47 protein-coding genes and 1 tRNA gene (1 of these 48 running past the window's edge) are annotated in these 57671 nt (G+C 65.1%); 23 read left to right on the forward strand and 25 right to left on the reverse strand.

The features are described from left to right. Window positions 1–293: 293 nt before the first annotated feature. Both WBG56_RS11070 and WBG56_RS11075 read right to left on the reverse strand, forming a co-directional pair. On the reverse strand, window positions 294–1028 hold the full coding sequence (locus WBG56_RS11070; RefSeq protein ID WP_424268232.1) for a FadR/GntR family transcriptional regulator: 735 nt from the start codon (window positions 1026–1028) through the stop codon (window positions 294–296). A gap of 72 nt (window positions 1029–1100) precedes the next feature. Continuing rightward, entirely contained in the window at window positions 1101–2375 is a 1275-nt protein-coding gene (locus tag WBG56_RS11075; protein ID WP_424268234.1) for a glucarate dehydratase family protein, read from the reverse strand. Window positions 2376–2632: 257 nt separating this feature from the next. On the opposite strand from WBG56_RS11075, the gene WBG56_RS11080 reads away from it, so the two are divergent. The 6 genes from WBG56_RS11080 to WBG56_RS11105 all read left to right on the forward strand — a co-directional run bounded on the left by WBG56_RS11080 (window position 2633) and on the right by WBG56_RS11105 (window position 7979). Continuing rightward, window positions 2633–2815, forward strand: coding sequence for a hypothetical protein (locus tag WBG56_RS11080; protein ID WP_424268236.1), 183 nt, complete (start codon window positions 2633–2635; stop codon window positions 2813–2815). A 185-nt stretch (window positions 2816–3000) separates the two neighbouring features. Next, window positions 3001–4173, forward strand: coding sequence for an ABC transporter substrate-binding protein (locus tag WBG56_RS11085; RefSeq protein ID WP_424268238.1), 1173 nt, complete (start codon window positions 3001–3003; stop codon window positions 4171–4173). Window positions 4174–4246: 73 nt separating this feature from the next. Beyond that, window positions 4247–5326, forward strand: coding sequence for an ABC transporter ATP-binding protein (locus WBG56_RS11090; RefSeq protein WP_424268240.1), 1080 nt, complete (start codon window positions 4247–4249; stop codon window positions 5324–5326). Further along, complete coding sequence (locus tag WBG56_RS11095; protein WP_424268242.1) at window positions 5323–6198, forward strand: ABC transporter permease; 876 nt, start codon at window positions 5323–5325, stop codon at window positions 6196–6198. The genes WBG56_RS11090 and WBG56_RS11095 overlap by 4 nt, the downstream gene beginning before the upstream one ends. A 5-nt stretch (window positions 6199–6203) precedes the next feature. Further along, window positions 6204–7070: an ABC transporter permease gene (locus WBG56_RS11100; protein ID WP_424268244.1), complete on the forward strand. Its 867-nt coding sequence runs from the start codon at window positions 6204–6206 to the stop codon at window positions 7068–7070. Window positions 7071–7085: 15 nt separating this feature from the next. Continuing rightward, window positions 7086–7979 (forward strand): aldose epimerase, encoded by an 894-nt coding sequence (locus WBG56_RS11105; protein ID WP_424268246.1) that lies wholly within the window; start codon window positions 7086–7088, stop codon window positions 7977–7979. Window positions 7980–8163: 184 nt separating this feature from the next. On the opposite strand, the gene WBG56_RS11110 is transcribed toward WBG56_RS11105, so the two are convergent. Next, on the reverse strand, window positions 8164–9354 hold the full coding sequence (locus tag WBG56_RS11110; protein ID WP_424268248.1) for an L-talarate/galactarate dehydratase: 1191 nt from the start codon (window positions 9352–9354) through the stop codon (window positions 8164–8166). A 235-nt stretch (window positions 9355–9589) separates the two neighbouring features. Between WBG56_RS11110 and WBG56_RS11115 the strand changes: the two genes are divergently transcribed. The 3 genes from WBG56_RS11115 (at window position 9590) to WBG56_RS11125 (ending at window position 13494) form a co-directional block, all read left to right on the forward strand. Next, window positions 9590–11161 (forward strand): aldehyde dehydrogenase (NADP(+)), encoded by a 1572-nt coding sequence (locus WBG56_RS11115; protein WP_424268250.1) that lies wholly within the window; start codon window positions 9590–9592, stop codon window positions 11159–11161. Next, window positions 11158–12513, forward strand: a complete 1356-nt coding sequence (locus WBG56_RS11120; protein ID WP_424268784.1) for an enolase C-terminal domain-like protein — start codon at window positions 11158–11160, stop codon at window positions 12511–12513. The genes WBG56_RS11115 and WBG56_RS11120 overlap by 4 nt, the downstream gene beginning before the upstream one ends. An 81-nt stretch (window positions 12514–12594) precedes the next feature. Next, window positions 12595–13494: a DMT family transporter gene (locus tag WBG56_RS11125; protein ID WP_424268252.1), complete on the forward strand. Its 900-nt coding sequence runs from the start codon at window positions 12595–12597 to the stop codon at window positions 13492–13494. 14 nt (window positions 13495–13508) lie between these two features. Here WBG56_RS11125 and WBG56_RS11130 read toward each other — a convergent pair whose 3' ends face one another. The 6 genes from WBG56_RS11130 to WBG56_RS11155 form a co-directional block, all read right to left on the reverse strand. Next, window positions 13509–14312 carry an ABC transporter permease gene (locus WBG56_RS11130; RefSeq protein ID WP_424268254.1) on the reverse strand — a complete coding sequence of 268 codons (804 nt, stop codon included), beginning with the start codon at window positions 14310–14312 and terminating at the stop codon, window positions 13509–13511. A gap of 59 nt (window positions 14313–14371) precedes the next feature. After that, complete coding sequence (locus tag WBG56_RS11135) at window positions 14372–15139, reverse strand: ABC transporter ATP-binding protein (protein ID WP_424268256.1); 768 nt, start codon at window positions 15137–15139, stop codon at window positions 14372–14374. An 18-nt stretch (window positions 15140–15157) separates the two neighbouring features. Further along, the gene (locus tag WBG56_RS11140) at window positions 15158–16174 is read right to left on the reverse strand and encodes an ABC transporter substrate-binding protein (protein ID WP_424268258.1); all 1017 of its coding nucleotides are present in this window, start codon (window positions 16172–16174) and stop codon (window positions 15158–15160) included. 214 nt (window positions 16175–16388) lie between these two features. Continuing rightward, window positions 16389–18908 (reverse strand): YbcC family protein, encoded by a 2520-nt coding sequence (locus WBG56_RS11145; RefSeq protein WP_424268260.1) that lies wholly within the window; start codon window positions 18906–18908, stop codon window positions 16389–16391. Beyond that, window positions 18905–20287, reverse strand: coding sequence for an NADH-quinone oxidoreductase subunit L (locus WBG56_RS11150; protein WP_424268262.1), 1383 nt, complete (start codon window positions 20285–20287; stop codon window positions 18905–18907). Before WBG56_RS11150 ends, WBG56_RS11145 begins: the two co-directional genes overlap by 4 nt. Next, window positions 20284–20487, reverse strand: coding sequence for a hypothetical protein (locus WBG56_RS11155; RefSeq protein WP_424268264.1), 204 nt, complete (start codon window positions 20485–20487; stop codon window positions 20284–20286). Before WBG56_RS11155 ends, WBG56_RS11150 begins: the two co-directional genes overlap by 4 nt. A gap of 93 nt (window positions 20488–20580) precedes the next feature. On the opposite strand from WBG56_RS11155, the gene WBG56_RS11160 reads away from it, so the two are divergent. Together WBG56_RS11160 and WBG56_RS11165 are read left to right on the forward strand one after the other, a co-directional pair. Beyond that, window positions 20581–21549 (forward strand): LysR family transcriptional regulator, encoded by a 969-nt coding sequence (locus tag WBG56_RS11160; RefSeq protein WP_424268266.1) that lies wholly within the window; start codon window positions 20581–20583, stop codon window positions 21547–21549. Further along, window positions 21531–22166, forward strand: coding sequence for a carbonic anhydrase (locus WBG56_RS11165; RefSeq protein ID WP_424268268.1), 636 nt, complete (start codon window positions 21531–21533; stop codon window positions 22164–22166). Before WBG56_RS11160 ends, WBG56_RS11165 begins: the two co-directional genes overlap by 19 nt. 52 nt (window positions 22167–22218) lie before the next feature. Here the strand turns inward: WBG56_RS11165 and WBG56_RS11170 are convergent, their stop codons facing one another. After that, the gene (locus WBG56_RS11170; RefSeq protein WP_424268270.1) at window positions 22219–22803 is read right to left on the reverse strand and encodes an NUDIX domain-containing protein; all 585 of its coding nucleotides are present in this window, start codon (window positions 22801–22803) and stop codon (window positions 22219–22221) included. 11 nt (window positions 22804–22814) lie between these two features. After that, window positions 22815–25079, reverse strand: coding sequence for a putative bifunctional diguanylate cyclase/phosphodiesterase (locus WBG56_RS11175; protein WP_424268272.1), 2265 nt, complete (start codon window positions 25077–25079; stop codon window positions 22815–22817). A 199-nt stretch (window positions 25080–25278) separates the two neighbouring features. Here WBG56_RS11175 and WBG56_RS11180 point away from each other — a divergent pair, with 199 nt between their 5' ends. Further along, a complete protein-coding gene (locus WBG56_RS11180) occupies window positions 25279–25767 on the forward strand; it encodes a GAF domain-containing protein (protein WP_424268274.1) in 489 nt (162 codons plus the stop codon). Between the two features lie 84 nt (window positions 25768–25851). Here WBG56_RS11180 and WBG56_RS11185 read toward each other — a convergent pair whose 3' ends face one another. Continuing rightward, window positions 25852–28011, reverse strand: coding sequence for a TonB-dependent receptor (locus WBG56_RS11185; RefSeq protein ID WP_424268786.1), 2160 nt, complete (start codon window positions 28009–28011; stop codon window positions 25852–25854). A gap of 175 nt (window positions 28012–28186) precedes the next feature. Between WBG56_RS11185 and WBG56_RS11190 the strand changes: the two genes are divergently transcribed. Continuing rightward, window positions 28187–29281 carry a YncE family protein gene (locus WBG56_RS11190; protein WP_424268276.1) on the forward strand — a complete coding sequence of 365 codons (1095 nt, stop codon included), beginning with the start codon at window positions 28187–28189 and terminating at the stop codon, window positions 29279–29281. Between the two features lie 67 nt (window positions 29282–29348). On the opposite strand, the gene WBG56_RS11195 is transcribed toward WBG56_RS11190, so the two are convergent. The 7 genes from WBG56_RS11195 to WBG56_RS11225 all read right to left on the reverse strand — a co-directional run bounded on the left by WBG56_RS11195 (window position 29349) and on the right by WBG56_RS11225 (window position 36630). Then, complete coding sequence (locus tag WBG56_RS11195; protein ID WP_424268278.1) at window positions 29349–30434, reverse strand: tartrate dehydrogenase; 1086 nt, start codon at window positions 30432–30434, stop codon at window positions 29349–29351. Between the two features lie 35 nt (window positions 30435–30469). Then, the gene (locus WBG56_RS11200) at window positions 30470–31474 is read right to left on the reverse strand and encodes an asparaginase (RefSeq protein ID WP_424268280.1); all 1005 of its coding nucleotides are present in this window, start codon (window positions 31472–31474) and stop codon (window positions 30470–30472) included. Beyond that, on the reverse strand, window positions 31474–32244 hold the full coding sequence (cnbZ, locus tag WBG56_RS11205) for a 2-amino-5-chloromuconate deaminase CnbZ (RefSeq protein WP_424268282.1): 771 nt from the start codon (window positions 32242–32244) through the stop codon (window positions 31474–31476). The genes WBG56_RS11200 and cnbZ overlap by 1 nt, the downstream gene beginning before the upstream one ends. 58 nt (window positions 32245–32302) lie before the next feature. After that, the gene (locus WBG56_RS11210) at window positions 32303–33577 is read right to left on the reverse strand and encodes a TRAP transporter large permease (RefSeq protein WP_424268284.1); all 1275 of its coding nucleotides are present in this window, start codon (window positions 33575–33577) and stop codon (window positions 32303–32305) included. A 56-nt stretch (window positions 33578–33633) separates the two neighbouring features. Beyond that, window positions 33634–34146 carry a TRAP transporter small permease gene (locus WBG56_RS11215; RefSeq protein ID WP_424268286.1) on the reverse strand — a complete coding sequence of 171 codons (513 nt, stop codon included), beginning with the start codon at window positions 34144–34146 and terminating at the stop codon, window positions 33634–33636. Between the two features lie 24 nt (window positions 34147–34170). Next, window positions 34171–35166 (reverse strand): TRAP transporter substrate-binding protein, encoded by a 996-nt coding sequence (locus tag WBG56_RS11220; RefSeq protein WP_424268288.1) that lies wholly within the window; start codon window positions 35164–35166, stop codon window positions 34171–34173. Window positions 35167–35232: 66 nt separating this feature from the next. Then, a complete protein-coding gene (locus tag WBG56_RS11225; RefSeq protein ID WP_424268290.1) occupies window positions 35233–36630 on the reverse strand; it encodes an amidase in 1398 nt (465 codons plus the stop codon). A 161-nt stretch (window positions 36631–36791) separates the two neighbouring features. Here WBG56_RS11225 and WBG56_RS11230 point away from each other — a divergent pair, with 161 nt between their 5' ends. Then, entirely contained in the window at window positions 36792–37706 is a 915-nt protein-coding gene (locus WBG56_RS11230; protein WP_424268292.1) for a LysR substrate-binding domain-containing protein, read from the forward strand. Between the two features lie 42 nt (window positions 37707–37748). Here the strand turns inward: WBG56_RS11230 and WBG56_RS11235 are convergent, their stop codons facing one another. Beyond that, window positions 37749–38894, reverse strand: coding sequence for a 2-aminoethylphosphonate--pyruvate transaminase (locus tag WBG56_RS11235; RefSeq protein WP_424268294.1), 1146 nt, complete (start codon window positions 38892–38894; stop codon window positions 37749–37751). Window positions 38895–39170: 276 nt separating this feature from the next. On the opposite strand from WBG56_RS11235, the gene kdpF reads away from it, so the two are divergent. From kdpF to WBG56_RS11265, 6 genes are all read left to right on the forward strand, one after another. Then, window positions 39171–39266 (forward strand): K(+)-transporting ATPase subunit F, encoded by a 96-nt coding sequence (kdpF, locus tag WBG56_RS11240; protein WP_424268296.1) that lies wholly within the window; start codon window positions 39171–39173, stop codon window positions 39264–39266. Window positions 39267–39399: 133 nt separating this feature from the next. Beyond that, complete coding sequence (gene kdpA, locus WBG56_RS11245; protein WP_424268298.1) at window positions 39400–41103, forward strand: potassium-transporting ATPase subunit KdpA; 1704 nt, start codon at window positions 39400–39402, stop codon at window positions 41101–41103. A gap of 12 nt (window positions 41104–41115) precedes the next feature. Further along, window positions 41116–41790 (forward strand): potassium-transporting ATPase subunit KdpC, encoded by a 675-nt coding sequence (gene kdpC, locus WBG56_RS11250; protein WP_424268300.1) that lies wholly within the window; start codon window positions 41116–41118, stop codon window positions 41788–41790. Between the two features lie 14 nt (window positions 41791–41804). After that, the gene (gene kdpB / locus WBG56_RS11255; RefSeq protein WP_424268302.1) at window positions 41805–43886 is read left to right on the forward strand and encodes a potassium-transporting ATPase subunit KdpB; all 2082 of its coding nucleotides are present in this window, start codon (window positions 41805–41807) and stop codon (window positions 43884–43886) included. 56 nt (window positions 43887–43942) lie between these two features. Continuing rightward, complete coding sequence (locus tag WBG56_RS11260; protein WP_424268304.1) at window positions 43943–46600, forward strand: DUF4118 domain-containing protein; 2658 nt, start codon at window positions 43943–43945, stop codon at window positions 46598–46600. Then, on the forward strand, window positions 46597–47295 hold the full coding sequence (locus WBG56_RS11265) for a response regulator (protein WP_424268306.1): 699 nt from the start codon (window positions 46597–46599) through the stop codon (window positions 47293–47295). Before WBG56_RS11260 ends, WBG56_RS11265 begins: the two co-directional genes overlap by 4 nt. A gap of 3 nt (window positions 47296–47298) precedes the next feature. On the opposite strand, the gene WBG56_RS11270 is transcribed toward WBG56_RS11265, so the two are convergent. Then, on the reverse strand, window positions 47299–48744 hold the full coding sequence (locus tag WBG56_RS11270; protein WP_424268308.1) for an NAD-dependent succinate-semialdehyde dehydrogenase: 1446 nt from the start codon (window positions 48742–48744) through the stop codon (window positions 47299–47301). A gap of 174 nt (window positions 48745–48918) precedes the next feature. Here WBG56_RS11270 and WBG56_RS11275 point away from each other — a divergent pair, with 174 nt between their 5' ends. Next, on the forward strand, window positions 48919–50064 hold the full coding sequence (locus tag WBG56_RS11275) for a PQQ-dependent sugar dehydrogenase (protein WP_424268310.1): 1146 nt from the start codon (window positions 48919–48921) through the stop codon (window positions 50062–50064). A gap of 93 nt (window positions 50065–50157) precedes the next feature. Here WBG56_RS11275 and WBG56_RS11280 read toward each other — a convergent pair. Then, window positions 50158–50234, reverse strand: a tRNA-Pro gene (locus tag WBG56_RS11280). A gap of 63 nt (window positions 50235–50297) precedes the next feature. After that, window positions 50298–51263 (reverse strand): octaprenyl diphosphate synthase, encoded by a 966-nt coding sequence (gene ispB, locus WBG56_RS11285; protein ID WP_424268312.1) that lies wholly within the window; start codon window positions 51261–51263, stop codon window positions 50298–50300. A gap of 96 nt (window positions 51264–51359) precedes the next feature. Here ispB and WBG56_RS11290 point away from each other — a divergent pair, with 96 nt between their 5' ends. Both WBG56_RS11290 and WBG56_RS11295 read left to right on the forward strand, forming a co-directional pair. Continuing rightward, the gene (locus tag WBG56_RS11290) at window positions 51360–52211 is read left to right on the forward strand and encodes an ATP-binding protein (protein ID WP_424268788.1); all 852 of its coding nucleotides are present in this window, start codon (window positions 51360–51362) and stop codon (window positions 52209–52211) included. 43 nt (window positions 52212–52254) lie between these two features. Beyond that, entirely contained in the window at window positions 52255–53256 is a 1002-nt protein-coding gene (locus WBG56_RS11295; protein ID WP_424268314.1) for a Nudix family hydrolase, read from the forward strand. A 10-nt stretch (window positions 53257–53266) separates the two neighbouring features. Here the strand turns inward: WBG56_RS11295 and WBG56_RS11300 are convergent, their stop codons facing one another. Together WBG56_RS11300 and WBG56_RS11305 are read right to left on the reverse strand one after the other, a co-directional pair. Then, window positions 53267–54691, reverse strand: coding sequence for an efflux transporter outer membrane subunit (locus tag WBG56_RS11300; RefSeq protein ID WP_424268790.1), 1425 nt, complete (start codon window positions 54689–54691; stop codon window positions 53267–53269). Between the two features lie 115 nt (window positions 54692–54806). Beyond that, window positions 54807–57671, reverse strand: the 3' portion of a protein-coding gene (locus tag WBG56_RS11305; RefSeq protein ID WP_424268316.1) for an efflux RND transporter permease subunit. The gene runs 240 nt beyond the window's last position; 2865 of the gene's 3105 nt are visible here — the last part of the coding sequence; the start codon falls outside the window, past its right edge; the stop codon is at window positions 54807–54809.

Here is a 57671-nt window from a genome sequence, read left to right on the forward strand (position 1 = left end):
GAAACGACAGCAGCCCGTCGTTCATTATTTCCTTCAGTTCCTGGTGCGCAATCATGAAAACGTCCTCTGGTAGTGAAAGAACGCATCAATCCGTTCTTTCCTTATTTAGATATACGTCATCATACAAGAGACAAATTTCAGGGGCAATGAAATCCCGAGATAAAGACTTAGTATTTGTACTGATCTAGCTCTTCAAAGATTCCGCGCGCCGATGCCAGGCCCGGAACATAGGCTGATCACAGGTGTGACAACATAAGGCGCCACCCTGCCCGGTGGCGCCTGAGCGTAGAGGGTCAACCCTTCTGGGCGACGGTTTCCTGTGCCTTGCGCAGCCGCTCGCGGCTGTTGGCCAGGTGCGTGCGCATGGCCGCCCGCGCGGCATCCGGATCTTTGCGGGCAATGGCGTTGTAGATGTCTTCGTGTTCCAGATGGACGCGTTCCAGGTAGCGGACGCGGTCATCATCCGCCAGCGCGGCGGAATCCACACGGGTGCGTGGAATGATGGCCTTGCCCAACTGCTTCAGGATGTCGTGGAAATAACGATTGCCGGTGGCCGTGGCCACCAGCAGGTGAAAGGCGACGTCGGACACCACGGCGTTGCCGGTCTTCTTGCGGATGTGTTCCGCGAATTCATCCAGGGTCGCGCGCAACTGCTGCATATGGGCGTCGGTGCGGCGCAGAGCCGCCAGGCCCGCAGCCTCGGTTTCCAGGCTGATGCGCAATTCCAGGATCGCCATGACATCCAGCATGGTCAGGATGCTTTCCGTGCGGATGCGCAGTTGCTGCTCGTTTTGCGGCTCCAGCAGAAACGTGCCGATGCCATGCCGGGTTTCCACCAGGCCGCCCGCCTGCAGCCTGGAAATGGCTTCGCGGATGACTGTCCGGCTGACACCGAAGGATTCCATCAATTCCGATTCGGTCGGCAGCTTTTCACCCACATGAAACTCACCATTGCGGATGCGTTCGGACAGAGCCGTCACCACAGTCTGGGTCAAGCTGCGAGAACGCCGAACAGTAGCAGGTGCCATGATGGGATCACATTGATGTTAGAGAACTGTCATCATACTTCAAGCCTGTCAACCGCCCTGGAAACAGGCCGCCTAAAAGCGCGGGGCCTTGCCTGTCCAGTCCGGCTGATATTTGCGCATCTGGGCGGCATCATTGCGTGAACGGATCCCGCAGTCAAGGTATTGCTGATGCAGCCGCGCCAGCGCGTCCTGATCGATCTCCAGCCCCAGGCCGGGGGCGTCTCCCAGCGCTATGGCGCCGTCCTGAAAACGCAGATGTCCGCCGACCACGACTTCTTCAGCGGGATCCAGCCAGGGGTAATGCGTATCGCAGGCATAACTGAGCAAAGGCACGCTGGCCGCCACGTGCGTCATGGCCATCAGGCTGATCCCCAGATGGGAATTGGAATGCATGGACAGGCCCAGGCCGAAGGTCTCGCACATGCGCGCCAAGAGCTGGGTGTCGCGCAGGCCGCCCCAGTAATGGTGATCGGACAGAATGATCTGGCAGCCATGCGCCGTCGTGTTGGCGCGAAACTGGGCCAGGTCCGTGACCACCATATTGGTAGCCAGCGGCATGCCCGTGGCCTGGTGCAAGGCGGCCATGTCGGCCAGCGTGGGGCACGGATCCTCGTAGTATTCCAGCAGGCCATCCAGCTGCTTGCCCATCTCGATGGCGGTATCCAATGCCCAATTGCCATTGGGGTCGATGCGCAGCGGCATGCCCGGGAAGCGGGCCGCCAGCGCCCGGATGCAGGCCACTTCTTCCTGAGGCGGCAACACCCCGGCCTTCAGCTTGATGCTTTTGAAGCCATAGCGGGCGATCATGGTGTCCGCCTGGGCGACCAGTTGCGCCGGCGTCAGGGTCTCGCCCCAGGCGTCGTCCGGGTAGTCCGCATCCACGTGCCGCGCATATTTGAAAAACAGATAGGCGCTGAACGGCACCGTATCGCGCACCCGGCCGCCCAGCAGGTCCACCAGCGGCATGCCCAGAAAACGGGCCTGGAGATCCAGGAACGCGACCTCGAAGGCGGAATACAGCTTCTGGACGTTCTTGGCCGGGTCCGTGCCAGGCGCCAGGGTAAAGGCCGCGCCGGTGCTGACGCGCGTCTGCTGAACCACTCGTTGCACACGCTGGCGCAAACCGTTCAGGTCGAAGGGATCCATCCCCGCCAGCATGGGCGCCAGCGCCTGCAGCAGTTCCAGCACCGAAGCGTCGCCATAGGATTCCCCCAACCCGATATGCCCGGTATCGCTTTCCAGTTCGATAATGGAACGCAAGGCATAAGGTTCATGAATGCCGGCTGCGTTCAGCAGCGGCGGATCCTTGAAGGCGATGGGTGTGATCTTGGCTGACAGCAAATGCATGATCGGTCCGGGTGACATGATGAAGGAGTGGAAGGTGAAACGTCATCTAGTTAGATGTACGACATGTGAACTGTATATCACTAAATCGGCACTGCTTATCAGGGAATTCCCTAAAACCCTCCTCATGAAAAATTTATTTATTATGAATCAATGGATTATTCGTTCCACAAATAGAAAAACCAGGCAATTGGACTCTCTTCGACTGCATCGACACCTCCCACGCCCGAAACATGTCATACGATGACATGGCGAAAAGCATGGAAATCCACCGTCCGTTCCTTGACCGGCCTGCCGCTCTTCGCCTGAAGCCGCCTGGCGTCGCCCAGACGATCCCGCCGAAGCTCCATCCGGACACCACACTGCCGACGATGTCATACAACGAGAAGGGCGTGAACTTCCCGATCTCCAGCCCTATTAGGGAATACACCGATATCTTCTAAAAATTAAAAAAATTCTTTGCAAATCAAATGATTAAATTTGATTTCAAAAATTCACAGCTTCCCGGAGAGCGCCTTCCGTTGAAAATTCACTATCCGGATTTCAATCTAGGTTATATGATGACTTATAAGGAAGGACCGATGGAACCGACCTTTACCCTGCACAGGTGAACACTCAAGGAGACACCATGAAAGGCAATAAACAAACCGTGCGACCTTTGCGATTCCACGCACTGGCGGGCGCCCTGGCCCTGGCGTGCGTCGCCGTTTCGGCGCATGCCGCCCCCGTCGCGCTGAATATCGTCGACGTGGCGGGCAACCTGGCCGTCACCCAGAAAGCGCTGGAAGCCTTCCGCGATCAGAATCCGGACCTGGTTTCCAGCATGACCTTCACCAATGCGCCGGCGCCGCAGATCCCGGGCAAGATCAAGGCCATGCAAAAGGCCAACCGCGCGGACATCGACCTGGTGCTGACCGGCACCGACGCCCTGGCCGCCGGCATCGAACAGGACCTGTGGGTCAAGCTGCTGCCCGACCACCAGGACAAGTTCAAGGATATCCTGACCAAATACACCCGCAACGCCGCCCGCATGCAGGAACTGGCCAAGGGCTACGGCCTAGAAGTCAGCTTCATGCAATCCGGCCCGCTGCTGGAATACAACCCGGCCAAGGTCAAGACCCCGCCCAAGACCCCGGCCGAACTGCTGGCCTGGTGCAAGGCCAATCCGGGCCAGTTCCTGTATGCCCGCCCCGCCAATTCCGGCCCGGGCCGCACCTTCCTGATGGGCCTGCCCTATCTGCTGGGCGACAAAGATCCCTATGACCCGATCAAGGGCTGGGACAACACCTGGAAATTCCTGAAGGAACTCAACGAGTGCGTGCCCTACTATCCGGGCGGCACATCGGCCATCATGAAGGAACTGGGCCAAGGCAGCCGCACCATGACCGTGACGGTGACGGGCTGGGACATCAACCCGCGCGCCCTGGGCATCGTGCCGGCCGACTTCAAGATCCAGGCCTTCGACAACTTCACCTGGGTCAACGACGCTCACTACATGGTCATCCCCAAGGGCGTGTCCAAGGAAAAGCAGGACGTCCTGTTCAAGCTGATGGATTTCATGATGCAGCCCAAACAGCAGGCCATGACCTACGACACCGGCTACTTCTACCCCGGCCCGGCGATCCGCGACGTGCCGCTGTCGGCCGCGCCGAAGGAAAGCCAGGAAGTCATCGAAAAATATGGTCGTCCTGAATACGAGGAACTGACGGCCCGCCGCCCCAGCGCCGTGCCGCTGGATGCCAAGGCCATGGTGGAAGCCTTCCACAAATGGGATACCGATATCGGCGCCCTGAAGAAGTGATCTCTGCCTGACGATGACCCGCCCGCCTGCCCTCCCGGGCGCGGGCGGCCTGTATCTCCCTGGATTTTGCAATATGAATGAATCTTTCCAACAGCTGCGTCTGGATGGCGTCGGGCGGCAGTATCCCACCGCATCCGGTTCAACCGTTGCCGCCCTGAAGGATCTCAGCCTGGATATCCAGCGCGGCGAATTCATCGCCCTGCTGGGGCCGTCGGGCTGCGGCAAATCGACCGCGCTGAACTGTCTGGCGGGTCTGGCCGATCTCAGTTCCGGCAGCATCTGGCTGGACGACACGCGCATCGACGTGCTTCCGCCCGAACGGCGCGGCTTCGGGATGGTGTTTCAGAACTATGCGCTGTTTCCGCACATGTCGATCCGTGACAATGTCGGCTTTGGCCTGCGCATGCGCGGCGTGTCGAAACAGGAAACAGCCCAGCGGGTCAAAGCCGCGCTATCCCTGGTGCAGCTCGAAGGCCACGAATCCAAACTGCCCGGCCAGCTGTCCGGCGGCCAGCAGCAGCGCGTGGCCATCGCCCGCGCCATCGTCATCGAACCCCCGGTCATCCTGATGGACGAACCCCTGTCCAACCTGGATGCCAAACTGCGCGTCGAGATGCGGGCGGAAATCCGCCGCATCCACCGCCAGCTGGAACGCGCCACGATCTACGTCACCCACGATCAGGACGAGGCCCTGTCCATGGCCGACCGCATCGTGGTCATGCGATCAGGCAGCGTCCAGCAGGTCGGGACGCCCCGCGAAGTCTACGGCCAACCCCGCAATCTGCACGTCGCCCGGTTCATGGGCTATCGCAACGTGCTGGCCTTCCAGGTGATCCGTCACGAAGGCGAACAGATCACCGTGCAACAGGGCCAGGTCCAGTTGCAGGGCGCCGCGCTGTCGGTTCCCGCAGGCACCCAGACGGTCGCCGTCGCCATGCGGCCCGACGATTTCGAACTGGCCGCCGAAAACTCGACCAACACCCTGGAAGCCACGATCCAGCAGATCGAATTCGGCGGGCGCAGCTCCCTGCTGGTCGTCAGCAGCCCCATCGGCGAACTCTTCGTGCGGATCAGCGGTGATTTCCAACCGGGCGACCGGGTGCGCCTGCACATCCCCGCCGACCGGGTGCTGACTTACGCGGAGGCCCTATGAGCGCCGCCGAACTGGCCGTGGCCCCCAGGGGAGACCGCCGGGGCTGGCTGGTCGCGCCCGCCGTGGTGGTGCTGCTGGCGCTGTTCGTCTACCCCTTCATCTACGGGGTGGTGATTTCCTTCCAGCCCATGGACGGCGGCAGCATCTGGGCCAATTACATCCATTTCTTCACGACATCGACAGAGGTCGGCACCTTGTGGGCCACCTTCAAGCTGGCTGCGCCCGCCACGCTGATCAACGTCGGCATGGCTGTGCCGGTGGCCTTTTCCCTGCGCCGCAATAGCCGCAAGCAACGCATCATCACCACCATCCTGGTCATCCCCATCACGCTGGGCACAGTGCTGATCGCCGACGGGATGCTGACGTTCTACAGCCCGGTCGGCTGGTTTTCGCAATTCGTCCACAGCCTGCACCTGTATTCCGAAGAGGTCCGCCTGACGCACAATTACTGGGGGGTGCTGATTTCCCTGGTGATTTCCGACTTCCCCTTCGTCTTCCTGCTGACCCTGTCTTACATTTCCGGCATCGACCCGACACTGGCCAAGGCGGCCGGCACGCTGGGCGCCAACACGTGGCAACAGTTTCGCCTGATCTATCTGCCCCTGCTGGTGCCGGGGCTGAGCATGGCGGCGGCGCTGTCCTTCGTGCAGACCTTCGCCGTGTTCCCATCCGCCATTCTGCTGGGGGCGCCCGCGGGCCCGACCCGAGTGATTTCCATCGCGGCCTACGAGGCGGCTTTTGAACAATACGACTACGGCATGGCCTCCGCCATCGCCATCGTCATGGGATTCGCGCAACTGCTGATCGTCTGCGCAATCTTTGCATTCCGGCGGGCCTTCTATACCGGCCCGGCCACCAGCGGCAAGGGGTGACACACATGCAATCCACAACACTTACGACGGCCGGAAACCGTCGGCGCTGGGGCAAGCTCTGGCATGCCGCAGTCTGGACGGTCATGGGATTTTTCCTGCTGAACGTCGTCTTCATGATCCTCACCGTGATGGTCAATTCCGTGGCCACCCGGTGGTTCGGCACCCTGCTGCCCCAAGGCCTCACTTTCAGCTGGTACGGCCGCGCCTGGGACGAATTCCAGTTGTCCCACATCCTGGTGGTCACCCTGGAAGTCGTCGCCTCGGTCGTCATCCTGGCCATCGTGCTGGGCGTGCCGGCCGCCTACGCGCTGGCTCGCGCCCGCTTCCCCGGCAAAAGGCTGGTGATGCTGCTGATCCTGATCCCCATGCTGGTGCCGCCCGTCACCTATGGGATTCCCATGGCCACGGCCATGTACCAGATCGGCGTGGGCGGCACCCTGGCGGGGGTCATTCTGTCCAACCTGGTGCCGGCCCTGCCCTTCGTGATCCTGGTCATGACGCCCTTCATCGAGCAGATCGACCCGGGTCTGGAATCCGCCGCCCGCATCTTCGGCGCCAATACCTTCCAGTATTTCCGCCACGTGCTGGCCCCGCTGCTGGTGCCGGGCATGCTGGCCGCCGGGCTGCTGGTGCTGGTGCGCACCATCAGCCTGTTCGAACTGACGTTCTTCACAGCCGGGCCGGATTCCCAGACGCTGGTGGTCGCCCTGTACTACGCGGTATTCTCGACCGGCGTGCGGGCGCCGCAGGCCATCGATGCCATGGCCATGATCTACATGGCCATCACCATGGTCTGGGTGTTGATCGCCCTGCGCTTCGTCAGCCCCACCCAATTGGTCAGCCGGGTCAAGGAAGCCCCGCGTGAGGCCTGATCAGGACGCGCCAGCATGATGCCCGCGCGCATGGATGCCACCCCGCAGCGATGCCTGACCCTGACGCAGGGAGCGCATCGCCTGCGGGTGGGGCCGGCGGCCGGCGGCCGGATTCTCGGCTGGACCAGTGAGCTGGCCAATGGCCCTCGGGATTGGCTGGCGCCGATCCAGGTCCAGGAATGGCCGGCGCACGAATGGCCCAAAGGCGGCATATTCCCCCTGGCGCCGTTTTCCAATCGCATCCGCAACGCCCGCATGAACTGGGCGGGCCAAATGATCCGGATCGACCCGTTGCCCGGCCAGGCCCACGCCCTGCACGGCCAGGCGCAACGCATGGCCTGGGATGTGCTGGATGCGACCGAGAACCGGGCCATATTGAGCCTGCATCACCCGGCCGGTGAAGACGGCTGGCCGTGGGCCTGGTCGTTGCAGCAGATTTTTCAGCTATCGGCCGAGGGCCAACTGGACATCGAGCTGGCGCTGACCAACGAAGACACGCAACCCATGCCGGCCGGCTTGGGCCTGCACCCCTATTTCACCGCTGACAGCGTCCGCGCCGGCGCCAGCAAAGACTGGGCGCATGACCAGGAACTGGCCTTGTTCCCCCGGCCGAACCGGCAGGCCCGCTGGCAGCGCACCGACAGCACCTGGACGAACTTCCTATCCGGCTGGACAGGCCGCGCCGACATCGCCTGGCCCACCGGCCCGGGCCTGATCCTGCAGGCCCGTGGCCCGCTGGATCACCTGGTGCTGCATTGCAATGCGGGCCGCTACCTGTGCGTGGAGCCCGCCACCCACGTCTGCGACGCCGTGAACCTGGCCGCCGCCGGCATCCAGGGCACCGGCCTGCGGACGCTGGCGCCGGGGCAGACGCTGACCGTCGGCATGACGCTCAGCATCCAGGCCTGATCCAGGGTCCGCGACATACCACGCGATCCTGCCCGCCCTTGCGCGGGGACGGCAACGGCCTCCGGGCCACTCAGGTGCCGCAGGGCGTCTTGCCAATCCGCGCACAGAAGCGGCCACCTCCCGGCAACGCAAAAACAAAACGGGCGGCCCATGAGCCGCCCCTCTTGCTTCCGCCATCAGTATGTCAAGGCTGCTGGCCGCATTCGGCGGTTTCCGTGGTCCAGGCCCGCGCCTGCTCGCTCAGCGTGAAGCCCAGGCCCGGGCGATCGGGCACTTCCATGCGCCCGTCCTTCATGACCAGGCGCTCATTGAACAAGGGTTCCAGCCACTCGAAGTGTTCCAGCCAGGGCTCGCGGGGATACGCCGCCGCCAGGTGCAGGTGGATTTCCATGGCGAAGTGCGGCGCCATGCTCAGGCCATGATAGTCGGCCAACTGCATGATCTTCAGGAACTGCGTGATGCCGCCCACGCGAGGCGCGTCGGGCTGGAAAAAGTCGGACGCATGAGCCTCGATCAATTCCGCGTGTTCCCGGAAGCTGGTCAGCATTTCGCCGGTAGCGATCGGAGTGTCGAAGGTGGCGGCCAGCGCCGCATGGCCCTGGACGTCGTAGGCGTCCAGCGGTTCCTCGATCCAGGTCAGGCCGTATTGTTCCATCACCCGGCACATGCGGGCCGCCGCCATGCGGTCCCACTGCTGATTGGCGTCCACCATCAAGGGGAAACTGTCGCCGAGTTTCTTGCGCACGGCGTCGACCCGCTGCAGGTCCACAGCATGGTCGGGGTGACCGACCTTGATCTTGATGCCGCCGATCCCGCGCGCCCGCGAGGCATCCACGTTATCCAGCACCTGGTCCAGCGGGGTGGACAGGAAACCGCCCGAGGTGTTGTACAGGCGGACCGAATCCCGATGCGCCCCCAGCAGCTTGGCCAGCGACAGGCCCGCCCGCTTGGCCTTCATGTCCCACAAGGCAACGTCGAACGGTGCGATCGCCTGCACCGTCAGGCCGCTGCGGCCGACGGACGCGCCCGCCCAGCACAACCGGTCCCAGAGCCGCTGGATATCGCTGGGGTCCTCGCCCAACAACGTGGGGGCGATTTCCTTGGCATGGGCATACATGCCCGGCCCGCCCGCCCGCTTGGAATAGGCGAAACCCAGGCCCTCGTGGCCGTCACGGGTGCGGATCTCGCAAAAGATCATGGCGACCTCGGTCAGGGGCTTCTGACGGCCGGTAAAGACCTTGGCATCGCTGATGGGGGTGGGCAGCGGCAGGAACGCCAAAGACAGCTTGATCCAGGCGATGCGATCGCTGCCGCCATCGGAGGCGGCAGCCGCATGCGCCGGTTCGGCAAATGCAGCGGATTCGGGGCGAGACATGGGGGCAATCCTTTTGAAAACAAAATGTCAAAGTAGGCACACAGCCCGCCCCGGGACAACCCGGACAGACCGGAACAGATCACAACAGATACGATCTCTTTCCATTAAGGAAAGACCACAGAGAAATTATCGATTCCATAATGAAACCGTGCTTATTTCCCAGAATTTCCTTTCCGTCATGATGAGTTGTATGATAACTTACTTGTGAAAATTTGCCACCCCCGGAGGTTCCCCTATGCCCATCACCGGCATGCAGCTCATCGGCCGTCAGAACATCGCTGGCGCCGGCCCTTCCTTTCAGGCCGTCAACCCGGCCAACGGCCAGGCGATCTCCCCGGCCTGGCAGGGCGCGGATGCCCGGCAGGTCGCCCAGGCCGTCGACCTGGCCAACGCTGCCTTCGCGTCCTATCGGGAAACCGCGCTGGAACAGCGGGCCGTTTTTCTGGAAGCCATCGCCCAGGCCATCCTGGACCTGGGCGATGAACTGATCGAACGCGCCATGCTGGAAACCGGCCTGCCCCGCCCGCGCCTCGAAGGCGAACGGGGCCGCACCGTGAACCAGTTGCGCTTGTTCGCCCGCGTCGTGCGCGATGGCGACTGGCTGGACGCCCGTATCGATCATGCCTTGCCGGAGCGCAAGCCCGCCCCCCGAAGCGACCTGCGCATGCGCCAGATTCCGCTGGGGCCGGTGGCTATTTTCGGGTCCAGCAACTTCCCGCTGGCCTTTTCCGTAGCCGGCGGCGATACGGCGTCGGCCCTGGCCGCCGGCGCGCCGGTCGTGGTCAAGGCGCACCCCGCCCATCCCGGCACCTCCGAACTGGTCGGCCAAGCCATCCGCTCGGCCGTCCAGCAATGCCAACTGCACGAAGGCGTGTTTTCCCTGCTGGCCGGCCCCGGCATCGATCTGGGACTGGCGCTGGTCCGCCACCCCGGCATCCAGGCGGTGGGCTTCACCGGCTCGCGCCAGGGCGGCATCGCCCTGATGCAGGCCGCCGCCCAACGGCCGGTGCCGATCCCCGTCTACGCGGAAATGAGCAGCACCAATCCCGTCTACCTGCTGCCTGGCGCGCTGGCAGCGCGCGCCGATGCGCTGGCCGATCAGTTTTCCGTCTCGCTGCTGGGCAGCGCCGGCCAGCTGTGCACCAACCCCGGCTTGATCATCGCCCTGGACAGCCCGGAACTGGACCGCTTCATCGCCCGCGCCACACAGAACATCCAGGAGGCTCCGGCCACCACCATGTTGACCACCGGCATCGCCCAGGCCTACCGGCAAGGGGTCCAGCGCCAGTTGGAGCACCCCGCCGTCCAGGCGCTGGCGCGCGGCCTGTCCGATGATGATGCCCCGGCCTACTGCCAGGCCAATCTGGCCGTCGCCTCGGCGCAAGGCTTCCTGGCCGACCCGGACGCCCTGGGCGCGGAGATCTTCGGCGCCAGCTCGCTGGTCATCCGCTGCGCCGACGCCGACGAATTCCAGGCCATCTCCCTGGCCCTGGAAGGCCAGCTGACGGCCACGCTGCATCTGGAACCCGGCGTGGACGATGCGCTGGCCGCCCGCCTGATTCCGATTCTGGAACTGAAGGCCGGCCGCATCCTGGCCAACGGCTTTCCCACCGGCGTGGAAGTCTGCGATGCCATGGTGCACGGCGGCCCCTTCCCGGCGACGTCCGACAGCCGCACCACCTCGGTCGGGACACTGGCCATCCGCCGTTTCCTGCGCCCGGTCTGCTATCAGGACATCCCCGACACCCTGCTGCCCGCCGCCCTGCAGGCCGCCAACCCCTGGCACATCACCCGTACCGAGCGATAGACATGAACCCCAGCGCATCCCCAGACGTCAAGACGCCGCGAATCACCCAGGTCCGGGTCGTACCCGTGGCCGGACAGGACAGCATGCTGCTGAACCTCAGCGGCGCCCACGGCCCCTACTTCACCCGCAACATCATCCTGATCGACGACGATGCCGGCCACCAGGGCCTGGGCGAAGTCCCGGGCGGCGAGTCCATCCGGGCCGAGGCCGACAGGCTGGGCCGGCAACTGGTCGGCCAGCCCATCGGCCGGATGAACGAGCTGCTGGAACAGTGCCGCCGGGCCATGCAAGGCGGCGCGGACGACCGGCGCGGCAACCAGACTTTCGACCTGCGCACCGGGGTCCACGTCGTCACCGCGCTGGAATCCGCGCTGCTGGACCTGCTGGGCCAGCACCTGGGTGTGCCCGTCGCGGCCCTGCTGGCCGACGGCCGCCAGCGCGACGCCGTCGAAGCCCTGGGTTATCTGTTCTACATCGGCGACGCCGGCAAGACCGCCCTGGGCTACCGCCGGGAAGACAATGCCGACGATGCCTGGTTCCAGGCGCGCAACCAGGAAGCCCTGACCCCGGACGCCATCGTGCGCCTGGCCCAGGCTGCTCATGACCGCTACGGCTTCCGGCACTTCAAGCTGAAAGGCGGCGTGCTGGCGGGCGATGCGGAAATCGAGGCTGTCACCGCTCTGGCGGAACACTTTCCGGGCGCCCACATCACCCTGGACCCGAACGGCGCCTGGTCCCTGAAAGAGGCCATCCGACTGTGCCGCGACCAGCACCATGTCCTGGCCTACGCGGAAGACCCCTGCGGGGCCGAGGCCGGCTACTCGGGGCGCGAAGTCATGGCGGAATTCCGCCGCGCCACGGGCCTGCGCACCGCCACCAACATGATCGCCACCGACTGGCGCGAAATGCTGCATGCCATCCAGCTGCAGTCCGTGGACATCCCGCTGGCCGATCCGCACTTCTGGACGATGCGCGGCTCGGTGCGCGTGGCGCAGATGTGCCACGAATGGGGCCTGACCTGGGGCTCGCATTCCAACAACCACTTCGATATTTCGCTGGCCATGTTCACGCACGTCGCCGCAGCCGCCCCCGGCGACATCACCGCCATCGACACGCACTGGATCTGGCAGGACGGCCAGCATCTGACCACCGACCCCCTGCGCATCGTCGACGGCAGGATCGCCGTGCCGCAGGCGCCCGGCCTGGGCGTGCGCATCGACTCCGACCGCCTGGCCAGGGCGCACGCCCTGTATCAGGAAAAAGGCCTGGGCAGCCGGGACGATTCCATCGGCATGCAATATCTGATCCCCGACTGGCGCTTCGACAACAAGCGGCCCTGCCTGGTGCGATGATCCCGCAAACGCACGGAAAAGCACTATGATGCCCTTGCCAGGCGGCCGATTCTCGGCGCCTGGCAGTTTTTTTCCCATTCCATGACGACCGACAAACGCTCCCCGGCCTGGCTGGGCCCCGCCCTGATGTGCGGCGCCAGCCTGTGCTTCGCCATGCTGGACACGGGCACCAAATATCTGGCGGCCCACTACCCCCTGCTGCAGGTCGTCTGGGTGCGCTACATCGCGCAGACCATCGGCGTCGTGCTGATCTTCGGCCCCCGCATGCGCCTGCATCTGCTGCAAGCCCACAACTACGGCATTCAGCTGTTCCGGGGCCTGTGCCTGTGCTGCGGCAGCGTCTTCGTCATCAACGGCCTGGCCCGGCTACCGCTGGCCGAAGCCACCGCCATTGTCTTTCTGGGCCCCGTCCTGATCACCATCCTGTCCGGGCTCCTGCTGAAGGAAAAAGCCCGGACCATGGACTGGGTGGCCGTGGCCTGCGGCTTTGCCGGGGTCCTGATCATCGCCCGGCCGGGCGGCGGCCTGCTGACCTGGGCCATCCTGTTTCCCATGGGCTCGGCCCTGTGCAACGCCTTTTACCAGTTGGTCACCCGTTCCACCCGCAGTTCCGAACACGCGGCCACCAGCAACTTCTACACCGGACTGATCGGCGCGCTGGCGCTGACCCCCTGGGGCGCCAGCGTCTGGGCGCCGATGAGCACGCCGGATTTCCTGCTGCTGCTGGGCATCGGCGGCATCGCGTCGATCGGACACCTGACCATCACCTACTCCCTGCTGCATGCCTCGGCGGCATCGTTGGGGGCCTACAGCTATTCGCAGATCCTGTGGGCCACGCTGCTGGGCGGGCTGGCCTTCGGCGCCCTGCCCGACGCCATGGCCTGGGTGGGCATCCTGGTCATCGCCCTGGGCGGGCTGGTGCTGTCAGTGCCCCAGGTCCGGCAGATGGGGGCCGCCATCCTGCGCCTGGGACGACACTGACTTTCCGTCGGCCGTCAGCTCTGCATGCCCCAGCGGCGGACCGTTCTTTTCTCGATCAGGCGGAAGACGAAGTTTTCCACCAGCAGCCCGATCACAATCACGGTCAACAGCCCGGCGAACACCGCCGGAATATCCAGCAGGTTGCGGTTCTCGAAGATATACCAGCCCAACCCGCCTTTGCCCGAAGCCACGCCAAACACCAGTTCCGCGGCAATCAGAGTGCGCCAGGCAAAAGCCCAGGCGATTTTCAGACCCGTCAGAATCGCGGGAAAAGCCGCAGGAACCAGGATCAGGGCCACATACCGCAGGCCGGTCAACTCGTAGTTGCGGCCCACCATCCGCAAGGTCTGGGACACGGACAGGAAACCGCCTTGCGTATTCAGGGCGACCACCCAGACGACCGAATGCAGCAGCACGAAGACGATGCTGGTCGTGCCCAGGCCGAACCACAGCAGCGCCAGCGGCAGCAGGGCGATGGCGGGCAAGGGATTGAACATCGCCGTCATGACTTCCAGGAAATCCGTCCCGATGCGCGTGCTGATCGCCAGGATCGTCAGCGCCCCCGCAATCGCAATACCGGTGACGTAGCCGATCACCAGGATGCGCAGCGAAGTCCATGCCCGGTCCAGCAGCACGCCGCTTTGAATACTGCTGATGAAGGAGTCGACCGTATCCGACAGAGTGGGAAACAGCAGGCTGTTGTCCACCAGACTGCCATAGACCTGCCAGGCGATCGCCAGCAAGACGATGATCATCAGCTTGCGAAGGAACGTGACGTTCCAGAGCCGGCGCCAGACGGAAAACTGACGTTCCAGCACGATCGGCTTCCCCTGACCAGCCGGTTCCCTGTGTTTCAAGGTAATGGTTGCCTGACCCATCATGAATGCTCCGTCATCGTTTCAGCAAACAGCATGTCGTGTATTTCACGTTCCAGCGCGGCAGCCGAGCCGTCTTCCCATGAGGTTCTCTCCACGTCGCTGACTTCGGCCTTGACCTCGCCGGGGTGCGGCGACAGCAGCAGGATGCGGTTGCCGATGCGGATGGCCTCGGCAATCGAATGGGTGACGAACATGACGGTGAAGCGCGTGCCTTCCCAGAGCTGCAGCAACTCGTCCTGCATCTGCTGCCGGGTCAGCGCATCCAGGGCCGCGAAAGGCTCGTCCATCAACAGGATGTCCGGCTCCATGCACATGCCGCGCGCGATGGCCACACGCTGCTTCATTCCGCCCGACAAGGTATGCGTGTAGCTATGGGCGAATTTTTCCAGCTGGACCTTTCTGACGAAGGCCATGGCCTTGTCGCGCGCCTCGTCCGGGCGCATCTTGCGCGCCACGATCAGGGGAAACATCACATTTTCAAGGACGGTCTTCCAGGGCAGCAACTGATCGAATTCCTGGAAGACCATCATCCGGTCGGCGCCAGGGCGCTTGACCGGCTTTCCCTTGATCCGGATTTCGCCTTCGTCGGGGGACAGATATCCCCCGACGGCCTTCAGGATCGTGGATTTGCCACAGCCGGATGGGCCGAGCAGCACGAAGCGATCTCCGCTATCGACATCAAAACTGACCTTGGACGTCGCGGTGACGATACTGTCGGACGTCTTGTAGCGCAGCGTGACGAAATCGACCTCAAGCAGGTGTGACATGGCGCAGCTCCGTGATCCTTAATGACCGTTCAGCGAGGCGGATTCCGGCAGGAAATAATCCGTCCACTTCGCCGGCATGGTCTTCAGGATGCCGACCTTGTGCATGTGTTCGGCAAACTTCATGGACCCCAGCGGCTGAGTGGTGTAGTCCATCATGCCGGGCTGGGCCAGCAGATCCATCAATTCCTCGGGACTGGACTTGTCGCCGCTGAGTTCACGGTAGATATCGACCGATTCCCGCGTATGGGCCTTGATATAGTCGATGGCCTGCTGAGATGCGGTCAACACCGCCTGGATGATCTTCGGGTTGGCATCCGCGAATTGGGTCGTGGTGAACAAGGTGGACTGCGACAACCCGCCTTCGACGATATCCGTCGAGCGGATCACGATGTGCGCGTTGGGCACCGACTTCAATTCCCGATACGAGTAGGGAGGCGCGCCGAAGTGCGAACCCACTTCCCCTTCGGGATTGGCCAGCATGGCGGCGGCGTCGGGGTGCCCCATCTGGACCGTATTGGCATCCAGCCTGGACCACTGATCCGGACCGAAGAGTTTTTCCGCGGCCATCTGCAACAGCAGCGCCTGGGTGGACACCCGGACGGTCGGCACCGCGATCTTGTCCTTCGGACCATAGTCCTTCAGCGTCTTGATCTTCGGATTGCGGGTCACCAGGTCTTCCGGCAAGGCCGAGTTCGTGGCGATGCCCTTGACCTTGCCTTTGGTGCGATCCCACAGCAGCAGCATATTCCCCAGGCCGCTATTGACGATCTGGACATTACCCGACAAGAGCGCATCGGTAGCCGCGCCGCCGCCGCTGAAGGAGCGCCAATTGATTTTCAGATCCTTGACGCCATCCTTGGCCGCCGCCTTTTCGATCAGGCCCTGCTTTTCCATCACCAGCGCCGGCAGATAGAGGATGCTGGGTTGCTTGGTGATCGTGATCTCATGCGCTTCCTGGGCCGCCGCCGCGCCGCCGAAAGCCGTCATGGCCGCGCACACGGCCACGCCCAGGCCAATACGAGAAAATAATTTCATGACAAGTCTCCGTCCATTGTCGAGGTTTGATCGCGTCATGAGCCCGGATCTCAGCCAAGCCCCGATGCTTATATGTCATCATACGACCAACAGGAAGAAAACGAGCGCTATTGAATTCAGGGATATCCCTGAACAGAATTACCTCATCACACAACCGCTGACTTGATCTCACACAAGGGTTTCAAGGCGCATCGGACGGCTGGCGTCCAGACGATCAGATCGCCAGCGGCAGCCAGCCGCCATGCGCATAGCGCTGCAGCGCATCCCCCTCGTAGCGCCACAACAGCATCCAGCCGTTGTCGCGCAACTGGGCCAGGACCGGGTTGCGCGCGATGATGCCGTCAATCGATCGGGCAGGCGCATCGATCACGACCGTCAGGCGGACGGGCTGGTGATACCAGCCATCGCCATCGTGCAAGGACTGCTTGGGCAATCCGATGCGAAGGTCGCCGCCATTCCCCTCGAACACGCCGACATGGCCATCCACGACGTTATGCAGCACCTTGTTGCCCGAACCGTAATGCAGGGGATCGCAGGTGGAGGCGTGATACTGCCAGGACAGCCAGTTGGTGACCAGCATCGGTCCCATCATGAGCTTTTCAAGCACCGCGCCATCCGCATCGAACTGCGCGTCATAGTCGTGCAGATAGGTGCGGCTGAGCACCCGGCCGCGGCTGCGGTCGCGCGGGCCGATGATGAACGCGGCATTCCGGGTCAGTCCCCATTCCGGCCGAGTCTGTGAACCATCGTTGGCCCGGCGCCGAAAAGACGCCAGCAGCGCGTCCGGAGCCAGGTTCGCGGCCATCCAGAGCGTCGGCGCGCGTTCATGGCGCATGCGGTCGCCCGCACGTGCGAAGGCTTGCTCCATGTTCTTCCAGCGCGCCCGCGCCGGCGGCGGCAACAGGTCCAGGTCGAAGCCGGTCACTTCGTCGGTCGTCGTATTGTGCAAAGCCCCCATGAAAACGGTGTCCGTCGGAATCCGGAGCCCGCGCAGGCGCAAGCCATCGCGGACCTCTGGGTCGTTCAACAGGAGCGCCAGCGCGCGCGCATTGGCTTCGCCGGGCCGGCCGTAGCAGGCCCCGCAGTCCAGGGTCGAGGCGTGCGCATTGTTGGTGCTGTGCCCCGCATGGCCGCACAGGATCACCAGGGGCGCCAGTCGGTCGTCAAGCCCCATCGTGCGCAGGACGCCGGCAGCCAGCTCAACCCGCCCATCAACGTCCAGCCCCGTCACCATCGGCCGGCACCGATCCTGGATCGCAGCCGGCAGGCCCAGGCGATCGGCGCTGGCGCGGGGGCTGGCGGGCGGCCTGATCCATCGAGCGATCTTGCCCAGATAACCGACCCCCAGCACTTCGACGAAGGAGAACGTCGCATTCGACCACCGCACGGCGCCCAGCCACTGATCCAGCCGCGCCAGCCGCATCCGGCGGGCCGTCCGGGCACGCGCGGAGCCTTTCTCGTCGACGTCCGTCCGACCCGGCGCCGTCACCACGTCCTGGACCGCGATACTGGGGTAGGCCAGGCCCGGCAGCTGCGGCCGGCGGATGTCGGTGCCCAGCGGCGTGTAATGGATGGGAATCCCGAAGAAGCCCGCAAACGCGCGCGTCTGGACGCCCGACCACACGGCTTCCAACGCGCGCCGCATGCGTTCGCTGCGCGTATCGATGCAAAAAACAGCCTGGACCTCGGGCGCCTGAGCCGCAGGCGTTGGCACCGAGGCGCGCAACGTCTGCGCGAAGCCGCGCTGGAAACTGACTTCCAGCGCCTGCTGCCACCGCTCGTCCACCGCCAGCGCAGCATCGGCCTGCGCGACGCGCTGGGGGAAATCCTGCCAATGCGCGCCCAGCGCGGCAAGCGCGGCGCTCCGGGCGGCGGGCGGCGCGGCGCGCGCCAGCAAGGCCTCCCAGGCAATCCGGCACGCCAGCAGGTCGCTCAGGCGCGCATCCTCCTGCCCTGCGGGGATCTTCTGCCAACCGATATAGGCGCACCACGATGCCCAGCCATTGATGGACAGCAGCAGCGCCTCGAAATAGTCCTTCCAGACGGATTCATCCAGCGACAGTTCGGCCAACGCCCAACGCATCGCATCCTCCGCCCGCGGCGGCAGCTGATGCAGATGCCGCATGAACCCGGGCAGGCCCAGCCTGGCGCTGAGGCCATGGTCACCGACCATGCTCTCGCGCCAGAACCCATACAGGCCGGGGCTGCCCGCGGCACGCCAATCCGCCTGATGACGATCGAAGTAGGTCGCGCACATCTGGCTCATCTGGAACACGATGGCGGCCCGCCACGGCCAGCGCTTGTTCTTCTGCACCGCATCGTCCAGCACATCGACCAGCAGCGGCTCGCGACGGATCCCGGGCGACCTCGCGAGTTCGGCCACGCACTGATCGGCCGTCACCGCGCAGGTTTCATACAGGGGCAGGCGCTCCAGCGCGATATCCAGGTCTGCGCGCGCGATGCGCCCCGCGTCCCATTCCCGCCTGATGTAATCCCGCGCGGGAAACACGTGGAAGTCCCCCAGCACGGCCAGCCGCGCCGCCACACGGCGGATCGGCTGCCCGATGCGCCGCCAATGAGGATTGACCGCCACCGCCTGATCCAGCGGCCAGGCCGGCATGATGCCGGAACACGCCTGGGCGATGGCGCTTCGCAGAGCCCGGGCGCCCTCGGCGCTCGAAGAAACCGCACCCGACTCTCCCACGGCCTGCGCGGCCTGCATAACGGCGCTCATGATCCGGACCGCTCGCAAGCGGGTTCGCGCGGGCTCCAGGAACCGGGCGTCGCCTCGCGGCCGGCGCCGGCCCATGAAACCGGCCACAGCCTCAACACCCAGTGGGTATAGCCTTCATCCATGTAAAAGCCGGCATACACCCAGCGGCGCGCGACCACGACCGACCGGGGCCATTGCTGGAACATCGCCATCCCCAGGTACATGAGGCCCATGCCGACCAGCGCGACCACGCCGGCATCCGCCAGCGGATCATTGCGGACACCCAACGGCGCGTGATCCACGAAACCCGCCGCAAGCGTCAGGCAGGCCGCCATCAGCCCCGCCGCCAGCATCCGCGCGAATGCCGCCGAACGGTCGGCTGTCGTCTTCGGCACCCACAGGAGCGGCGCCCACGCCAGCGCCAGCACCGCGCTCCACCACCACGGCCATGCCTGACCACCCGCCACAGCCTGCAGCGCGAAGACGATGATCAGCGAAACCGGCGCCGCCACGATCATGCTGAGGCCGGAATTGCGGACTTCCCCCGTCATGAGCTTACGGTCGCATTCCCTGACGGCGCTGGAGGCATTCAGGAAGTTGTGGGCCTTGTAGAGCGAATGCCCCAGCAGATGCAGCGCCGCAAAGAGATACAGGCCCAGGCCGCACTCCAGCAGCATGAAGCCCATCTGGGCGATCGTGGACCACGCCAGATGCACTTTCTGGCTGACGCGGGTCAGCAGCACCAAGCCCGCCACCACCGCCGACACCAGCCCGGACAGCACCAGCAGCCAGCGCGCCGCGAGCGATACGCCCAGCAAGGGCGCGAACAGCACCAGCACATACCCGCCCAGGTTGACCACCCCGGCATGCAACAGCGCCGACACCGGCGTCGGCGCTTCCATGACCTGGACCAGCCAGCCATGCACCGGCATCAGCGCCGTGCGGGCGATGACGGCCAACACCAGGCAAACGCCGCTCCAGGCCAGGGCGACGGACGCATGACCCGCCTCGATATGCGCCCACAGAGCGGACAGGGAGCCGCTGCCCACCTGCGACCAGGCCAGTAGCGCCGCGGCGATCAACAGCGCATCGGCCGCGCGGTCCGTCACCATTTTCTTGTGCGCCGCCAGCAGGGCGAACGGACGGTCCTCGTAAAAGCACAACAGATAGTGCATGGCGTGCCCGATGGCCGCCCAGGCGGCGATCAGCACAACCCAATGATTGGCCAGCAACAGCAGATGCACGGCGGCCAGCACCGCGCCCAGCGCGGCGATGTACACCGGCTGACGCGGTTCCCCCTTCAGATGGTTGGAGGAATAGATGCCGATGGCCGCGCCCAGCAGCTGCACCAGCAGGCTGGCCCAAGCGCCGAACAGGTTCACTGCCAGCCAGCCCGTCATGTCCGGCCCGGCGGCAGCGCCAGGTGCGCGCCCAACCCCGCCAGCGAGAAGACCAATGCCGCCAGCGCCAGCACGTTGAACCGCCGCCACCTGCGCTGCACGGAAACGCGGTCGCACCACGCCCACACCGCCGCGCCCGCCATCAACACGACCGGCGCCAGCGCGAACGTGAAATTCAACTCATGGAACAGATTCAACACGCAGCCTCCAAAAAACGACACGCGTATTCTTGGAGTTTTTATATATTCTGTAAATTACATTTATAATATTGGAAGGTTCTATAAAACAGAACGATGAACATCAATCAGCTGAATTTCAAGCACTTGTTCTACTTCTGGCGCGTGGCCAAGAAAGGCTCTCTCACCCACGCGGCTGAACAGATTCATACTTCCCAGTCCGCCCTCTCCACGCAGATCAAACACCTGGAGAACCGGCTGGGCACGCCCCTGTTCGATCGCCAGGGACGTCATCTGGAGCTCACCGCCACGGGCCAGCAGGTATTCGCCTACGCGGAAAACATCTTCGGGCTGGGCGAGCAGATGCTGGGCTGGCTCGAGGGCCGCGACGCGGGCGCCACCCATGTGCGCGTGGGCAGCGTGTCGACCATGTCGCGCAACTTCCAGGTCAACTGGCTGCGCCCCCTGTTCCGCGATCCATCCATCCTTCTGTCCGTGGACTCCGGCTCCCTGCAGACCTTGATCGAACGCCTGCTGCGCCATCAACTGGATGTGGTGCTGGCCAACGAGCCCGTCGCATCCGACCCGACCCGCCCCGTCTCTTCGCGATTTCTCGGCAGTCAGGTCATTTCCCTGGTCGGCCGGGCCGATCGCTGGGCAGGCACCACGCTGCAGGTTCCGGAAGATCTCGAAGACGTCGAGATGGCCATGCCCGGCACGCGCCATAGCGTGCGCCTGCAGTTCGACGCCCTCTGTTTTTCAGCGGGCGTGCAGCCCAGGCTGCGCGCCGAGATCGACGACATGACCATGCTGCGCCTGATCGCACGCGACAGCGGCTGGATCACGGTGCTGCCGGAAGTAGTCGTGCAAGACGAACTGCACTCGGGCGAACTCGTGCACGTCGGCCAGTCCCCGCAGCTGACCGAACATTTCTACGCCATCACGGTCCAGCATGGACACCTGGCGGGCCCGCTCAATCAACTGCTGTCGCGCGCGGCGTCCGGGGACATTCTGGGCCCCTCCTCACCCGACGTCTCCGCCCCCACTCAACCCACAAGGACCTCATCATGTTTCCACAACGACTGACGCAAGGATATGCCTCCTTTCTGCACGGACGGCTTGAAACCGAACGCGCGCGCTACCTGGAACTCGCGGAACACGGCCAGCACCCGGACATCATGCTGATCAGCTGCGGGGATTCCCGCGTCGCACCCGAAACCATCTTCGATGCCGGCCCCGGCGAGATGTTCGTCGTGCGCAACATCGCCGGCATCGTTCCCCCCTGCGACGAAGACCCCGAAACGGCTTTTCACGGCACCAGCGCGTGCGTGGAATTCGGCGTCAATGCTTTGGAAGTCGCCCATATCGTCATCATGGGGCATGCCAGCTGCGGCGGCGTCGCCGCCTATGCCAACAAGGCCGAACCCCTGTCCAAGCGCGACTTCATCGGCACCTGGATGTCGCAGATCAAGCCCGTCGCGGACAAAGTCGGCCCGCAAACGGGCGACCGCGCCGAATGGATCCGCAACATGGAATGGGGCGTGGTCGAATACAGCATGAACAATCTGCTCACCTTCCCCGCCGTGCGCGAACGCGTCGAGGCCGGCAAGCTGACCATCCACGGCGCCTATTTCGGCGTGGCCACCGGGGTGCTGTTCATCCGCAATTCGAAAACCGGCGCATTCGAACCGTACCAGGAATAGCCCGCCGCACGATCCGGGAGCGGCGCCCGCCGCGCCGATGCCCTGATCCGGCCTAGGCTGGCCGCCAGTCCAGGCCCCAGGCGCCGCTGCGCACATTCTGCAGCCACAGCGCGCAGCTCAAGGTCTTGGCATCGGTCACACGCCCCTGCCGACAGGCAGCGGAAAAATCCTCATCCGACAGGATGCAGACATCCAGGAACTCATCCGCATCCAGATGACGCCGGCCGGCCCGCAGGTCGCGCGCGAAGAAAATGTGGATGATTTCGGTTGAATACGCGATCGCCAGGTGCAAGGCGCCCGCATGCGCCCACTGCCCGGCGGTATAGCCGGTTTCTTCCAGCAATTCCCGTTGCGCGCAGTGCAAGGGGTCTTCGCCAGGTTCCAGTTTGCCTGCGGGAAATTCCGTCATGACCCGCCCCACTGGATAGCGAAACTGGCGTTCCAGCAATACGCGCCCATCATCCAGCAGGGGGATGATGACGACCGCCCCCGGATGAATGATGTATTCGCGGGTGGACGTGCTGCCATCGGGCATGCGCACGGTATCGCGACGGCCTTTCAGAAAGCTGCCCTCGCACAGGGTTTCGCTGGCGACACGGGTTTCCAGCAGGTGGCGGTCATCTGGATCATCCAGCACAGGCTTTTCCTTCAAGTGGCAATGGCGTCCCGCAGCCAGGCCGCGGCCTGGTCTTCCGGCATGGGACGGCCGATTCCGTAGCCCTGGCCCACGTCGCAGCCCAGGTCGCGCAACATGTCCTGGACGGCACGGGTCTCGATGCCTTCGGCGATCACCTGCAGGCCCAGGGTGTGGCTCATTTCGATGATGGAGCGCACGATGGCCCGTAGATCCGCATCACCCACCATGCCTGCGACGAAAGACTGGTCGATCTTGAGCGCATCGACCGGCAGGCGGTTCAGATAGGCAAACGAAGAATACCCCGTCCCGAAGTCGTCGATGGACAGCCGCACACCCAAGGCATGCAAGGCATACAGCGTGCGCAGGGATCGGGCGGGATCCGCCATGATGACGCTTTCGGTGACTTCCAGTTCCAGCAGGGACGGGGCCAGGCTGTGATGGGCCAGGGCGTCTTCGACCTGCTGCGGAAAGTCTCCATCCAGCAGATTGCGGGCCGAAATATTGACGGCCATGATGATCCCGGGGTGAATCGCCTGCAAGCGCACGCACGCCGCCACGGCCTGATCGACGACCCAGCGGGTAAACGGGTGTATCAGATCGCTGACCTCGATGACGGGGATGAATTGCGCAGGAGACACCAGGCCGCGTTCCGGATGCTGCCAGCGCGCCAATGCCTCGAACCCGACCGGCGTGCCAGGGACCAGCGCATCGCTGCCCAGCGCGATTTTCGGCTGCAGGTGCAGCAGGAATTGCCCCTGCGCCAGGGCGGCGCGCAAATCGGCCCTCAATAGTTGGCGATCCTGCACCTGGGCCCGATCCCGGACATCGAACACCGCGCTCCCCAGGCCTTCGCGCTTGGCCCGGCGCATGGCGGTATCCGCGCAGCGGATCAGTTCATCGGGCGCCTGGGCATGCTCCGGGTAGACTGCCAGGCCGAAACTGCAATTGATGCGCACCTGCAGCGCATTCACGATGAAGGGCTCACGGATAGCCGCCAGCAGATCGCGAACCTGGGCATCCGCCCGCGCCGGATCGGCCGTATCCAGCAGAAAGGCGAATTCGTCGCTGCCCAGCCGCGCCAGCACACAGGCATCGCCCAGACAGTCCCGGAACCTGCGGGCCACGGCCTGCAACAGCCGATCGCCCACGTCATGCCCCAACGCGCCGTTGACTTCCTTGAATCCGTCGATGTTGGAAATGACCAGCGTCCAGGGCGCGTCCGGCCCTTGCTGCGTTCTCACCAGCAGGCGGTGCAGCATGTCGCCCCGGTTCAGCAGACTGGTCAGGGAATCGTGCGAAGCCTGATGCGCCAGGGCGCGCTGCATCAGATTCCCCGCCACCAGCAGCGCGACGCACAGCAGCAGGCCCATGATCACCAGACCGGTCCATAGCGCCCGCCGGGCTTCGGCATACAGGGCCGTCTCGGGAATTTCATAGCGCACGGACAGGCCCAGGGCGTCTCCCACGGGGCCGGCCGGCACGGAATACACGACCCACCGCACGTTATCCGCATCGGTATATGCGCTGCGCAGCAGACCGGTCCGCTGCGCGGGATACGGGTCCAGGCGCTCGCCCAGGTGGCTGGAATCCCCCGGCACGCGCTGCAGTATGTAGCCCTGGCGGTCCAGGACCCACAGACGGGCCTGCGGGAGCAAATCCGGAATAGCCGCCCCGGCCCGCAGATGGCCCAGATTCATCGCCGTGTAGACGACCCCCGCGCTGATTCCGGACTGCCCCGATACGCGGACAGCCAGCACCATCGTGGGAACCCCGGATATCCGCCCGATGATGAAACCGCCCAGAACCACATCAGGCTGTTCCATGGCTGCGTGGAAATAAGGCCGATCGCCCAGGAAAGAACCCTTTTGGTCGGGGTCCGGCAAGCCGGAACAGACGAGTTGGCCATCCGCGCTGATGACCCCCAGATTCAGATAGCGTGGCAAACGCGCCACCAGGGATGTGAAATACCCACGACATTCGTCCCAGCGGGCATCGCGCAGCACGGGCGAATTCGACAGGGTCAGCAACACATCGCGGGCATCATTCAGCAAGGTGCGGTCGTAGGCGGCCGTCACCTGCACCAGGCTTTCGGCTGAGCGCTCGCTGCTGAGCATCAGGCCCTGGTACTGGTGCCAGACGTAATAGCCCAGACCGCCGATGATGGGGATGGCGGTCGCCAGGACCGCCATGAACAGGCGCAGGCGCAGGTTGCCCAGCAGGCCCAGGCGGGGGTCGGTACGGCTTGCGGAGAAAAAACGCCTCAACGCACCAGCCAACGCGGTTTCCTTGTGCAAGTCCGGCCCGGCAACAGACCAAGCCTACAGATGGATCAATATACACGGAAACCCATAGGGCCTGAAGAGTCCTGCGGGCCGCGGCATCCGCCCCGCGCGCCCGACGGACAGTCTTGCTCCGATCCGTTCCCGGGCGGCGGTCTAAAATGGCGCCATCAACGACCGCGCCCGGAAGGCATCCATGTTCCACCTCTCTCCCGAAACCTTCGCCAGCAAGACTGCCCACTATGCCAGTCTGGCGGACCAGGCCCGGCACCTGATCGCCGGCGAACCCGATCTGATCGCCAACGCGGCCAATTTCAGCGCGCTGGTATTCCACAGCCTGCCGCAACTGAACTGGGCGGGTTTCTACCTGTTCGACGGCACGGAACTGGTCGTCGGCCCCTTCCAGGGCAAGCCGGCCTGCATCCGCATTCCCATCGGGTCGGGCGTTTGCGGCACTGCCGCCCGGACCCGCCGGACTCAGGTCGTGCAGGACGTGAACCAATTCGACGGTCACATTCCCTGCGACTCGGCATCGCAATCCGAAATCGTCGTGCCGCTGACGCGCGCCGATGGATCGCTGCTGGGCGTCTGGGACGTGGACAGTCCCGTGACCGGCCGCTTCGACGAAGACGACCGCGCCGGGATGGAGGCGATCTGCCGGGTGTTCATGGAACACCTGGGCTAAGGCGAGGCGCGCGACGCGGCTCGCGCCCGGCGTTCGACGGGCGGCCGCAGGACCACCCTATGCGGGCCTGCGGCGCGAGCGCGATCAGAACTCCATGCTGGCGTTCAGCGACACCGTGCGACCGGTGCCCAGGGCCAGATACCCGCTGCCGGGATACCCGCCTACGGAAGCCCAATAATTGCGGTCCATCAGATTGTCCACGCGGGCGCGCAGCGTCACCAGCCGGCCCTGGACATCCCACAGGTAGCGCAGGCCCACGTCCAGGCGTGTCCAGCCGGGCACTTCCTGCGTGTTCTCGGCGTCGGCATACGTGGCGCCGGTGTAGACCACCCGGCCGTCCAGCGTCAGCCCGTCCACCCAGGGCAGATCCCATTCCGCGCCCAGATTGGCCTGCAGGCGCGGCACGCCGATGGTGCGCTTGCCGTCCGTGGCCGCATCCCCGGTGTCGATCTGCTTGGCGTCCAGCCAAGTCGCGCCGCCCAGCACCCGCACGTCCCGCGTCGCCTGGCCGAAGACGGTCAGCTCGACCCCACGGTGGCGGTCCTTGCCGGACTGGACGTAGACATTGCTCGTATTCTTCTTGACGGTATGCGGCTGGTCGGTGGTGAAGAAGGCCAAGCCGGCGCCCAGACTGCCGCCGTCGTACTTGACGCCGATTTCCTTCTGCTTGGACACGTAGGGTTTGAACGTCTGCCCGTAATTGGCGGCATCCTTGTCCGCGACCGTATCGCCTTTCGCCAATGATTCGATGTAATTGGCATAGATCGACCATGCCGGCGCAAGTCTCACGTTCAAGCCGACGGCCGGCGACAAGCGGCTTTCGTCATAGTAATCATCCGGCTTGGCGGCGCCGGTGATGTAGTCGTAGCTTTCGGAACTCAGCTTCTGCTGACGCGCGCCCAGTGTCATCTGGATACGGTCGTCCAGGAAAGACAGTGTGTCGCCCAGGGCCAGGCTGGCAAGGCGCGTGCGCCCGACCAGCCCCGGCTCGGTCAACTCCCCGCCGAAGAAAGTCAAGGAGGGCAGCCTCCCATCAACGGGGTGATACAGATTCGACGCCCCCCCACCACCCAGCGCATAAGCGCCGTGCTCATCCTTTCGGTAATAGGCAGCCGACGCCACCCACTCGTGTCCCACCGGGCCGGTCCGCAGTTTGCCGCGCAAGCCGACTTCCCCTGTGCGGATCACATCATCCCGCCGATTATCGAAGCGGGAATATGTGCCATCCCCCGTCCCGTTATCCGTCAGTTTCAATCCTGCCAGGGAATTTGCCTCGTGCGTGCGTCGCATGCCCCAGGCCGCCCAGGCCGTCACTGAATCGGTGATATCGTATTCCCCGCGCAGTGTGCCGAACAGGTCCCGTTCATTGGAATACGTCCAGGGCTGGGCGAAATTCGTACGGGCATCGGGCGCATCCGGCACCTCGGCCCCGGCGGCCAACGTCACGCTGGGCCGCGTCCGCTTCAACCGATTGTCCTGCCAGCCGATGTCGCCCGACAGGCGCAGGCGGTCTCCCCGCCAATCCAGGCCCAGCGATGCCACGCTCAGGCTGGAGCGCTCGTCATGCACGGACGAACCGCCGCCATGCTGGGCCGCATTCAGCCGCACGCCCAGGCGGTCTCCCTCGCCGAAGCGTCGGCTGATATCCACCGCCGCGCTGCCCTGCCCGCCACTGCTCCAACCGCTCGACACCCGCGTCAGGGGCTCATTGCCCGCCCGCTTGGGCAGCAGATTCAACATGCCGCCCGCGCCGCCGCCGGCCGGCGTGGCCCCGCTGAGAAACGCCGAGGCCCCGCGCAGCACTTCCACCCGTTCGAACAATTCGGTCGCAATGTACTGGCGCGGCAGAACGCCGTACAGCCCGTTGTAGGCCGTATCATCCGAACCCAGCGGAAAGCCGCGAATGAAATAGGCTTCCTGGAAATTGCCGAAACCGCGCGCCACGCGCACGCCCGGATCGGCCTGCAGCACGTCGCCCACGCTGCGGGCCTGCACGTCCTGGATGAATTCGCTGGTATAGCTGGTGATGCTGAACGGGGTATCCATGTAGTCGCGAGTGCCCAGGATGCCGGCGCGGCCGCCCCGCGCCACCTGCCCGCCCGCGTACACCGGCGACAGGCCCCCCGCGGACGCATCCGCGCTTGATTCGACGCGAATCGTACCCAGGGTATCCACCGCTGCGGGCGCCTCCCCTGCTTGTTGCGCATGCGCACCCACGCTCATGCATGAAATGGCGGCTGCCATCGCACTGACTTTCAAGACATTCATCGGGATTCCAATCGTCGGAGAAGAGCCACCCGCGGCGGTCCGATCGATCAGGAGCGCCTCAGGATGAATTGAAGATATTGATAATGATTCTCATAATTATTAGAACTCAATCATGTATAGTATTGCAACCAACTTTTGACCGAGAACACGCATGCCCTCTCACATCATCCCGCCGTCCCGATACATTCTGGGCGCGCTGGCGCTGGCCTTCTCCCTGGGCGGCGCCGCCCAGGCGGCCCCCGCTTCGTCCGCCGTCCAGGCCGTGACGATCACCGCCGACGGCGCGCTGCGCCGTCCTGTCGCCCCGGGGATCTACGAAGCCGCCTACAGCCCCGCCACCCGGGCGCTCTACGTCGCCTCCGCCGAAGCCACAACCGGCACGCAGGGGGGCGTCATCTACAAGCTCGACCCGGAAACATTGCAGACCCTGGGCATGACGCATACCGACGACAAGAACTTCGGCCTGGCGATGAATCCGTCGGGCACGACGCTCTTCATCACCAACAGCCTCGACGCCAGCGTCAGCGCCATGGACACGGCCAGCGGTCGGATCAAGATGAGGACGAAATTCACCGAACGCAGCAAGGACGGCTCGGCCTATGGTCCTCGCAAGGTCATCTACGACGCGGCCCAAAAGGCGCTGTACGTCGGCGGGGTCGGCGACCCCGGGGTGATCTGGCACATCGACGCCGACACCCTGCAAGTCAAGTCCGTGATACAGAACGCGGGCAAATGGGTGACCGGCCTGCTCCTGGACCCCGAAACGCACCGCCTGTACGCCGCCAACGGCGGCGGCGAAGTCCTGGTGATCGACACGCGTGAGAGTCGCATCCTCGAGCGCTGGACGCCCGGCGACGGCAAGGAATGGCTGCTGCTGAATCTGGCTCTGGACAAGGCCCGCCACCGCCTGTACGTCACGGACAACTCCAAGCGCAAGGCGGTGGCGGTCTTCGATACGCGCACGGGCAAGATGACGAACCGGCTCGACAAACTCGGCGACTCCCTGGATATCCAGTTCGACGCGCAGCGGGATCGGCTCTATGTCTCGCACCGGCAAGCGGGCACGTTCAGCATCGTCGATGCGAACACTCTGGAAACCGTCCGGACCTTTGCCTTGCCGGCCATGCCCAACAGCGTCCTGATCGGTCCGGACCGCAAGGCGGTCTACGTGACCATCAAGACACCGCCCAACAAGGATTATTCCGCCAGCGGCGCCGGCAGCATCGCCCGCATCGCCCTGCCCTGACAAAGCCCGGCGCCATGAGGCCCGCCGCAAGAGGCGGGCTCATGCCGCCGGCCGCACCGGGGCGGGTTTACGCCGCGCCGATGCGCTCGGCGACGGCGGCGCCCATCTCGGTAGTGCTGGCGGAGCCGCCCAGATCGCGCGTGCGCGGGCCCTGCTCCAGGATATGTTCGATGGCCGCCATCAGTTCGGCGGCGGCCGTCTGGCATGCAGGGTCCTGCTGCCCCAGGAATTCCAGCATCATGACGGCGGACCAGATCATGCCCACCGGGTTGGCGATGTTCCGGCCGTAGATGTCGGGCGCCGACCCGTGCACGGGTTCGAACAGCGAAGGGAAACGGCGTTCCGGATTCAGATTGGCCGAAGGCGCGATGCCGATGGTGCCGGTGCAGGCAGGCCCCAGGTCGGACAGAATATCCCCGAACAGGTTGGATGCCACCACCACATCGAATCGTTCCGGCTGCAGCACGAAGCGCGCGCACAGAATATCGATGTGATGCTTGTCCCAGGCCACGTCCGGATACTGCGCGGCCATGGCTTCCAGGCGTTCATCCCAATACGGCATGCTGATGGCGATGCCATTGGACTTCGTCGCCGAGGTCAGGGCGCGGCGCGGCCGCCGCTGGGCGAGATCGAAGGCATACTTCAGCACCCGATCAATGCCATGGCGGGAAAAAACGGCTTCCTGGATGACGATCTCACGATCCGTCCCCGCGTACATCCGTCCGCCCAGATCGGTGTATTCGCCCTCGGTGTTTTCACGCACGACCAGAAAATCGATGTCCCCCGGCTGCCGCCCGGCCAGCGGGGCGGGCACGCCCGGCATCTGGCGCACGGGCCGCAGGTTGATGTACTGATCGAAGCCCCGGCGGAACTTCAGCAGCGACCCCCATAAAGACACATGATCGGGGAGCACGTCGGGCCAGCCCACCGCCCCGAACAGAATGGCATCGAAGCCTTGCAGATGTTCGAACCAGTCCGGCGGCAACATATCGCCATGACGCTGCCAATACTCCGCGCAGGCCCAGTCCAGGTGTTCATACTGCAGCGACAGGCCATGCCGGCGCTGCAGCACTTCCAACGCCCGCAGGGCTTCGGGCATGACTTCCTTGCCGATTCCGTCCCCCGGAATCACTGCGATTTTGAACGTGTGCATAGCGAGATCGATCCATTGAATGTGAAAACGAGGAGTCAGGCGGAGCGATCCGCCCCCCAGGAAAACAGGCGGCGAATAGCGTCCCGATCGCGCTCTTCTCCCAGGCAAGCCAGGGCCAGCATCAGGCGCAGGCGAACCTTGCGGCCCGACAGTCCGCTGACCCCCAAGGCGCCGGCCGCCTGCAGGTCATGCAAGGAACCTGCATATTCATAACAAGGCAGGACGGGCCCGGTCAGGGCGGAACTGCAGACCAGCACCGCGCAGCCCGCAGCCACGGCCCGGCGGACTTCGGGCATCCAGTCCGGCGGGACCTGCCCCCGGCCGATGCCCTCCAGGACGATGCCGGACACGCCCGCATCCACCAAGGCCCGCAGCGCCAGCGGGCCGGCTCCCAGGCACGCGCTCAGCAGCTCCACAGCGGGCAATGTCCCTGGCGGCGGCTGCAGCAAAGGCTGACGCCGGGGCTGCTGGTAGACCAGCGCCGCATCATCGTCGATGAACCCGAGACAGCCGAAGCCGGGCGAATCAAAGCCGTTCAACTGAAAACTGCTGGTCTTGCGCGCAAAGGCGGCGGCATGGATGGTTTCGTTGAACACCACCAGCACCCCCAGACCGCTGCAATCCGCAGAAGCCGCCACCCGCAAAGCATGACGCAGATTCAGATAGGCATCCGTGCCGGGCGCATGAGGCACACGTTGCGAACCCGTCACGACGACCACGACATGGCGCGTGCGCAGGCTGCTTTCCAGGAAATAGGCCGTGTCTTCCAGCGTGTCGGTGCCATGCGTCACCACGATGCCATCCACACGCCCGCTGTCGATCAGCGCCTGGCATTGCGCGCGCAACACCTGCAGATCATCCAGCGTCAGCGCATTGCTGGGCTTCTGGAACAGTGACCGGACCTCGACCCGGATGTCGGCGGCCTCGGGCACGCCGCCCAGCAAGGCCTGGCCGGACAGGGCGCCGGCGACATTGCGGCCTTCGGGGCCGGGCAGGCTGGCGATGGTCCCGCCCGTGGATACCACAACCACATTTTTCATCAAGAGCTCACCGGCAAGACGCGCTCGATCAGGACCCGGCGGCAATCCATTTCAAATTCCATGTCGACGACGGGCGGGCGCACGAAGTGCCAGTTTAGTCCCAAGCGCATCGCGCCTCGGCGCACGAATTCATCCGCCAGGAACGGATGGGGATCATGGATGATGTAGAGCTGCGTGCCGGTGCAGTCCTGCCACTCGTATCCCAGCACCGCCATGCGGCGCTGCATCTCGTCCAGCACCCAGCGGGCTTTCTTGCGCATGCCTGCGGGCGAAATGTCCTGATAGGCGATCAGGTGATCCTTGTAATTGGCGTGCCCTTCAGGGACTTCGCTGCTGCCGGCAATCACAAAGGCCCGTTCGTCTTCGGAGGACGGCGCTGTGTAGCTGAAGGCATAAAAAGAAGGCTGCGCGGGCGGATCGATTTCCGGGCAGACATTGCTGCGCGGCACGGGATTGACCGTGTCGTCCGCAATGCCCCACGCCTGCAGGGTGCCGACATATTCGGCATTGAACTTGGCAAAGCCTTCTTCGCTGAACTGCCCCGGAGAGCGCAATTCGCAGCCGCACAAGGCGGTCAACGGCCGCCCCTCGGATTCCAGGACCTGCCGGATGCGGGCAAAGCCATCCAGCAGCGGCACCGGACGGGAAAAGACAACACGCCGGATCGTATAGCCCGGCTCGGCGGCGGCCCCGCCGGAATACTGCATGACGCCGCTGGGCACATAGCGGTAATTGCCCGGGGCGAACACAACGGCTTGATCCTTCATCATGACTTCTCCACTCAAGATCAGGGATGCCGGAAGGCCAGGAGGCCCCCGGCGCTACGCATCAATACAACAGGCTGGGAATGGCGGTGCTGAACCACGGAACGTACGTAATCACGATCAGCGCCAGGAACATCAATGCGATGGTCGGCAACGCAGCCCGGAATACCTCGAACAGGCTCATTTTGGCGATCCCCATGGCAACGAACAGGTTCAGGCCCACGGGCGGGGTCAGCATGCCGATCGACAGGTTCACCAGCGTGATGATGCCGAAATGAATGGCATCGACCCCCACCTGGGCGGCAATGGGCTGCATCAGCGGCGCAAGCACGATGATGGCCGACGCGCTGTCCAGGAATGCTCCGGCCACCAGCATGATGGCGTTGAACAGCATCAGGATGACGATGGGGGAATTCGTGCCCGACAGGACTTCCGTCGCCAGTTTCGTGGGCGCCCCGGTGCTGGCCAGGATCCAGGAAAACGCCGATGCGCCCGCCGTGATCAGCAGCAAGGTGCCCGACAGGACGCCGGTATTGCGCAGGATCGTCAGCGACTGGGGAATCGAAATGGTGCGATAGATGATGGCCCCCACGAACCAGCCGTACAGGCACGCCGCGGCGGCCGACTCCGTCGGTGTGAACAGGCCGGTGTAGATCCCGCCCAGCAGCACCACGGGCAGCCCCAGCCCCCACAGCGACCGGCGTAGCGCCTCCCAGATCTCCTGCAGGGTCGGGAAGGATTCACGCGGATAGCGCTTGACCGTGGCATACCAGCAGCAATACACGATCAGCAGGGTGGCGATCAGGATCGCGGGCAGGATCCCGGCGGCAAACAGCTTGCCGACGGAAGACCCGGTCACCGAACCATAGATGATCAGGGCGATGCTGGGCGGCACGATCGGGCCCAGCGTGCCGGCAGTCGTGATCAGGCCGATGGAAAAGTACTTGTTGTAGCCCGCCGCGACCAGCGCGGGATACATGATGCTGCCGATGGCGATCACAGTGGCCGGGCTTGACCCGGAAATCGAGCCGAAGAACAGGCAGGACAGCACGGTGGCCGCCGCCATGCCCCCCGGCATCCAGCCGATCAAGGCGCGCGCCAGGCCGATCAGTCGATCCGACAGGCCGCCAATCCGCATCAGCTCGGCCGCCAGGATGAAGAACGGAATCGACATCAGGGAGAAATTGTTCATCCCCGAGAACATGCGCAGGGGCACGACCAGCGGATCGATCGTGCCGAAGCCCTTCAGGGCCAGGGAAACCGCGAACGCCAAAGACGCGAAAATCGGCAGTCCGAACAGCAACAGGACAAAGAAGATAGGAACGAGAGCAGCAATCATGGGGATTCTCTATCGAATGGGATCTAGGGTCGATGATCAGCGCGCGAAGCGCGCCGTCAGGCGGCCGCGCTGATATCCATGACCAGCGGCCGGTACTCCTTGCCGCTGGCCATGCACCACAGAATCCACAGGTACCGCAGCCCCATGCAGGCGCCGGACACCGGGATCACCATGTAGACGTACCCGACCGGAATGCGCATGGCGGGCGACAGCTGGTTCATGTTCAGAGTATTGATGGCCAGCCGCGCGCCGTAGTACACCAGGACGCCGGCGAACATCAGGCCCAGCACATTCGCCAGGTACTGCAGCACCCGGGCCATCCGGGGGCCAACCATCAGCGGCAGGACCTCGACGCAGATGTGCGCGGCATAGCGGACCCCCATGCTGCAGGTCAGAAAGCTCATCATGATGAGCGCGTACAGCACGGTTTCCTCGGACCAGTACAGCGAGTTGTTGAACACATAGCGCGCGATGACCTGGATGATGGCGACAAAAGTCGCCACCAGCATGAAGACGATCATGGCGAATGACTCGATCCTGTCCAGGCACCGATTGATTCCTGCAAGCATGGAGGTCTCCTGTGATGAACGGAATCAGCTCACGGCCGCAGCCTTGATCGCGCGCTGCAACAGATCAGGCGTGATGTTGGCTTCGAACTGCTTGTAGATCGGCTCGGAACGCTCGATGAATTTCTGGCGATCCTCGTCGCTCAGTTCGGTGATCTTGATCTGGCCCTTGATCTTCTCGATGATGCGGGCCTCGTCCTGAATCGTCAGTTCCCGGCCATGATCCCGAGCCACGTCGAACGCGTCGGACACGACTTTCTTCAAGTCGTCGGGCAAGGACTCCCAGGCCCCCTTGTTCATCACGGCCGCATAGGTGTGATAGGCATGGCCGGTCAGGGTCATGTATTTCTGGACCTCGTAGAACTTCATCGAGTCGATGTTGGCCAGCGGATTCTCCTGCCCCTCGACCACGCCCTGCTGCAAGCCGTTGTAGACCTCGGTATAAGCCATCGCGGTCGGATTCGCGCCCCAGGTCCGATATGTGGACAGGATGGTCGGCGCCTGCAAAGTCCGCATCTTGATGTTCTTCAGATCGTCGGGCTGCTTGACTTCACGGACGTTGTTGGTGATGTTCCGAAAACCCGCGCCCCAGTAGTTCACGCCATGCAGGTTGCTCTTTTCCAGGGTGGCCAGCAGTTCGCGGCCCACGTCGCCGTCCAGCAGCTGCTTCATCGATTGATCGCCCTTCATCAGGTAGGGCAGGTCGAACAGGAACATCTTCGGTTCGAAGTTGGCCAGGTTGCCGGTCGGCGGAATGGCGATCTGCACCAGCCCCATCTGGGTCTGCTCGATGATCTCGACGTCGCCGCCCAGCTGAGCCGCCGGACGGATGTTGATTTCGATGCGGCCCTGCGAATTTTTCTCGACTTCTTCCTTGAACTTGACCGCCGCCCGGGCATTGGGCGTCTGGTCGGTCAACACGTGGGCGAACGTGAAGCTGTAGTCCGCCGCGTGAGCAAACGAAGCGCTCAGCAGGGCTCCCGCGATACCGAGGGAAAGCTTTCCAATGGGGGAAATATTCATAGTCTCACTCCTTTGATGCCCCGCTTGACCCCGCCACCCATGGCGCGGCCTGCACGAGGCGCATGATCACAGCAAAAAATCGGGACATCCCAATACATCGACAGGCTTGCCCAGACAGGATTCGATGCTCAGCGCGGCGGCCAGCAATTGCGCTTCGGCATGCGGCGGCGCCATCAGCTGCAGGCCCACCGGCAGGCCCAGCGCATCCAGTCCCACCGGCAGCGTCACGGCGCACAGACCCAGAAGATTGGCGATGCTGGTATTGCGCAGCACCATCATGTTGGCGTGGCGATAGGCGTCCTGGGCCTGAATATCCGCCAGGCGAGGCGGTGCGATCGCGACAGTGGGCGTCACCAGGACGTCGACCGCGTCAAACGCGCCCAGTGCCTGCCGGGCCGACTGCCGCAGGGCATGGGCGCGCAACAGATAATCGACGGAAGACAGCGTTTCGGCGCCCTCGACGCGCAGCCGCACCACGGGATCCAGACGCTCCATCCGCCCGGGCAGTTCCGCCTTCAGGAACGCGCAGAATTCGGGCGCGGCCAGCCCGCCCTGCTGAAAGATGGCATAGGCCTCGTGACAGCCGGGAAGCCCCGTACCGCCCACGCGCGCGCCGGCCGTCGACAGGCGTTGCAAGGCTTGGTCAAAGACCTCCACGATCGACGTATCGGCCCCATCCAGGAAAAACCGGTCCACCCGGCCCAGGCGCAGGCCAGCCACCGAGTCCGCCGCGCGGACGGACGGCGACACCCCGCACCGGGCCTTTTCGATCGCCTGGAACGCGAACGCCAGATCCTCGACCGAGCGGGCCAGGAGGCCCGGCGTGTCCAGGCTGGGAGACAAGGGCACGATCCCGTCGCCGGGCCAGCGGCCATGCGTCAGTTTCAGGCCAGCCTGCCCCGTCACGGAAGCCGGGATCCGCACGGACCCCGCCGTATCCGTCCCCAAGGCCAGCAACGCCGACCCCTGGGCCAGCGAAACGCCGGCCCCGGAGCTGGAGCCGCCCGGAATGCGATGTTCCCGGACATCCCAGGGATTGCGGGGAGTGCCCCAATGCGCATTCACCCCAATGCCGCCAAAGGCGAATTCGACGGTATGCGTCTTGCCCATGACCGGGGCCAACTGACGTTCGAGGATTCCAGCCAACGGCCCGGGCTGCTCCCAGGACGGCCCCAGGGGCTCGACCGAGCCCGCAAAGGTGGGCAGCCCCCGGACGGCGAACAGATCCTTGACCGACACGGGCACGCCCATCAGCGCCCCCAGGTCGGCGCCGCGTTCCAGCATCCGATCCGCCAGGCCGGCCGTCTCCAGCGCCTCGTCGCCGTTCCAGGTCTTGTAGGCATTCAGCGCCGGTTCGTGCCGTCGGTAGTTTTCCTGGCAGGCCTGCGCCAGCTCCGCGGCCGAGTATTCGCCGCCACGCAGCCCATCGTGCAATTGCCTCAGAGAGAGCCGCCTCAGCTCCATGTATCCCCCCTATCCGGACGAACAGCCCGTCCCGGTATTCCTGCGCCGCGGGCCACGCATTTCCGCGTGATTCCAGGCGACAGATCGTTTTGAATGGGGAAGTCTATTGGGAAGGAGTTCGGCCTACAATTCCCTTTCAGTGAAAACAGTTTTTACCAATCATGAAAGAAAACCTGACGATCGACAGCCTGAGAGTTTTTTGCGAAGCAGCCCAATACGAAAACTTCTCGCAAGCCGCCCGGATGATCGGCATCTCGCCCGCCTACGTGACCAAGCACATCAAGCTGCTGGAATCGGAACTGGATACGCTGCTGTTCCACCGCACCACGCGTCAGGTCACGCTGACCGAACAAGGCGAACAGGCTTACGACATGGCGCTGCGGATTCTTCAGGACGTTGAACATCTGCACGACCGCATGGCCCAATTCAAGGAGGCCCCAAAGGGCCTGCTGCGCATTTCAACCAGCATGGGGTTCGGGCGCCAGGTCGTCACGCCGGCGCTGGCCAGCTTTTCCCTGCGCTACCCCGCCATTCAGATCAAGCTGGACGTCCTGGACCAGCTGGTCAACATGACCAAGGAACAATACGACCTGGACATCCGCATCGGGGACCTGATCGACCCCAACTACATTGCCCGCCCCCTGGCGGCCAACCACCGCATCCTGTGCGCCGCGCCCGCCTACCTGGAACGGCACGGCGCCCCTCGGAAACTGCGGGATCTGCCCGACCACAACTGCCTGATCGTGCGCGAGCGCGACCACCCGGTGGGCATCTGGGCGCTGTCACGCAGAGACGTGACGACCAATGTGAAAGTCAGCGGTTCCTTGATCACCAACAACGGCGAAATCGCGCTGGCCTGGGCACTGGAAGGACACGGCATCATCCTGCGTTCCGTCTGGGACGCCCGCAAGCATCTCCAGACGGGCCAGCTAGTCCACCTGCTGCCAGGCTACCGCCAGGATGCCGGGATCTGGGCCGTCTATCCCCAGCGGTTGGGCAACTCAGCGAAAATCAAGGTCTGCATCGAACACTTGCAGGCTTACTTTGCCGAACACGCGCCCGCCAGGGGCAGCTGACGTTCCCGAACCCGCCGACCACAAGAATCGCATGCGCAGGCATCAGGCCGCCGCGTGGCGGATTGCCGGGGGGCGGGCAATCTCCAGTTCGGACAACCATCCCAGCTCCAGCAACGCGGCCCGGATGGCGGCCACAGCCTGACGGACCTCGGTCCGATCGATGGCGCCGATGCAGCCGACGCGGAAAGTTTCGGCCCGCGCCAGCTTGCCGGGATGCACAAGAAATCCCCGCGCCCGCACGGCTTCATAGAACCGCTTGAAATCATATTCCGGGTGGTCGGGAGCATGCCAGGTGACGATGACCGGCGCCTGGAAATCGGCCGCCAGGAACCGCCGCAGCCCCAGGTCTTCCAGACCCGCGCACAGGGTGGCGCAGTTGGCGGCATAGCGGGCCAACCGGGCGGGCTGCCCGCCCTCGTCACGATACTGATCCAGCGCGCTGGCAAACGCCGCCACCACATGGGTGGGCGGCGTGAAGCGCCACTGCCCGGTCCGTCGCAGATACCGGTACTGATCCACCAGATCCAGGGCCAGGGAATGGCTGTTGCCCTCCGCCGCCATCAGGGATTCATGGCGCACGATCACGAAACCCACGCCGGGCACGCCTTCCAGGCATTGGTTGCTGGACGCGATCAAGGCATCGTAGGGCACGTCGCGGGCATCCAGCGGCAGGGCGCCAAAGGCGCTCATGGCATCGACGATCAGGCGCCGGCCGGCTTGCGCCACCACGCGCGCGACGGCCGCCACCGGATTCAGGATGCCCGTACTGGTTTCGCACTGGACGATCCCGACGTGGGTAATGGTCGGGTCGGCGGCCAGCCGCGCAGCGACCTCCGCCGGATCGTGACGCACAGCCTCCGCCACCTCGTAGACCGCCACCCGGCGGCCGATGGCCCCGGCAATACGCGCCATACGCTTGCCGTAAGCGCCATTGACCAGCACCAGCAGCTTGCCGCCGCGCGGCACCAGATTGCCCACAGCCGCCTCGACGGCGAACGTCCCCGAGCCCTGCAAGGGCACACAGACGTGAGTGGCCTGCGCTCCGGCAATCGCCACCAACTGGCGGCAGACCTTGGCCGTCAGGGCATTGAAAGCGCCATCCCGCGAGCCCCAGTCGCTCAGCATGGCGGTCTTGGTGGCCAGGCTGGTGCCCAGCGGCCCGGGGGTCAGCACAATCGGTTCACGCATGGCATTCGATCCAGATCTCAATAGTCATCTCGCATAAAGGCCTGCATCGGGCGCTCGGGACCGGCGCCGCCACCGGCCGGTCGGGCCGGTTCGAGCAGGTTGCGGGAAGGATTCTAGGGATCGAATGTGACAGGCTTGTGAAAAGAGCCGGACAGGGCGCGCGGGCATGGAATCGCAGCCGCGATTTATATGCCGCTTTTATACCCGCGCATAGAAATACAACACCGATTTTACGCACCGCTCCCTAGACTTTGAAGCGTCAACCAGGAGCCCACCATGAGCGTCAACACACTGAACATCCTGATCGGCGCCGTATCCCTCGGATTGTGCGTCTACCTGTTCTTCGCCCTGATCCGGCCCGAAAAATTCTGACCGCCGGACCGCGGCCACCACATCGTTGAGGAAGCCCCATGGGCGATCTTTTATTCGTCGCTGTGACGCTCATCTCGTTCGGGCTGATCGCGGGCTTCATCATCGGCCTCGAGCACATCTGACAGGGACCGACATGATCGACGCCATCATGCAGTTCGCCATCGTCCTGGCAATCATGGCCGTCCTGGCCATAGTCCTGGGCACATGGATGGCACGCCTCTTCACCGCCCCGACGCACTGGCTCATCGAGCGCGGGACCTATCGCGCGCTCGGCGTGGACCCCGCCGAGAAAATGACGTGGCGGCGCTACGGCATGGCGCTGCTGCTCAGCAACGCCGCCATGATGCTGCTGGGCTATCTGTTCCTGCGCCTGCAGCAGTACCTACCCGGAGACCCCCTGGCCCGCGCGTCCCAACCACCCGATCTGGCATTCAACACGGCGGTCTCATTCATCACCAATACGAACTGGCAGGCCTACGCGGGCGAATCGAGCCTGTCCAATTTTTCCCAGATGGCGGTCATCACCTTCCTGATGACCGCCGGCGCGGCCACCGGCATCGCCGCCGCGGGCGGCTTCATCCGGGGACTGAGCCGCCGGGAGACGGCGGACATCGGCAACTACTGGGTCGATTTCACCCGGGTGATCTACCGCCTGCTGCTGCCCCTGTGCTTCGCCCTGGCGCTGATCTACGTCTGGCAAGGCGTCCCGCAGACACTGGGCGCCGATGTCATCGCAACCACGCTCGAAGGCGCCCGGCAGCAGATCATCACGGGCCCGGTCGCCAGTCTGGAAGCCATCAAGCACATCGGCACCAACGGGGGCGGGTTCTTTTCGATGAACGCGGCGCACCCCTTCGAGAACCCGACCCCGCTGACCAACACACTGCATATTCTCGCCATGCTGCTGATCCCATCGGCGCTGACCTGTACTTTCGGCCTCGTGACGCTGCGCCGCCGCCAGGGCTGGGCATTCTTCGCTGCATGCCTGATCATGTTCGCGGGATTCCTCGCGGTGGTCTACAGCGCGGAACAGGCCGGCAACCCGCTGCTGGCGGCCACAGGCATCGGTCAAACCCAGACCGCCCTGCAGGCCGGCGGCAATATGGAAGGCAAGGAGCTGCGCTTCGGCATCGCGCAGACCAGTCTGTTCGTGACGGCCACGACCGCCACCACCACGGGCTCCGTGGATGCCATGCATGACTCCCTGACCCCCCTGGGCGGGCTGGCGCCGCTGTCCCAGATGATGCTCAACAGCGGCTTCGGCGGCGACGGCGTCGGGCTCATCAACCTGATCGCCTACGCGATCCTGACCGTATTCCTCGCGGGCATGATGATCGGCCGGACTCCGGAATTCCTGGGTCGGAAGATCGAAGCCAGGGAGATGAAGTGCGTCATGCTCGCCATGCTGGTCCACGCATTCTGCATTCTGGGATTCACGGCCATCGCCTGCCTCATGCCCTCCACCCTCGCCAGCCTGTCCAACCTGGGACCGCACGGCTTCAGCGAAGTGCTGTATGCCTACGCCTCGGGCACAGCCAATAACGGATCGGCCTTCGCCGGCCTGAATGCCGATACGCCATTCTTCAACACCACGATCGGGCTTGCCATGCTGGCGGGCCGCTACCTGACTTTATTGCCCATGCTGGCGGTCGCCGGGGCGCTGGCCGCCAAGAAGAACATCCCGGAAGGTCCCGGCACCCTGCCGACCGCGACCCCGCTGTTCACCGGGCTGCTGGTCTTCGTGTCGTTAACCGTCGGCGGACTGACCTTCCTGCCCTCCCTGGCGCTAGGCCCCATCGCCGAACAGTTGCTGATGCTGACGGGCAAGACCTTCTGAAAAGGCCGACACATGAACCACACGACAACGAAAGCAGCCGGCGCGACATCCTCCGCATATCGGGGCATCCTCCGCCCCGCTCTGTCATCCGCCGTGTTCTTCATGGTGGTCACGGGCATCGCCTATCCCCTGGTGACGACGGAGGTCGCTCAGGCCCTATTCCCCGGACAGGCCCAAGGCAGCCTGATCAAACAGGACGGCAGGCCGCTGGGATCCCGCCTGGTCGGACAGTCTTTCATCCGCCCGGAATACTTCCACGGCCGACCCAGCGTCACCCTGGGCGCAGACCCGGCCAAGCCGGCGCGGATGACCGGCCAACCCTACAACGCCGCAGCCAGCAACGCCAGCAATCTGGGAGCACTGAACAACACGCTGCTCACCGACGTGGCCGCCAGAGCCGCGGCCTATCGTCGGGAGAACGGCCTGCCCGCGACGGCGATCGTGCCGGTGGATGCCGTCACGGCCTCGGCATCCGGACTGGACCCGGACATTTCGCCCGCCAATGCGCGGCTGCAGGTCGCACGCGTCGCCAAGGCCCGCGCGCTCCCCGAGCGGGAAGTCCTTGCCCTCATGCAACGGCACGTCGCCGCGCGCCAGATAGGGGTGCTGGGCGAACCGCGCATCAACGTCCTTGAACTGAACATCGCCCTGGATGAGGCCTGGCCATCCACCCGGGCGCCACACTGATCGCAGGTATCGCCATGTCGCGCGCAGAAATCATTACACAGCAAGCACAACGTCCGAACGACGCCTCCGGGCCGATTCCCTGGACATCGATCGCCGCCGAGGCGCTGCGCAAGCTGGCCCCCCGGACGCAGATGAAGAATCCGGTGATGTTCGTCGTGTACCTCGGCAGCATCATCACGACACTGCTCTGGATCCAGGCCTTGTCGGGCGGGGGCGATGCGCCTGCGGGCTTCATCCTGGCCATTGCCGCCTGGCTCTGGTTCACTGTCCTGTTCGCCAACGGCGCCGAGGCGCTGGCAGAGGGGCGCGGCAAGGCACATGCGGAGGCCCTGCGCGCCACCCGCCAGACCGTCAAGGCCCGCGTGCTGCGGGAACCCTCGACCGACAGCGCCGTCTGGTACGCCCCCAGCAACGAACTGCCTATCGGGGCATACGTGCGGATCAACGCGGGCGAGATCATCCCGGCCGACGGAGAAGTGACCGCGGGTGCGGCCTCTGTGGACGAATCGGCCATCACGGGCGAGTCGGCGCCGGTGATCCGCGAATCGGGCGGAGATTTCAGTACCGTGACAGGCGGCACACGCGTGCTGTCGGACTGGATCATCGTGCGCGTCACCGCCAGGCCGGGGGAAGCCTTCCTGGACCGGATGATCGCCATGGTCGAGGGCGCGAAACGCGGCAAGACGCCCAATGAGATCGCCCTGACGATCCTGCTGGTGGCCCTGACCCTGATCTTTCTGCTGGTGTGCGCCACACTGCTGCCATTTTCCGGCTTCAGCGCGCTGCTGAACGGCACGGGCCGCAGCGCCAGCCTGACGGTCTTGATCGCGTTGCTGGTCTGCCTGATCCCGACCACCATCGGAGCGCTGCTGTCGGCCATCGGCATCGCGGGCATGGGCCGCATGATGCGGGCCAACGTCCTGGCCACGTCCGGACGCGCGATCGAGGCTGCGGGAGACGTCGATGTTCTGCTGCTGGACAAGACCGGCACGATCACCCTGGGCAACCGCGAGGCGACCCATTTCCATCCGGCCGCCGGCGTGTCCGAGCGCGCACTGGCCGACGCCGCGCAACAAGCGTCCCTGGCGGACAAAACCCCCGAAGGCCGGTCCATCGTCATCCTGGCCAAGAAAATGTTCGGCATGCGCGAACGGGCGCTGCGGGACGCCCAAGTCATCGCCTTCAGCGCACGGACCCGCATGAGCGGCCTGGACATCGACGGGCGCCAGCTGCGCAAAGGCGCCGCGTCCGCGATCCAGTCCCACGTCGAGCAACTGGGCGGGGAATTCCCCGACGAAGTCGCCCGGACGGTCGCCGACATCGCCCGCAATGGCGGCACGCCGCTGGCCGTCGCCGAAGGCGCCCGCGTCCTGGGCGTCGTGGAATTGAAGGACATCATCAAAGGCGGCATCAGGGAACGCTTCGCCGAATTGCGCGGCATGGGCATCAGGACCGTCATGATCACGGGTGACAACAAACTCACCGCGGCGGCCATCGCCGCCGAAGCGGGCGTGGACGACTACCTGGCCGAAGCAACGCCGGAAGACAAGCTTCGGCTCATCCGCCAGTACCAGGCCGAAGGCCGGCTGGTCGCCATGACGGGAGACGGCACCAACGACGCCCCGGCCCTGGCCCAGGCGGACGTGGCCGTCGCCATGAACACCGGCACCCAAGCGGCCAAGGAAGCCGGCAACATGGTCGATCTGGACAGCAACCCCACGAAGCTGTTGCGAGTCGTTGAAGTCGGCAAGCAGATGATCATGACGCGCGGCGCGCTGACGACGTTCAGCGTCGCCAACGATCTGGCGAAATATTTCGCCATCGTCCCGGCCGCCTTCGTCGCCACGTATCCAGCCCTGGAGGCGTTGAACATCATGCGCCTGCACAGTCCGGCTTCCGCCATCCTGTCGGCCGTGGTCTTCAATGCATTGATCATCGTCGCCCTCATCCCGCTGGCCTTGCGCGGCGTCAAGTACCGGGCCGAGCCCGCCAGCAGGTTGCTGACGCGCAACCTGCTGATCTACGGATTGGGAGGACTGATCGCCCCGTTCATCGGCATCAAGCTGATCGATCTGCTGCTGACCCCCTTTTTCTGAGACCGGCGTAACATGATCTTTATCTTTCCCAGCCTGTTGCCACAGGACAGCACACCATGGAAGACCGCCCCAATCCCGACGAGCTCCTCCAGGTCGTAGGCAGCAACCCGCAGCGGCATCGCGGCCAATTGAAGATTTTCTTCGGGGCCTGCGCGGGCGTGGGCAAGACCTATGCCATGCTGCAGGCCGCCCACCAACGACACGCCGAAGGCGGCCTGGTCGCCATCGGCATCGTCGAGACTCACGGCCGCCAGGATACTCAGGCGCTGACCGAAGGACTCGCCTGCTTGCCGCCCAGAGAGGTCCGCGCCGCCGGACGGCTCGCGTCGGAATTCGATCTGGACGCCGCCCTGGCATCCGAATACCAGTTGCTGGTCGTCGACGAACTGGCGCACTCCAACCTGCCCGGAAGCCGCCACGCCAAACGCTGGCAGGACGTCGAGGAACTCCTGGATGCCGGCTTCGACGTCTACACGGCGCTCAACGTCCAGCATCTGGACAGCCTCAACGACATCGTCAGCGGCATCGCGGGCATCCGGATCCGCGAAACGGTGCCCGATCATTTCTTCGACCAGGCGACCGACGTCGTGCTGGTCGATCTGCCGACCGACGATCTGCTGGCGCGCCTGGATGCCGGGAAAGTGTATCTGCCTTCCTCCATCGCGGCGGCGCGGCAGCATTTCTTCCGGCGCGGCAATCTGACTGCGTTACGCGAACTGGCCCTGCGCCGCGTGGCGGACCTGGTCAATGCGGATGTGCGCAGCTACCGGATTTCACATGCGATCCACACGGTCTGGCCGACCCGCGATCTCCTGATGGTCTGCGTCGGCGCGCGCCGGTCGCAGGAATCCCTCATCCGCGAGGGCGCCCGCCTGGCCCAGCGCCTGCAGACGCACTGGATTGCCGTCCATATCAGCCAACCCTGGGAGAGCACCGACACCCAGGCCCAGGAAGCACTGCTGCACCTGGCATCCTGCGCCCGACAAGCGGGCATCGAACTCGTCAGCGCGCCCGGACAAGAACTCGCGCCATCGATCCTGGACTACGCCCGGCAGTACAACGCAACCCTGCTGATCCTCGGTAATGCGGCGACACGCCCCTCCCTGCCGCTGCGGCCCCGGCTGACGGAAAGAATCGCGCGCGCGGACCCGGAAATCGGACTGATATTGCTGCGCACCGAACCAGAGCGCCGGCCCCGGCGGCCCGCGGCGCGCAACGGCCTGCCGCGCCCCGCCGCCGCGTTGGCGCTGGCGACCATCATCTGCTGTCTGGCCGCGGGACTGGCCAACGGCCTGCTGCGAGTCTTCGACCTGTCCAACGTGGTCATGCTGTTTCTGATCACCGTGGTATTCATCGCCCTGAAACTGGGGCGCCTGGCGGGGGCCTGGGCTTCGATACTCTGCGTCGCTTTCTTCGACTTCTTTTTCGTCCCGCCACAGTTCTCCTTTTCCGTCAGCGACACACAATACATCTTCACATTCGGCGTGATGCTGGCCGTCGCCCTCATCATCGGACAGCTCGCAGCCAAGCTGCGCGCCGAGGCCAAGGCCGCCCAGGACGGCGAACGGCGCGCGTCCACGCTGGTGCGCGTGACGCGCGGGCTGGCGGGCGCCATCATGGTCGACCAGATCATCGCCATCTGCCGGGATATGATCGGCCCGCTCTTCAACATGCAGGCGCTTCTGCTCCTGCCCGGGGGCAACGGGCAATTGCTGGCCGCTCCCCTCCCCGGCGGGGTCGATCTCTCGGTTGCGCAATGGTGCTTCGATCACACCGAGGCGGCCGGTCACGGCACCCAGACACTGAACGCGGCTCCCGCGCTGTATCTGCCCCTCAAGGGTCCGATGGCGCCCCGTGGCGTGCTGGCGATGCTGCCGGCCAGTCCATCCGTCCCGACCGCGCCCGACGACCGCCGCCTGCTGGAGGCTTGCTGCGCGGCCATCGCGCAAGCCCTGGAACGCATTCACTACGTCGACGTCGCCCAGGACACGATCATGCGCATGGAAGGCGAGAAAATGCGCAACACTTTGCTGTCCTCCGTGTCCCACGATCTCAGGACGCCGCTGACCGCCATCCGCGGCCTGGCCGAAACGCTGGAACACCCGGCGGATCTGGGAGACGCGGAACGCCGGGACATCGCCCGATCCATCCGGGTCGAATCGGACGAACTGCGACGCCTGGTGTCCAATCTGCTCGATCTGGCCCGCATGCAAAGCGAGGGCGTCACCCTGCACAAAGAATGGCATTCCCTATGCGACATCGTGGGCAGCGCGCTGGCGCGGTCCTCCTCCGTGCTCCACCCCAGGGTCGTCACTACCCACCTGCCCCACGACCTGCCGCTCGTCGAAGTCGACGCGGCGCTGATCGAGCGCGTGCTGGGCAATCTGTTCGACAATGCCGCCAAATACACACCGGCAACCAGCACCATCGCCATTCGCAGCCGACACACGGACACCACCATCGTCCTGCTGATCGAGGACGACGGCCCCGGATTCCCATGCGACGACCCGGAAACCCTGTTCGAATCCTTCGCCCGAGGGCGCAAGGAATCCTCCATCGCCGGCGTCGGACTGGGCCTGGCGCTCTGCCGCCAGATCATCGGCGCGCACGGCGGCACCATCACCGCCAGATCCCGTCTCCCCCGAGGCGCCATCTTCGACATCCACCTGCCCCTGCGCCCCGCGCCCGGCATCGACAATGAAAGCCAGGCATGACTACGCAAACCATCCTGATCGTCGAAGACGAGGCCAACATCCGCCGCTTCGTGCGCATCGCCCTGGAGCAGGAGGGCATGACCGTCTTCGAAGCGCCATCCGGCCAGAAGGCCCGAACGGACGCGGCAACGCGCCGGCCCGACCTGATCATCGTGGATCTCGGCCTGCCCGACTGCGACGGCAAGGACCTGATCCAGGATGTCAGGACCTGGACGCAAGCGCCGATCCTGGTGCTGTCCGCGCGCGAGCAAGAGGCGGAAAAGGTCGCGGCCCTCGATGCGGGGGCCGACGACTACCTGGTGAAGCCCTTCGGTGTGCCCGAACTGATCGCGCGCATCCGCGCCCTGCTGCGGCGAGCGCATGCGATACCCGGCGTCAACGCGGCATCTTCACAGGTCGTCTTCGGGCCGGTGGCAGTGGACCTGGCCAGCCACGCTGTCACCCGCAATGGCGAGGCCGTCCACCTGACACCTATTCAATTCCGCCTGCTGGCGGCGCTGATCAGAGGCCAGGGCAAAGTGCTGACCCACCGTCAGCTGTTGCTGGAAACCTGGGGCCCGGGCTATGCGGACCGGGCCCACTACCTGCGCATCTACATGATGCAATTACGCCAGAAACTGGAAGACGACGCCACGCAACCCAAGTACCTGATCACCGAATTGCAAGTGGGCTACCGGCTGGCGGGGCTGACGTAAGCATCACACCCCGACGGCCGAGACCGCCTTGGTATTCAGATAGGCTTCCAGCGCCTCGGGGCCGCCCTCGGAACCATAGCCGGAATCCTTGACCCCGCCAAACGGCAATTCGGCCGACGGCGTGGCGGGCTGGTTGATCCACAGCATGCCGGTTTCCACACGGCTGATCAGTTGCTGCACATTGCGCAGCGAACGGGTGAAGGCGTAGGCCGACAGACCGTAAGACAGGCGGTTGGCCTCGGTGATGGCTTCTTCCAGGCGATCGAAGGTGCGGATGCCCGCCACCGGGCCGAAGGGCTCATTGTTGAACAGATCGGCGTCCGTGGTCAGCCCGGCGATGATGGTTGGCGCGAAGAAGTTGCCTGTATCGCCGACACGGCTACCCCCGGTGAGAACCTCGGCGCCGCGCTGACGGGCGTCCTCGACCACTTGGGCGATGGCCGAGACGCGGCGGGCGTTGGCCAGAGGCCCCAGGGTGGTGTTTTCCGCCAGGCCATCGCCCAGGGTCAGGGATTCGGCATGGCGCACGAAGGCCTGTGTGAACTCGCGCGCCAGGCTGCTGTGCACCAGGAAGCGCGTGGGCGAAATGCAGACCTGGCCTGCGTTGCGGAACTTGCTGGCGCCGGAGACCTTGACCGCCAGTTCCAGGTCTGCATCTTCGGCGATGATGACCGGGGCGTGGCCGCCCAGTTCCATCGACACCCGTTTCATATGGGCGCCCGCCAGGGCGGCCAACTGCTTGCCGACCGGGGTGGATCCGGTGAACGTGACCTTGCGGATGACGGGGTGCGGGATCAGATAAGCGGAGATTTCCGCCGGATTGCCGTAGACCAGCCCGACCACGCCCGGCGGCAAACCCGCATCGACGAAGGTCTGCAGCAATGCGGCCGGAGAAGCCGGCGTTTCTTCGGGCGCTTTGCACAGGAAGGAGCAGCCCGTCGCCAATGCCGCGCCCAGTTTGCGCACGACCTGATTGATGGGGAAATTCCAGGGCGTGAATGCAGCCACCGGGCCTACGGGCTCTTTCACGACCATCTGCAGGGCCTGCGAATTGCGCGACGGCACGATGCGGCCGTACACCCGCAGTCCTTCGTCGGCGAACCATTCCAGCAGCGTGGCGCCAGCCAGGGTCTCGCCCCGGGCCTCGGCCAGCGGCTTGCCCTGTTCCTGCGTCAACAGGCGGGCGATGTCTTCCGCGCGTTCGCGCAGCAAGGCCGCCGCGCGGCGCATGACGGCGGCGCGTTCGTGCGCCGGCGTGTCCCGCCACGTCTCGAACCCTCGCTGCGCAGCCGCCAGGGCGCGATCCAGATCGGCAATACCGGCGTGGGCTACTTTGCCGATGATCTGGCCGGTCGCCGGGTTGAGCACGTCTTGCGTGCGGCCATCGGCCGCGGCCACCCATTGATTGTCGATCAGGAGCTGTGTATCGGGATATGCATGGCTTGTCATCGTTGGGTACCTTTGAATCGGGATCGGACGTACAGCCGTCCGCATCGGATGAGATCGACTGAGTATAGAGTACGCGGGAAGGGATGCGCAGGATGCGCGCCTTGATGAAAGCGCGCGCACCTACTATAAATCAAGGGTCGATGCCGGACCCGGCGAACCATGACAGGCGCACGCATGATGACCCGATCCTCCCTCCTCGCCCGGCTGATGCTGACCACGTTGCTTGCCTTGCCGCTGCCCCGCGCCCAGGCCGCGTCCGTCAACGCAGGCGCCCTCGCGCCGGATGCCGAGACACCCTTCGCCCTTCAGCGCGTCGCCGCATTCAATGCCCCCTGGGCCATCGCCTTCCTGCCCGATGGCCGCCTCGTGGTCACCGAAAAGGCCGGCCGCATGTTCCTGGCCACCCAGGCCGGCGCCAAAACCGCTATCGAAGGCATCCCCGCAGTCTATGACCGGGGCCAGAACGGCCTGCTGGATGTGGCGCCCTCACCGGATTTCAGCCGGGACCACACCCTGTATTTCACCTTCGTGGCGCCCGACAGTGCGGGCGGCGCGCTGGTCCTGGCCCGCGCCCGGCTGCAGGAATCCGCCGGCGGCGCGCGCCTGGACGCACCGGAAATCCTGTGGCGGCAACAGCCGGGCAGCCGCGGCGGCCAACCCGGTGGCATCGTCGCCTTTTCGCCCGACGGCAGGCATGTGTTCCTGACGGTCGGCGACCGCATGGAACCCGACACGGCCCAGGATCCCGACGCAGCCCGAGGCAAGATCCTGCGCCTGAACCGGGATGGGTCCGCCCCGGCCGACAACCCCATGGCCGGGCAACATGGCACCCGCGCGCTGACCTGGACGACCGGCCACCGCAACCCCTACGGGCTGGCCTTCGCGCCCGACGGGCGATTATGGGAACACGAGATGGGCCCCAGGGGCGGCGACGAGCTGAACCTGATCCTGCCCGGCAAGAACTACGGCTGGCCGGTCGTTTCCAATGGCGACCAGTACAGCGGCATCCCGATCCCCCGGCATGACACACATCCGGAATTCGAGGCCCCCCGCGTCTACTGGACCCCCGTGATCGCCCCTGCCGGACTGGCGTTTTACCAGGGATCGCAATTCCCCACATGGCAAGGATCGGCGCTGATCGGCGGCCTGCGGGCCGAGAGCCTGGTGCGGATCGCGTTCGGCCCCGACGGCGCCGCCCGGCAGGCCGATCGCTGGCCCCAGGGCGCGCGCATCCGCGACGTCGCCGTGTCGCCCGACGGGGCGGTCTGGATCATCCAGGATGGCGCCCATGCGGCGCTGCTGCGGCTGATCGCCCGATGACCAACCGGTATTGGACGGCCACGAGCCCTACCCGGGCTTCGAACCCATGAAAAAAGCCGGATCAGCTAAACGCTGATCCGGCTTCTTGAATGATGGTCGGGGTGACATGATTCGAACATGCGACTCCTACGTCCCGAACGTAGTACTCTACCAGGCTGAGCTACACCCCGACGGGGATGCTTGAAGGACGTCAAATCGGGGAAACCCAGCACCTGCGCCCAACACGGGAAATTTCAACGATCACGCTCGACCGCGAAAGCACAGAATTTTAGCAGAGTTTCACGGTAAACGGAATTCGGGAAGGCGGACAGGGCCTGGCGGGCCAGATCGGCCTCGGCCTGGGCGGCTTGGCGGGTGTAGTCCAGCGCATCGGTGGCGTGGATGGCGCGGGCCACGGCCTCGAAATCGGCGTCGCCGGTTTCGATGGCCCGACGGATCAGGCCGCGCTGTTCAGCCGTGCCGGTTTCCAGGACGCGGATCAGCGGCAGCGTGGGTTTACCCTCGCGCAGGTCGTCGCCGACGTTCTTCCCCAGCGCCTGCACGTCGCCGCTGTAGTCCAGTACGTCGTCGATCAGCTGGAAGGCCGTGCCCATATGCCGGCCGTAGGCGGCGGCGGCGGATTCCTGTTCCGGCGTGGCGCCGGATATGATGGCCCCCACCTGGGCGGCGGCCTCGAACAGTTTGGCGGTCTTGTAGCGCACGACCTGCAGATAGCGGTCCAGAGAGACGTCCGGATCGTGGACGTTCAGCAACTGCAGGACCTCGCCTTCCGCAATGATGGTGGTGGCGGCCGACAGCACGGCCATGGCGGCCATCGAATCGGATTCCACCATCATTTCAAACGACCGCGAATACAGGTAATCGCCCACCAGCACGCTGGCGGCATTGCCGAACACGGCGTTGGCGGTGTCGCGGCCCCGGCGCATGTCGGATTCGTCGACCACGTCGTCGTGCAGCAGCGTGGCGGTATGGATGAATTCGACCACGGCGGCCAGGCGATGATGATTGTTCCCCTGGTAGCCCATGGCGCCCGCCACCAGCAGCACCATGGCCGGGCGCATGCGCTTGCCGCCCGCGCCGACGATGTAATCGCCGATTGTGCGGATCAGGACGACTTCGGAATCCAGACGGGCGCGGATGACGGCATCGACCGCCTGCATGTCGGACACAATGGGGGCGAAGAGTTCGGAGAAATTCAAGGCGGACCCGGATACTGGTGGGCGCGGCGCCGGCCGCAAAGACCCAGATTATACTTTCCGGATCACAATCAGGAGAACCCAGTGGCTGACCCACAAATGCAGGCCCTCATGGAACGCGCCCTGGGCGTGCTCGCCCAGATCGAGGCCTGGCTGCCGCCCGCCCCGCCGGCCATCGACTGGACCGCTCATGCCTACCGCTGGCAGCGGCGTGGCGCGCGCGGCTGGCTGGACGCTGTCCACCGCATCGCGCCCATCCACCTGGGCGACCTGCAGCACGTCGAACGGCAAAAGGCCACGCTGGAACGCAACACCCTGGCCTTTCTGCAGGGCAGGCCCGCCAACAACGTGCTGATGACCGGCGCGCGCGGCACGGGCAAAAGCTCCCTGGTCCGCGCCCTGCTGGATGCCTATGCCGGTCAGGGTCTGCGCCTGATCGAGATCGACAAGTCCGACCTGGGCGACCTGGGCCAGATCATCGAACTGATTTCCAATCGGCCGGAACGCTACATCGTCTTTTGCGACGATCTGTCCTTCGAGGAAGGCGAGGCCGGCTACAAGGCCCTGAAATCCGCCCTGGACGGCTCGGTGGCCTCGCCAGGGGACAATCTGCTGATCTACGCCACGTCCAACCGGCGCCACCTGATGCCGGAATACATGCACGAAAACCTGGAAGCCCAGCACCAGCCCGATGGCGAAATCCACCCGGGCGAAACCGTGGAAGAAAAAATCTCACTGTCGGAACGCTTCGGCCTGTGGCTGTCGTTCTATCCCTTCGCGCAAAACGACTACCTGGACATCGTCAACCATTGGCTGGCCTTCCACGGGTGCTCGGCGGACCAGATCGACGCATCCCGCCCCGAGGCCCTGCAATGGGCGCTGGAACGCGGCTCGCGCTCAGGCCGGGTCGCCCGGCAATTCGCCCGTGACTGGGCCGCCCGCCATGTCTGACGCCGCCCCGACCGCCCACCGAAAACTCTGCTCCTGATCCGCCATGACTGATCCCAAACCTTATGTTCGCGTGGCCGCCGGCCTGATCCTTGACTCCCGAGGCCGGCTGCTGCTGGGCCAACGTCCCGAAGGCAAGGCCTGGCCGGGCTGGTGGGAATTCCCGGGGGGCAAGATCGAAGCCGGAGAAACCGTCGAACAGGCTCTGGTCCGCGAACTGGACGAGGAACTGGGCATCCGCGCCACCCGCGTCTATCCCTGGGTCGTGCACGTGCACGAATACCCCAAATCCATCGTCGAACTGGCGTTCTGCCAGGTCACGGCCTGGGAAGGGGAACCGCACGGCCGCGAAAACCAGGCGCTGGACTGGGTGGACCCCTGGGACATCCGCCTGGACGAATCAGAACACCCGATCGGCCCCGGCGGCGGTTCCCTGCTGCCGGCCGCCGCCCCGCCGCTACGCTGGCTGCGCCTGCCTACCCGCTACCGGATCAGCAGCATCGGCCATCCCGACCACCTCGCGGGCTGGCTGGCCCGGCTGCGCCAGGAACTGCTGGGCGGCCTGCAACTGGTGCAGTTCCGCGAGCCCGGCTGGGCCGGGGATGCCGACAGCCTGCAGGCAGCCTTCCAGGCCACGCTGGCGCTGTGCCGCCAACAGGGCGCCCGATGCCTGATCAATAGCTGCCACCCGCACGCCTGGTGGTCGCAGGCCGACGGCATCCAGTTGCGGGCTGCCGATGCCGCCCGCGTCCTGCAGCAGGATATCCGCCCGCCCGGCTGGCTGGGGGTTTCGGCGCACGACGAGGAAGGCATCGCCACCGCCCGGCAGTTGCAGGCCGATTTTGTCGTGCTGGGCCATGTGCATGAGACCGACAGCCATCCGGGCGCCGCGCCCCTGGGCTGGGACCGGTTCGGCGCGCTGGCCGCGGCGGCCGGCCGCCCGGTCTTCGCCATCGGCGGGCAGTCGCTGGATACCCAGGAAGCCGCGCGGCGCAACGGCGCCCACGGGATCGCCGCCCTGCGCGGGCAACTGATCGAAACCTGCTGAACCGCAGGCCTCAGGGGCTGCGTTGGCCCGAGGCAGGCGCGCCATCCCCCGCGGGCGCTGCCTGCGCTACGGGCTCGACGTAGCCACCCCCCAGGGCCGCCACCAGTTGCACGGCGGCGGCCAGACGCTGCGACTGCAGGCTCAGCACATTCTGCTCCGCGCTCAGGGCGCTGGTCTGCGCCTGCACCACGCTCAGATAATCCACCAGACCGGCCTGGTACTGATTCGTCACCTGCCGCAGCGTTTCGCGGGATGCCGCCAGGGCGCGGTCCTGGGCTTCCTGTTCTCGCACCAGGGCTTGCGACTGCACCAGGGCGTCCTCGACTTCGCGCAGGGCGTCCAGCACAGTCTTGCGATATTGCGCCGCCTGGGCGTCGTAGGCAGCGCGGGCGGACTCGACAGCCGCGCTGCGAGCGCCGCCATCGAACAGGCTGAGCGCCAGGCTGGGACCCAGCGTCCAGAACCGGGCCGGGGCCATGATCCAGGAGGCGAACTCCCCGGCCCGGAAGCCGCCCTGGGCATTGAGCGTCAGATCGGGGAACCAGGCGGCCTGTGCTACGCCGATCCTGGCATTGGCCTGCGCCGCGCGGCGCTCGGCCGCCGCCACATCGGGACGCTGCTGCAGCAGCGCCGACGGCACCCCCACCGGCACGGCGGGCACTGCTGGCAGACGGTCGCCCGCCGGCATCCGGAAGCCTGCAGGGACCTGGCCCAACAGGATGGCCAGGGCGTGCACCTGCTGTTCCCGCTGCCAACCCAGACGGATGCGCTGCACCTGGGCCTGATCCAACTGGGCCGAGGCCGCCGCCACGTCGGCCGACGATGCCACGCCGGCCGCGTAGCGGTTGCGCGTCATCTGCAGCGCCCGTTCGTATTCGTCCAGCGTGCGGGCCAGCAGCGCATCCTGGCGCTGGCTGGCTCGCACGCCGATATATGTCTGCGCCAAGGTCGACTGCAGACTGAGGCGCATGGCGGCCAGATCGGCCGCGCCGGCCTGGGCTCCCGCCTGAGCGGCCTCGACGTCGCGGCGCACCCGGCCCCATAGATCGACTTCCCAGCTGACGCTGCCCGACAGCGAGAAATTGTTGGACGGATTATTGGCGCTGGACAGGCCCTGTCCCGACCGGGTGGCCGAGGACGACACGTCCAGGGACGGAAACAGCCCCGCCCGCGCGGACCCCAGGGCGGCCTGCGCCTGTCGGTACTGGGCTTCGGCCTGCGCGATGTCCAGGTTGCCGGCCGGCATGCGGGCCATCAGTGCGTCCAGCCCCGCATCGCCGAACATCCGCCACCAATCCAGGGGCAGCGCGGCATCGCCGGGCTGTGCCAAGCGCCACTGGCCCGCCGGGGCGTGCGCATAAGCGGCGCCGAGATCCTGCGCCGGACGCCGGTAGTCGGGTCCGACGGCGCAGGCGCCCAGCGACAGGCCCAGCATCAGCACCAGGCCCAGGCGGACGCGGCGCCCGGCGCAGCCGCCGCGGCGATGCGTCCGCTTACCGGACCCGGGCCGGCGATCCGCCGCGCCGACAGGCGGGGCATTCACAAAAAAATCAGACATGCGGCACCACATTCCGAAGGTGATCGGTCGAACGACGCGCGCCTCGCAGGCGATCCAGGCTCAGATACACCACCGGCGTCGTATACAAGGTCAATATCTGGCTGACCAGCAGGCCGCCCAGGATCGTCAGGCCCAGGGGCTGGCGCATTTCCACGCCCGCCCCGGTCGCCAGCAACAGCGGCAAGGCGCCCAGCATGGCCGACAGCGTGGTCATCAGGATGGGACGCAGGCGAGCCAGACACGCCCGGTAGATGGCCTCGCGCGGGTCCAGGCCTTCGCGGCGCTGCGCCTGCAAGGCGAAATCCACCATCATGATGGCATTTTTCTTGACGATGCCGATCAGCAGGAACACGCCGATCAGGGCGATCAGGGTGAATTCCATATTCACCAGGCGCAAGGCCAGCAGGGCGCCGATCCCGGCCGAGGGCAGCGTGGAGAGGATCGTGATCGGATGCACCGTGCTTTCGTACAGCATGCCCAGCACCAGATACATCGCCACCAGGGCGGCCACCAGCATCCAGGGCTGCTGGGCAACGGCATCGCGCATCAGCCCGGAGCTCTGATCCAGTCCGGCCTGCAGTTCCTGGGTCGGCAGGCCGATCCGGGCCACGGCCTGGTCGATGGCCGTCAGGGCCTGGTCCAGCGACACCCCCGGCGCCAGCCCGAAGGAAATGGAATCGGCGGCCAACAGCCCATCGTGATTGACGGATCGCGGAGCCGTGCCTTCCACGATCCGGGTGAAGGCCATCACAGGGACGCGCTGGCCCTGCGCATTGACCACCTGCAGGGCCTGCAGGGAATGGGCGTCCTGCGCATACTGCGGCTGCACCCCCATGACCACGTGGTACTGGTTCAACGCGCCATACAGCACGGCCACCTGGCGTTGGCTGAAGGCATTGTTCAGCACCCCGGCCAGATCCGCCATCTGCACGCCCAGGCGCCGGGCGGCATCGCGGTCCACGACCAGCTCCAGGCGCCGGCCCTTGTCCTCGACGTCGTCATCGACGTCGACCAGTTCCGGCAGCCCAGCCAGCACTGCGCGCACCTGCCGCAGCCACTGATTCAGCAGCGTCAGATCGCTACCCATCAGTTGATAGGAATAGGACCCGGAACGCGAGGAATGCCCCACGAAGATATCCTGTTGCGGCACCAGGAACATCCGCGCCCCCGGGGTATGCTCGAAGCGCGCGCGCAGCCGGTTGACGACCTGGGTTGCGCTGACCTGGCGCTGGTCCAGGGGCTTCAACTGGATCTGGATGAAGCTGGAATTGCTGCCGCCGCGCCCGCCGGCATACGCCGTGACCGTGTCCACGGCGGGGTCCGACAACAGGATCTTGCGAAAGGCGTCCAGGCGCTGCTGGGTTTCATCAAAGGAAGTGCCCGTATCCACGCGGAAGAACCCCATCAGCTGCCCGGTGTCCTGCTGCGGGAAAAAGCCTTTTGGCACGCTGATGTACAGGTAGACATTCAGCCCTATCGTGGCCAGCAGGAGCAACAGCACGATGCGGGAATGATCCAGCGCCCAGCGCAAGGATGTCTGATAGGCCCCCAGGCAGGAGGCGCCCACCCGCTGCGACAGCCGCGCCAGGACGTTGCGGCGCGCAGGTCGATCCGCCGGCGCCACCCGCAACAGGCGCGATGCCATCACCGGCGTCAGCGTGACGGAAATCAGCAGGGACACGCCGATGGCCGCCGACAGAGTGACGGCGAACTCCTCGAACAGCCGCCCCACCAGCCCGCCCACCAGCCACAAGGGGATGAAGACGGCGATCAGCGACACGCTCATGGCCAGGACGGTGAAACCGACTTCGGTGACGCCGCGCAGGGCCGCGCGGGCCGGTCGCATGCCGCGTTCGACGTGGCGCATGATATTTTCCAGCACCACGATGGCATCGTCCACCACGAAGCCGGTGGCGACGATCAGCGCCATCAGGGAAATGCTGTTCAGGCTGAAGCCGAACCACCACATCAGGCTGAACGTGCTGATGAGCGACGCCGGCACGGCGATCGCCGGGATCAGGGCCGCCCGCCAGTTGCCCAGGAAGGCGAATACCACCGCAACCACCAGGATCACCGACAACACCAGGGTCAGCTCGGCCTCGTGCAGGGACGCCCGGATGCTGGGCGTGCGGTCCTGGGCGATGGTCAGCCGGACCTGCTCGGGCAGCAGGGCCTGGAATGCGGGCAACAGCCCGCGCACCGCATCGACGGTATCGATGATGTTGGCATCGGTCTGGCGGCGGATGATCAGCAGCACGGCCGGCCGATCATTGAAATAGCCGACCTGGTTGGTGTCCTCGACCGAGTCCCGCACCTGCGCCACGTCGGCCAGGCGCACCGGACGGCCGTCCTTCCAGGCCACGATCAGGGGAGCGTAATCGGCTGCCTTGCGCAACTGGGCATTGGCGCGGATCTGCCACTGCCGGTCGTCCAATTGCACCAGCCCGCCCGGGCGCAGGGAATTGACGTCCTGCAGCACCTGGCGCACCCGGTCCAGCGGCACGCCCATGGATTCCAGGGCGCGCGGGTCCAGCAGCACCCGCACGGCCGGCAGCGAACTGCCGCCCACCGTCACCTGCCCCACGCCGCCGACCTGCGACAGCTTCTGCGCCAGCACGGTGGACGCCAGATCGTACAGTTCCCCCTGCGTCGCCGTGTCCGAAGTCAGCGCCAGCGTCATGATGGGCGAGGACGAGGAATCGACCTTGCGGTAGACAGGGTTGCCGCGCATACCCGACGGCAGCAAAGGCCGCGCCGCATTGATGGCGGCCTGCACGTCGCGCGCCGCATTGTTGATGTCGCGGTCCAGCTCGAACATCAGGGAAATGGTGGTCTGGCCCTCGCTGCTGCGAGAGCT

Origin of the sequence: Castellaniella sp. (assembly GCF_049671645.1) — a bacterium.
Lineage (GTDB): Bacteria > Pseudomonadota > Gammaproteobacteria > Burkholderiales > Burkholderiaceae_B > Castellaniella.

Coding starts and splice junctions, on each gene's coding strand:
- kdpA (WP_424268298.1), top strand. CDS start 39,400: ATGATCGACGCCATCATGCAGTTCGCCATCGTCCTGGCAATCATGGCC.
- kdpB (WP_424268302.1), top strand. CDS start 41,805: ATGTCGCGCGCAGAAATCATTACACAGCAAGCACAACGTCCGAACGAC.
- WBG56_RS11190 (WP_424268276.1), top strand. CDS start 28,187: ATGCCCTCTCACATCATCCCGCCGTCCCGATACATTCTGGGCGCGCTG.
- WBG56_RS11080 (WP_424268236.1), top strand. CDS start 2,633: ATGGAAATCCACCGTCCGTTCCTTGACCGGCCTGCCGCTCTTCGCCTG.
- WBG56_RS11095 (WP_424268242.1), top strand. CDS start 5,323: ATGAGCGCCGCCGAACTGGCCGTGGCCCCCAGGGGAGACCGCCGGGGC.
- WBG56_RS11085 (WP_424268238.1), top strand. CDS start 3,001: ATGAAAGGCAATAAACAAACCGTGCGACCTTTGCGATTCCACGCACTG.
- WBG56_RS11100 (WP_424268244.1), top strand. CDS start 6,204: ATGCAATCCACAACACTTACGACGGCCGGAAACCGTCGGCGCTGGGGC.
- WBG56_RS11125 (WP_424268252.1), top strand. CDS start 12,595: ATGACGACCGACAAACGCTCCCCGGCCTGGCTGGGCCCCGCCCTGATG.
- cnbZ (WP_424268282.1), bottom strand. CDS start 32,244: ATGATGAAGGATCAAGCCGTTGTGTTCGCCCCGGGCAATTACCGCTAT.
- kdpF (WP_424268296.1), top strand. CDS start 39,171: ATGAGCGTCAACACACTGAACATCCTGATCGGCGCCGTATCCCTCGGA.
- WBG56_RS11275 (WP_424268310.1), top strand. CDS start 48,919: ATGATGACCCGATCCTCCCTCCTCGCCCGGCTGATGCTGACCACGTTG.
- WBG56_RS11230 (WP_424268292.1), top strand. CDS start 36,792: ATGAAAGAAAACCTGACGATCGACAGCCTGAGAGTTTTTTGCGAAGCA.
- WBG56_RS11260 (WP_424268304.1), top strand. CDS start 43,943: ATGGAAGACCGCCCCAATCCCGACGAGCTCCTCCAGGTCGTAGGCAGC.
- WBG56_RS11290 (WP_424268788.1), top strand. CDS start 51,360: ATGCAGGCCCTCATGGAACGCGCCCTGGGCGTGCTCGCCCAGATCGAG.
- WBG56_RS11090 (WP_424268240.1), top strand. CDS start 4,247: ATGAATGAATCTTTCCAACAGCTGCGTCTGGATGGCGTCGGGCGGCAG.
- WBG56_RS11225 (WP_424268290.1), bottom strand. CDS start 36,630: ATGGAGCTGAGGCGGCTCTCTCTGAGGCAATTGCACGATGGGCTGCGT.
- WBG56_RS11115 (WP_424268250.1), top strand. CDS start 9,590: ATGCCCATCACCGGCATGCAGCTCATCGGCCGTCAGAACATCGCTGGC.
- WBG56_RS11185 (WP_424268786.1), bottom strand. CDS start 28,011: ATGGCAGCCGCCATTTCATGCATGAGCGTGGGTGCGCATGCGCAACAA.
- WBG56_RS11135 (WP_424268256.1), bottom strand. CDS start 15,139: ATGTCACACCTGCTTGAGGTCGATTTCGTCACGCTGCGCTACAAGACG.
- WBG56_RS11110 (WP_424268248.1), bottom strand. CDS start 9,354: ATGTCTCGCCCCGAATCCGCTGCATTTGCCGAACCGGCGCATGCGGCT.
- WBG56_RS11235 (WP_424268294.1), bottom strand. CDS start 38,894: ATGCGTGAACCGATTGTGCTGACCCCCGGGCCGCTGGGCACCAGCCTG.
- WBG56_RS11195 (WP_424268278.1), bottom strand. CDS start 30,434: ATGCACACGTTCAAAATCGCAGTGATTCCGGGGGACGGAATCGGCAAG.
- WBG56_RS11075 (WP_424268234.1), bottom strand. CDS start 2,375: ATGCATTTGCTGTCAGCCAAGATCACACCCATCGCCTTCAAGGATCCG.
- WBG56_RS11180 (WP_424268274.1), top strand. CDS start 25,279: ATGTTCCACCTCTCTCCCGAAACCTTCGCCAGCAAGACTGCCCACTAT.
- WBG56_RS11215 (WP_424268286.1), bottom strand. CDS start 34,146: ATGCTTGCAGGAATCAATCGGTGCCTGGACAGGATCGAGTCATTCGCC.
- WBG56_RS11220 (WP_424268288.1), bottom strand. CDS start 35,166: ATGAATATTTCCCCCATTGGAAAGCTTTCCCTCGGTATCGCGGGAGCC.
- WBG56_RS11150 (WP_424268262.1), bottom strand. CDS start 20,287: ATGACGGGCTGGCTGGCAGTGAACCTGTTCGGCGCTTGGGCCAGCCTG.
- WBG56_RS11140 (WP_424268258.1), bottom strand. CDS start 16,174: ATGAAATTATTTTCTCGTATTGGCCTGGGCGTGGCCGTGTGCGCGGCC.
- WBG56_RS11200 (WP_424268280.1), bottom strand. CDS start 31,474: ATGAAAAATGTGGTTGTGGTATCCACGGGCGGGACCATCGCCAGCCTG.
- WBG56_RS11210 (WP_424268284.1), bottom strand. CDS start 33,577: ATGATTGCTGCTCTCGTTCCTATCTTCTTTGTCCTGTTGCTGTTCGGA.
- WBG56_RS11160 (WP_424268266.1), top strand. CDS start 20,581: ATGAACATCAATCAGCTGAATTTCAAGCACTTGTTCTACTTCTGGCGC.
- WBG56_RS11070 (WP_424268232.1), bottom strand. CDS start 1,028: ATGGCACCTGCTACTGTTCGGCGTTCTCGCAGCTTGACCCAGACTGTG.
- WBG56_RS11295 (WP_424268314.1), top strand. CDS start 52,255: ATGACTGATCCCAAACCTTATGTTCGCGTGGCCGCCGGCCTGATCCTT.
- WBG56_RS11165 (WP_424268268.1), top strand. CDS start 21,531: ATGTTTCCACAACGACTGACGCAAGGATATGCCTCCTTTCTGCACGGA.
- kdpC (WP_424268300.1), top strand. CDS start 41,116: ATGAACCACACGACAACGAAAGCAGCCGGCGCGACATCCTCCGCATAT.
- WBG56_RS11145 (WP_424268260.1), bottom strand. CDS start 18,908: ATGAGCGCCGTTATGCAGGCCGCGCAGGCCGTGGGAGAGTCGGGTGCG.
- WBG56_RS11300 (WP_424268790.1), bottom strand. CDS start 54,691: ATGCTGGGCCTGTCGCTGGGCGCCTGCGCCGTCGGACCCGACTACCGG.
- WBG56_RS11265 (WP_424268306.1), top strand. CDS start 46,597: ATGACTACGCAAACCATCCTGATCGTCGAAGACGAGGCCAACATCCGC.
- WBG56_RS11105 (WP_424268246.1), top strand. CDS start 7,086: ATGATGCCCGCGCGCATGGATGCCACCCCGCAGCGATGCCTGACCCTG.
- WBG56_RS11270 (WP_424268308.1), bottom strand. CDS start 48,744: ATGACAAGCCATGCATATCCCGATACACAGCTCCTGATCGACAATCAA.